The 56,009-nt window shown below is 44.4% G+C and carries 53 protein-coding genes and 2 riboswitches; of the genes, 35 read left to right on the top strand and 18 right to left on the bottom strand.

Annotated elements, in window-relative coordinates; translation table 11 throughout:
• From GVO60_RS19105 to rplI, 6 genes are all read left to right on the top strand, one after another.
• Positions 1 to 444, top strand: a 444-nt coding sequence (locus tag GVO60_RS19105; RefSeq protein ID WP_371862497.1) for an EF-Tu C-terminal domain-related protein, incomplete at its 5' end; no start/stop codon positions are given.
• Positions 445 to 770: 326 nt separating this feature from the next.
• Positions 771 to 959 carry a (2Fe-2S)-binding protein gene (locus tag GVO60_RS19100; RefSeq protein ID WP_159656933.1) on the top strand — a complete coding sequence of 63 codons (189 nt, stop codon included), beginning with the start codon at positions 771 to 773 and terminating at the stop codon, positions 957 to 959.
• A gap of 81 nt (positions 960 to 1,040) precedes the next feature.
• Entirely contained in the window at positions 1,041 to 1,520 is a 480-nt protein-coding gene (gene bfr, locus GVO60_RS19095) for a bacterioferritin (protein WP_159656931.1), read from the top strand.
• Positions 1,521 to 1,728: 208 nt separating this feature from the next.
• The gene (gene rpsF, locus GVO60_RS19090; RefSeq protein ID WP_004747103.1) at positions 1,729 to 2,109 is read left to right on the top strand and encodes a 30S ribosomal protein S6; all 381 of its coding nucleotides are present in this window, start codon (positions 1,729 to 1,731) and stop codon (positions 2,107 to 2,109) included.
• 122 nt (positions 2,110 to 2,231) lie between these two features.
• A complete protein-coding gene (gene rpsR, locus GVO60_RS19085) occupies positions 2,232 to 2,459 on the top strand; it encodes a 30S ribosomal protein S18 (protein WP_000090472.1) in 228 nt (75 codons plus the stop codon).
• 31 nt (positions 2,460 to 2,490) lie between these two features.
• On the top strand, positions 2,491 to 2,943 hold the full coding sequence (gene rplI / locus GVO60_RS19080) for a 50S ribosomal protein L9 (protein WP_159656929.1): 453 nt from the start codon (positions 2,491 to 2,493) through the stop codon (positions 2,941 to 2,943).
• Between the two features lie 65 nt (positions 2,944 to 3,008).
• Here rplI and GVO60_RS19075 read toward each other — a convergent pair whose 3' ends face one another.
• On the bottom strand, positions 3,009 to 3,773 hold the full coding sequence (locus tag GVO60_RS19075; RefSeq protein ID WP_159656927.1) for a DUF481 domain-containing protein: 765 nt from the start codon (positions 3,771 to 3,773) through the stop codon (positions 3,009 to 3,011).
• A gap of 171 nt (positions 3,774 to 3,944) precedes the next feature.
• Between GVO60_RS19075 and GVO60_RS19070 the strand changes: the two genes are divergently transcribed.
• From GVO60_RS19070 to GVO60_RS19060, 3 genes are read left to right on the top strand one after another with little or no spacing between them, the layout of a single operon-like run.
• Complete coding sequence (locus GVO60_RS19070; RefSeq protein ID WP_159656925.1) at positions 3,945 to 5,357, top strand: replicative DNA helicase; 1,413 nt, start codon at positions 3,945 to 3,947, stop codon at positions 5,355 to 5,357.
• A 13-nt stretch (positions 5,358 to 5,370) separates the two neighbouring features.
• Positions 5,371 to 6,447, top strand: coding sequence for an alanine racemase (alr, locus tag GVO60_RS19065; protein WP_159656943.1), 1,077 nt, complete (start codon positions 5,371 to 5,373; stop codon positions 6,445 to 6,447).
• A 25-nt stretch (positions 6,448 to 6,472) separates the two neighbouring features.
• Entirely contained in the window at positions 6,473 to 7,642 is a 1,170-nt protein-coding gene (locus tag GVO60_RS19060; RefSeq protein WP_225874950.1) for a BamA/TamA family outer membrane protein, read from the top strand.
• Between the two features lie 72 nt (positions 7,643 to 7,714).
• Here GVO60_RS19060 and GVO60_RS19055 read toward each other — a convergent pair whose 3' ends face one another.
• Positions 7,715 to 8,134, bottom strand: a complete 420-nt coding sequence (locus tag GVO60_RS19055) for a secondary thiamine-phosphate synthase enzyme YjbQ (RefSeq protein WP_159656921.1) — start codon at positions 8,132 to 8,134, stop codon at positions 7,715 to 7,717.
• A gap of 295 nt (positions 8,135 to 8,429) precedes the next feature.
• Between GVO60_RS19055 and pgi the strand changes: the two genes are divergently transcribed.
• On the top strand, positions 8,430 to 10,082 hold the full coding sequence (pgi, locus tag GVO60_RS19050; protein ID WP_159656919.1) for a glucose-6-phosphate isomerase: 1,653 nt from the start codon (positions 8,430 to 8,432) through the stop codon (positions 10,080 to 10,082).
• An 84-nt stretch (positions 10,083 to 10,166) separates the two neighbouring features.
• Here the strand turns inward: pgi and GVO60_RS19045 are convergent, their stop codons facing one another.
• The 7 genes from GVO60_RS19045 to GVO60_RS19015 all read right to left on the bottom strand — a co-directional run bounded on the left by GVO60_RS19045 (position 10,167) and on the right by GVO60_RS19015 (position 15,710).
• The gene (locus GVO60_RS19045) at positions 10,167 to 11,063 is read right to left on the bottom strand and encodes a TIGR03899 family protein (protein WP_159656917.1); all 897 of its coding nucleotides are present in this window, start codon (positions 11,061 to 11,063) and stop codon (positions 10,167 to 10,169) included.
• Positions 11,064 to 11,358: 295 nt separating this feature from the next.
• On the bottom strand, positions 11,359 to 11,853 hold the full coding sequence (locus GVO60_RS19040) for a DUF3299 domain-containing protein (RefSeq protein WP_159656915.1): 495 nt from the start codon (positions 11,851 to 11,853) through the stop codon (positions 11,359 to 11,361).
• A gap of 3 nt (positions 11,854 to 11,856) precedes the next feature.
• Positions 11,857 to 13,116 (bottom strand): ABC transporter permease, encoded by a 1,260-nt coding sequence (locus tag GVO60_RS19035; protein ID WP_159656913.1) that lies wholly within the window; start codon positions 13,114 to 13,116, stop codon positions 11,857 to 11,859.
• Positions 13,113 to 13,820, bottom strand: coding sequence for an ABC transporter ATP-binding protein (locus GVO60_RS19030; RefSeq protein WP_159656911.1), 708 nt, complete (start codon positions 13,818 to 13,820; stop codon positions 13,113 to 13,115). The genes GVO60_RS19035 and GVO60_RS19030 overlap by 4 nt, the downstream gene beginning before the upstream one ends.
• Before the next feature lie 55 nt (positions 13,821 to 13,875).
• Positions 13,876 to 14,688, bottom strand: a complete 813-nt coding sequence (gene zrgA, locus GVO60_RS19025; RefSeq protein ID WP_159656909.1) for a zinc uptake protein ZrgA — start codon at positions 14,686 to 14,688, stop codon at positions 13,876 to 13,878.
• Between the two features lie 99 nt (positions 14,689 to 14,787).
• Positions 14,788 to 15,087 carry a DUF2607 family protein gene (locus tag GVO60_RS19020; RefSeq protein WP_225874949.1) on the bottom strand — a complete coding sequence of 100 codons (300 nt, stop codon included), beginning with the start codon at positions 15,085 to 15,087 and terminating at the stop codon, positions 14,788 to 14,790.
• A gap of 71 nt (positions 15,088 to 15,158) precedes the next feature.
• Positions 15,159 to 15,710, bottom strand: a complete 552-nt coding sequence (locus GVO60_RS19015; RefSeq protein ID WP_159656907.1) for a YtfJ family protein — start codon at positions 15,708 to 15,710, stop codon at positions 15,159 to 15,161.
• Positions 15,711 to 15,914: 204 nt separating this feature from the next.
• On the opposite strand from GVO60_RS19015, the gene GVO60_RS19010 reads away from it, so the two are divergent.
• Positions 15,915 to 16,115, top strand: coding sequence for a DUF1107 domain-containing protein (locus tag GVO60_RS19010; RefSeq protein ID WP_159656905.1), 201 nt, complete (start codon positions 15,915 to 15,917; stop codon positions 16,113 to 16,115).
• 63 nt (positions 16,116 to 16,178) lie between these two features.
• Here the strand turns inward: GVO60_RS19010 and msrA are convergent, their stop codons facing one another.
• A complete protein-coding gene (msrA, locus tag GVO60_RS19005) occupies positions 16,179 to 16,808 on the bottom strand; it encodes a peptide-methionine (S)-S-oxide reductase MsrA (RefSeq protein ID WP_159656903.1) in 630 nt (209 codons plus the stop codon).
• A gap of 118 nt (positions 16,809 to 16,926) precedes the next feature.
• Here msrA and tamA point away from each other — a divergent pair, with 118 nt between their 5' ends.
• From tamA to GVO60_RS18985, 4 genes are read left to right on the top strand one after another with little or no spacing between them, the layout of a single operon-like run.
• A complete protein-coding gene (gene tamA / locus GVO60_RS19000; RefSeq protein ID WP_159656901.1) occupies positions 16,927 to 18,642 on the top strand; it encodes an autotransporter assembly complex protein TamA in 1,716 nt (571 codons plus the stop codon).
• Entirely contained in the window at positions 18,639 to 22,385 is a 3,747-nt protein-coding gene (gene tamB / locus GVO60_RS18995; RefSeq protein ID WP_159656899.1) for an autotransporter assembly complex protein TamB, read from the top strand. Before tamA ends, tamB begins: the two co-directional genes overlap by 4 nt.
• Before the next feature lie 23 nt (positions 22,386 to 22,408).
• Positions 22,409 to 22,756, top strand: coding sequence for a gamma-glutamylcyclotransferase family protein (locus GVO60_RS18990; protein WP_159656897.1), 348 nt, complete (start codon positions 22,409 to 22,411; stop codon positions 22,754 to 22,756).
• A 16-nt stretch (positions 22,757 to 22,772) separates the two neighbouring features.
• A complete protein-coding gene (locus tag GVO60_RS18985) occupies positions 22,773 to 23,138 on the top strand; it encodes a DUF2799 domain-containing protein (protein ID WP_159656895.1) in 366 nt (121 codons plus the stop codon).
• Positions 23,139 to 23,194: 56 nt separating this feature from the next.
• On the opposite strand, the gene ppa is transcribed toward GVO60_RS18985, so the two are convergent.
• Together ppa and fbp are read right to left on the bottom strand one after the other, a co-directional pair.
• On the bottom strand, positions 23,195 to 23,719 hold the full coding sequence (ppa, locus tag GVO60_RS18980) for an inorganic diphosphatase (protein WP_159656893.1): 525 nt from the start codon (positions 23,717 to 23,719) through the stop codon (positions 23,195 to 23,197).
• Between the two features lie 185 nt (positions 23,720 to 23,904).
• On the bottom strand, positions 23,905 to 24,921 hold the full coding sequence (gene fbp, locus GVO60_RS18975) for a class 1 fructose-bisphosphatase (protein WP_159656891.1): 1,017 nt from the start codon (positions 24,919 to 24,921) through the stop codon (positions 23,905 to 23,907).
• A gap of 310 nt (positions 24,922 to 25,231) precedes the next feature.
• Between fbp and mpl the strand changes: the two genes are divergently transcribed.
• From mpl to thiQ, 5 genes are all read left to right on the top strand, one after another.
• Positions 25,232 to 26,593: a UDP-N-acetylmuramate:L-alanyl-gamma-D-glutamyl-meso-diaminopimelate ligase gene (mpl, locus tag GVO60_RS18970; RefSeq protein ID WP_159656889.1), complete on the top strand. Its 1,362-nt coding sequence runs from the start codon at positions 25,232 to 25,234 to the stop codon at positions 26,591 to 26,593.
• Between the two features lie 15 nt (positions 26,594 to 26,608).
• Positions 26,609 to 27,232 (top strand): flavin prenyltransferase UbiX, encoded by a 624-nt coding sequence (locus GVO60_RS18965; protein ID WP_159656887.1) that lies wholly within the window; start codon positions 26,609 to 26,611, stop codon positions 27,230 to 27,232.
• A 52-nt stretch (positions 27,233 to 27,284) separates the two neighbouring features.
• Positions 27,285 to 27,405, top strand: a riboswitch (TPP riboswitch).
• A gap of 63 nt (positions 27,406 to 27,468) precedes the next feature.
• Positions 27,469 to 28,476 (top strand): thiamine ABC transporter substrate binding subunit, encoded by a 1,008-nt coding sequence (thiB, locus tag GVO60_RS18960; RefSeq protein ID WP_159656885.1) that lies wholly within the window; start codon positions 27,469 to 27,471, stop codon positions 28,474 to 28,476.
• 10 nt (positions 28,477 to 28,486) lie between these two features.
• Positions 28,487 to 30,091, top strand: coding sequence for a thiamine/thiamine pyrophosphate ABC transporter permease ThiP (thiP, locus tag GVO60_RS18955; protein ID WP_159656883.1), 1,605 nt, complete (start codon positions 28,487 to 28,489; stop codon positions 30,089 to 30,091).
• Positions 30,075 to 30,779 (top strand): thiamine ABC transporter ATP-binding protein, encoded by a 705-nt coding sequence (gene thiQ, locus GVO60_RS18950; protein ID WP_159656881.1) that lies wholly within the window; start codon positions 30,075 to 30,077, stop codon positions 30,777 to 30,779. The genes thiP and thiQ overlap by 17 nt, the downstream gene beginning before the upstream one ends.
• Before the next feature lie 62 nt (positions 30,780 to 30,841).
• Here the strand turns inward: thiQ and yjgA are convergent, their stop codons facing one another.
• Positions 30,842 to 31,375, bottom strand: coding sequence for a ribosome biogenesis factor YjgA (gene yjgA / locus GVO60_RS18945; RefSeq protein ID WP_159656879.1), 534 nt, complete (start codon positions 31,373 to 31,375; stop codon positions 30,842 to 30,844).
• A 108-nt stretch (positions 31,376 to 31,483) separates the two neighbouring features.
• On the opposite strand from yjgA, the gene pmbA reads away from it, so the two are divergent.
• A complete protein-coding gene (pmbA, locus tag GVO60_RS18940; protein WP_159656877.1) occupies positions 31,484 to 32,827 on the top strand; it encodes a metalloprotease PmbA in 1,344 nt (447 codons plus the stop codon).
• Between the two features lie 84 nt (positions 32,828 to 32,911).
• Here pmbA and lysC read toward each other — a convergent pair whose 3' ends face one another.
• Positions 32,912 to 34,264: a lysine-sensitive aspartokinase 3 gene (gene lysC / locus GVO60_RS18935; RefSeq protein ID WP_159656875.1), complete on the bottom strand. Its 1,353-nt coding sequence runs from the start codon at positions 34,262 to 34,264 to the stop codon at positions 32,912 to 32,914.
• A gap of 107 nt (positions 34,265 to 34,371) precedes the next feature.
• Positions 34,372 to 34,548, bottom strand: a riboswitch (Lysine riboswitch).
• Between the two features lie 241 nt (positions 34,549 to 34,789).
• Between lysC and GVO60_RS18930 the strand changes: the two genes are divergently transcribed.
• Positions 34,790 to 35,911 (top strand): pyridoxal-phosphate-dependent aminotransferase family protein, encoded by a 1,122-nt coding sequence (locus tag GVO60_RS18930; RefSeq protein ID WP_159656873.1) that lies wholly within the window; start codon positions 34,790 to 34,792, stop codon positions 35,909 to 35,911.
• A 54-nt stretch (positions 35,912 to 35,965) separates the two neighbouring features.
• Here GVO60_RS18930 and GVO60_RS18925 read toward each other — a convergent pair whose 3' ends face one another.
• From GVO60_RS18925 to GVO60_RS18910, 4 genes are all read right to left on the bottom strand, one after another.
• Positions 35,966 to 37,741 (bottom strand): PglL family O-oligosaccharyltransferase, encoded by a 1,776-nt coding sequence (locus GVO60_RS18925; protein ID WP_159656871.1) that lies wholly within the window; start codon positions 37,739 to 37,741, stop codon positions 35,966 to 35,968.
• Between the two features lie 69 nt (positions 37,742 to 37,810).
• Positions 37,811 to 40,633 (bottom strand): excinuclease ABC subunit UvrA, encoded by a 2,823-nt coding sequence (gene uvrA, locus GVO60_RS18920; RefSeq protein WP_159656869.1) that lies wholly within the window; start codon positions 40,631 to 40,633, stop codon positions 37,811 to 37,813.
• 132 nt (positions 40,634 to 40,765) lie between these two features.
• Entirely contained in the window at positions 40,766 to 41,641 is an 876-nt protein-coding gene (gene galU, locus GVO60_RS18915; RefSeq protein WP_159656867.1) for a UTP--glucose-1-phosphate uridylyltransferase GalU, read from the bottom strand.
• 116 nt (positions 41,642 to 41,757) lie between these two features.
• The gene (locus GVO60_RS18910; protein ID WP_159656865.1) at positions 41,758 to 42,405 is read right to left on the bottom strand and encodes a LuxR C-terminal-related transcriptional regulator; all 648 of its coding nucleotides are present in this window, start codon (positions 42,403 to 42,405) and stop codon (positions 41,758 to 41,760) included.
• A gap of 276 nt (positions 42,406 to 42,681) precedes the next feature.
• Here GVO60_RS18910 and GVO60_RS18905 point away from each other — a divergent pair, with 276 nt between their 5' ends.
• The 13 genes from GVO60_RS18905 to GVO60_RS18845 all read left to right on the top strand — a co-directional run bounded on the left by GVO60_RS18905 (position 42,682) and on the right by GVO60_RS18845 (position 55,937).
• Positions 42,682 to 43,224 carry a single-stranded DNA-binding protein gene (locus tag GVO60_RS18905; protein ID WP_159656863.1) on the top strand — a complete coding sequence of 181 codons (543 nt, stop codon included), beginning with the start codon at positions 42,682 to 42,684 and terminating at the stop codon, positions 43,222 to 43,224.
• Positions 43,225 to 43,396: 172 nt separating this feature from the next.
• A complete protein-coding gene (csrD, locus tag GVO60_RS18900; RefSeq protein ID WP_159656861.1) occupies positions 43,397 to 45,394 on the top strand; it encodes an RNase E specificity factor CsrD in 1,998 nt (665 codons plus the stop codon).
• 13 nt (positions 45,395 to 45,407) lie between these two features.
• A complete protein-coding gene (locus GVO60_RS18895; RefSeq protein ID WP_159656859.1) occupies positions 45,408 to 46,847 on the top strand; it encodes an MSHA biogenesis protein MshI in 1,440 nt (479 codons plus the stop codon).
• Entirely contained in the window at positions 46,844 to 47,494 is a 651-nt protein-coding gene (locus GVO60_RS18890) for a type II secretion system protein GspM (protein ID WP_159656857.1), read from the top strand. Before GVO60_RS18895 ends, GVO60_RS18890 begins: the two co-directional genes overlap by 4 nt.
• Positions 47,484 to 47,813 carry an MSHA biogenesis protein MshK gene (locus GVO60_RS18885; protein WP_371862496.1) on the top strand — a complete coding sequence of 110 codons (330 nt, stop codon included), beginning with the start codon at positions 47,484 to 47,486 and terminating at the stop codon, positions 47,811 to 47,813. The genes GVO60_RS18890 and GVO60_RS18885 overlap by 11 nt, the downstream gene beginning before the upstream one ends.
• A gap of 15 nt (positions 47,814 to 47,828) precedes the next feature.
• Positions 47,829 to 49,466 (top strand): pilus (MSHA type) biogenesis protein MshL, encoded by a 1,638-nt coding sequence (mshL, locus tag GVO60_RS18880; protein ID WP_159656853.1) that lies wholly within the window; start codon positions 47,829 to 47,831, stop codon positions 49,464 to 49,466.
• A 4-nt stretch (positions 49,467 to 49,470) separates the two neighbouring features.
• Entirely contained in the window at positions 49,471 to 50,316 is an 846-nt protein-coding gene (locus GVO60_RS18875; protein ID WP_159656851.1) for an ExeA family protein, read from the top strand.
• Entirely contained in the window at positions 50,313 to 51,371 is a 1,059-nt protein-coding gene (locus tag GVO60_RS18870; RefSeq protein ID WP_159656849.1) for a tetratricopeptide repeat protein, read from the top strand. The genes GVO60_RS18875 and GVO60_RS18870 overlap by 4 nt, the downstream gene beginning before the upstream one ends.
• On the top strand, positions 51,361 to 53,085 hold the full coding sequence (mshE, locus tag GVO60_RS18865) for an MSHA fimbrial ATPase MshE (RefSeq protein WP_159656847.1): 1,725 nt from the start codon (positions 51,361 to 51,363) through the stop codon (positions 53,083 to 53,085). Before GVO60_RS18870 ends, mshE begins: the two co-directional genes overlap by 11 nt.
• Before the next feature lie 8 nt (positions 53,086 to 53,093).
• Positions 53,094 to 54,314, top strand: a complete 1,221-nt coding sequence (locus tag GVO60_RS18860; RefSeq protein ID WP_159656845.1) for a type II secretion system F family protein — start codon at positions 53,094 to 53,096, stop codon at positions 54,312 to 54,314.
• Positions 54,315 to 54,357: 43 nt separating this feature from the next.
• Positions 54,358 to 54,777, top strand: a complete 420-nt coding sequence (locus GVO60_RS18855) for an MSHA biogenesis protein MshF (protein WP_225874948.1) — start codon at positions 54,358 to 54,360, stop codon at positions 54,775 to 54,777.
• A gap of 78 nt (positions 54,778 to 54,855) precedes the next feature.
• Positions 54,856 to 55,431, top strand: coding sequence for a prepilin-type N-terminal cleavage/methylation domain-containing protein (locus GVO60_RS18850; RefSeq protein ID WP_159656841.1), 576 nt, complete (start codon positions 54,856 to 54,858; stop codon positions 55,429 to 55,431).
• A gap of 32 nt (positions 55,432 to 55,463) precedes the next feature.
• A complete protein-coding gene (locus tag GVO60_RS18845; RefSeq protein WP_159656839.1) occupies positions 55,464 to 55,937 on the top strand; it encodes a type II secretion system protein in 474 nt (157 codons plus the stop codon).
• Positions 55,938 to 56,009: the final 72 nt, after the last annotated feature.

The following is a 56,009-nucleotide window of genomic DNA, read 5'->3' as shown; positions in this document are numbered from 1 at the left end:
ATCAAAGAAACAACAGTAACTACATGTACTGGTGTTGAAATGTTCCGTAAGCTTCTAGACGAAGGTCGTGCTGGTGAGAACGTTGGTGCACTTCTACGTGGTACTAAGCGTGATGACGTAGAACGTGGTCAAGTACTAGCAGCGAAAGCTTCTATCAACCCACACACTAAGTTTGAGTCTGAAGTATACGTACTGTCTAAAGATGAAGGCGGCCGTCACACTCCATTCTTCAAAGGTTACCGTCCACAGTTCTACTTCCGTACAACTGACGTAACTGGTGATATCTCTCTACCAGAAGGCGTAGAAATGGTAATGCCAGGTGACAACATCAAGATGACTGTTGAGCTAATCGCACCAATCGCGATGGACGAAGGTCTACGTTTCGCAATCCGCGAAGGTGGCCGTACAGTTGGTGCTGGTGTTGTTGCTAAGATCTTCGCTTAATTCTTACGAATTAACTGAAATCTTGCACACTTCTTCTTTTTGAAGAATGAGCATCAGAAAAAGGGGAGCTTAGGCTTCCCTTTTTCATTTTGGTTATAAGGAAAATCGATGCTCTTATCGAGATCCTTGAATCCAATGTCTCCTTGATACAAACAGTTAGGTTCTATACCTACTACTTCGCTTCGCTCCTTGCCGTTTTTGGTTTCGTTCCTCACTTTTTTCTTGTTCTCTCTATAACCAATAGTTCTAAAATGAAGGTAAATTTAACTGGTAATAAGAATGATTCCTTTTTATATTTAACTCAGTTAAGAGGTTTGGGTTTCAGTATGTTTGTGTGTGTATGTCACGGTGTGTCGGATAAAAAAATCCGCAAACTCGTTGTGGAAGAGGGCGTGACGGATATTAAGGGAATTAAAAAGTGTACCGCTTTAGGCAGTCAATGTGGTAAGTGTGTACGAATGGCAAAAGAGATCATTAACGAATCAGCCGTTGTGCTGTATAAGCAGGCGAGTTAACCTGCTCAAAATATAAGCTAATTTTTTGACAGCTTCTCATTTGGAACTAGAGTTAAAAGAGCCAAAGAGGAGGGCTTTGTCATGAAAGGCGATCCAATCATTATTCAACATCTCAATAAAGTGCTCGGTAATGAGCTCATCGCGATCAATCAATATTTCCTACACGCTCGTATGTATAAAGACTGGGGTTTGAAGCACCTCGCTGATAAGGAATACCACGAATCTATCGATGAAATGAAGCATGCTGATCATTTGATCGAACGGATTTTATTTCTTGAAGGACTGCCGAATTTACAGGATCTGGGCAAGCTCATGGTGGGAGAAGACACTAAAGAGATGCTTGAGTGTGATTTGAAATTAGAAATGGCCGCAATTCCAGACCTAAAAAATGCCATCGCTTATGCGGAAGATGTTCACGACTACGTTTCTCGAGATCTGTTCCAAGATATTTTAGAAGATGAAGAAGAACACGTAGATTGGCTCGAAACTCAACTTGGCCTGATTGATATGTCAGGTATTCAAAATTATCTACAAGCTCAGTATGTTGATGAAGATGATTAGATTGTAATCCACCGTATAAGACAGCGAAATTTCTCTCTTCATAACAGGTGAAAAATCGCTGTCGATCCCTATCACATTTCTCTTGCCTAAACTGCTTTCTTTCTGTACTATTCGTGCTCCTTAAACTCGGTCAATTATCTTTAGTTCCTTGCTTCCTCTGGACGACCGGGCCATTTGTGGAAGCTGAATAATCCGTAAGGAGCAACCCATGCGTCATTACGAAATCGTATTCATGGTGCACCCAGATCAAAGCGAGCAAGTTGCTGGCATGATCGAGCGTTACACTGGTTCAATCACTGAAGCTGGCGGTACTATCCACCGTCTAGAAGACTGGGGCCGCCGTCAACTGGCTTACCCAATCAACAAGCTTCACAAAGCTCACTACGTTCTTATGAACGTTGAAGCTGACCAAGCTGTTATTGATGAGCTAGAAACTGCTTTCCGTTTCAACGATGCAGTTCTACGTAACATGATCATGCGTACTAAAGCGGCTATCACTGAGCAATCTATCATGCTTAAGCAGAAAGAAGAGCGTGCTCCTCGTCGCGAAGAGCGTGCTGAAGCTAAGCCAGAAGCAGCTGCTGAGTAATTAATACTCAGAATTAGTACTAAGTCTGAATGTCTTGGTCTCGAAGTTCTCTTTTAGACCAACTCTTTATGAAAGGCAGACAGGCTGACAACTTACTCATATTTAAGATCAGGAGATAGCCCATGGCTCGTTTCTTCCGTCGTCGTAAATTCTGCCGTTTCACTGCAGAAGGCGTACAAGAGATTGATTACAAAGACGTAGCAACTCTTAAAAACTACATCACTGAAGCTGGTAAAATCGTACCTAGCCGTATCACTGGCACAAGTGCTAAATACCAACGTCAGCTAGCTCGCGCTATCAAGCGTTCACGCTACCTAGCACTACTACCGTACACTGACAAGCATCAGTAATCGGTTCGTTTTTAAAAAGAGGAATTAAACAATGCAAGTTATTCTACTTGATAAAATCGGTAACCTAGGTGGTCTTGGTGACACTGTAAACGTTAAATCTGGCTACGCTCGTAACTTCCTTATCCCTCAAGGTAAAGCAGTTATGGCTACTAAGTCTAACGTTGAAATGTTTGAAACTCGCCGTGCTGAACTAGAAGCTAAAGTTGCTGAGCAACTAACAGCTGCACAAGCTCGCGCTGAGAAAGTTGAAGCACTAGAAGCAGTTGTTCTTGCTTCTAAAGCTGGTGACGAAGGTAAACTATTCGGTTCTATCGGTACTCGCGACATCGCTGATGCAATCACTGCAGCTGGCGTTGAAGTAGTTAAAAGCGAAGTACGTCTTCCAGAAGGCGCACTACGTAACACTGGTGAATACGAAATCAGCGTTCAACTTCACTCTGAAGTTTTCGCTACAGTTAACCTACAAGTTGTTGCTGCTGACTAATATCAGTATCAAGACGTATTTAAAAGCACCTTTCGAGGTGCTTTTTTTATATCTGTAATTCAGAGTTAGAATGCGAAGAGCAAGTTGATGGAAAAAATGCTATCGGCTTGTTCAAGTCCGTCTGGCACTTTATCGTGATACTGGCGAGAGTGGGTCAGTTTAAGTGCAATGTCTTCAGTGATATCGTTGGTCACACTGATATCGCTGTCGGTTCGAGTGTTACTTTTACCCGAAACTAAGGTTAACGAGGCATCAATCGCTAAATTATCGAGTGCTTGCCAACTGGTGGTCAAGTTACCTCGGAAAATAGCTTCTTCGACGATATCTGGGAAAATAATATCGTCGTCATCAATTTCATCTAAATTGGGTTCTTGATAGCGAAAGCCAGGGCCAAGTTCGAGCTCAAAGACCCAGGTTTCGGTATTCGAAAACTGATAACCTAAACCGCCTGATAAGGTGTAATCTTTGAAGTATGCGCTATAGAGTGAGTCGACACCTTTAAAGCTGCCATAAAGGTAGGTTTTCGCTCCCAACTTATAGTCACTTTGCATGGTATAGGTGGATTGCCGTTTATCTTCCTCGCCATCTTTATACAGCAAGTAGTACTTCCACTCTCCATTACTACGGTGACGCCCTGCGGTGTAGTCTGCAGCGAGTCGCGCATTCATTGAACGCGAGTCAGAATTTCCCGTATGTGCCTGATAACCAAATTCAACTTCGGTATTCCATGGCGAAGGTACATCAATATCTGTGCTTCCCTGATCCTCTTCTGCGGCATAGCCGTACATCGAGCTAAGTAAGCTCGCAGTAAGTAACCAATGCTTAGACACTAATGACCTCTAAATGGATGGAATGAATGGGAATAGTAAGGGTTATCTTAAACTAATCCGTCAATGCAAGGTTAATTATCGATTAGAACAGCACAAACTCTTTCAAGGCTACAGACAATGCTATCATTCTCGCTATAATGAGCGATCTAGAGCAAGTTGTAGAGCAAGAGCATGGCTGACACGAGAACAGATAATCGAAACAATAAATTCGCCGATATGCAGGTAGACGCGATCAAAGTCCCTCCACACTCCTTAGAAGCAGAACAATCCGTTATCGGTGGCTTGTTACTGGATAATGAGCGCTGGGATACGGTTTCTGAACGTGTTATTGCCAAAGATTTTTACAGCCGTCCGCACCGCTTAATCTTTGAAGCGGTGAAAGTGATCTTAGAAGAGAGTCAGCCACTCGATTTGATCACGCTGTCAGAATTTCTAGAACTGCGCGAACAGCTTGATGATGTTGGTGGTTTTGCCTATCTAGCGGATCTGGTCAAAAACACGCCTAGTGCAGCCAACATTAACGCCTATGCAGATATTGTCGCTGAACGTGCGCTTGTTCGTGATCTTATTGGTGTGGCGAATGACATTGCCGATGCCGGTTATGACCCACAAGGTCGCTCTTCTGAAGATCTGCTCGATCTGGCTGAGAGTAAAGTGTTTGCTATCGCGGAGTCTCGTACTAGTGACAACGAAGGTCCTCAGAACGTAGATAACATTTTAGAGAAGACACTAGAGCGTATTGAGATCCTCTATAAGTCTCCTCAAGATGGTGTCACTGGGGTGGATACTGGCTTTACTGATCTGAATAAGAAAACTGCGGGTCTACAAGGTTCAGATTTGGTGATTGTCGCGGCTCGTCCCTCTATGGGTAAAACCACATTTGCGATGAACTTATGTGAGAATGCAGCGATGTCTCAAGACAAACCTGTGCTTATCTTCTCGCTTGAGATGCCATCAGAACAGTTGATGATGCGTATGCTAGCTTCTCTTTCTCGTGTTGACCAAACTAAGATTCGTACGGGTCAACTTGATGACGAGGATTGGGCAAGAATTTCTTCTACCATGGGTACACTAATGGAGAAGAAGAATATGTACATCGATGATAGCTCTGGCTTAACACCGACTGAAGTCCGTTCTCGCGCTCGTCGTATTGCCCGTGAGCATGATGGCTTGTCACTAATCATGATCGACTACCTGCAATTAATGCGTGTTCCTTCATTGTCGGAAAACCGTACTTTAGAAATCGCCGAGATCTCTCGTTCGTTAAAAGCCTTAGCGAAAGAATTAAACGTGCCAGTCGTGGCGCTGTCTCAGCTTAACCGTTCCCTAGAGCAACGCGCAGATAAGCGCCCAGTAAACTCGGATCTTCGTGAATCAGGCTCTATCGAGCAGGATGCCGACTTGATCATGTTTATTTATCGAGATGAGGTGTACAACCCAGACAGCTCGATGAAAGGAACGGCAGAAATTATTCTCGGTAAACAGCGTAACGGCCCTATCGGTTCAGTTCGTCTTACCTTCCAAGGCCAGTGGTCTCGCTTTGATAACTACGCAGGCCCTGCGTTTGATATGGATGACGAATAACAGCATGAGCTACATGAAAGCGGCAACCGCGTATATTGATTTAGATGCGCTGAAACATAATTTAAGCCAGATAAAACAACAAGCTCCAAACAGTAAAGTGATGGCAGTGGTGAAAGCCAATAGCTATGGTCATGGCTTACGTCATATCGCTAAAAATGCCCAAGGTGCAGACGCTTTTGGTGTTGCTCGAATTGAAGAAGCGCTTCAGTTGCGTGCGTGCGGCGTGGTAAAGCCCATTTTATTGCTAGAAGGTTTTTACTCTTCAGGTGATCTTCCGGTTTTGGTGACTAACAATATTCAAACTGTAGTCCATTGCGAAGAGCAGCTTGAGGCGTTAGAGCAAGCTGAACTAGAAAGCCAAGTCGTCGTTTGGCTAAAAATCGATAGTGGAATGCACCGTTTGGGTGTGCGCCCTGAGTTGTATGCTGAGTTTGTAACTCGCTTAAAAGAGTGTCAAAACGTGGCGAAACCACTACGTTATATGAGTCACTTTGGCTGTGCTGACGAATTGGATAAAAATACAACCAACCAGCAAACCGAGCTCTTTCTTTCTTTAACCGAAGGATGTGAAGGGGAGCGATCTCTGGCGGCATCTGCGGGCCTACTAGAGTGGCCTGATAGCCATTTAGATTGGGTTCGTCCTGGTATCATTATGTATGGCGTCTCGCCTTTTGCTGATAAAAATGCCTCGCAACTTGGCTATCAGCCTGTAATGACGCTGAAATCCCACTTGATTGCAGTTCGTGATGTTAAAGCTGGCGAAAGCGTTGGTTATGGCGGTATGTGGACGAGTGAGCGTGATACTAAGGTTGGAGTAATTGCGATTGGTTACGGTGATGGTTATCCACGTACCGCGCCAAATGGTACGCCCGTTTTGGTCAATGGCCGTAAAGTGCCGATTGCTGGGCGTGTTTCTATGGATATGCTGACGGTTGATTTAGGACCGGATGCACAAGACCTTGTCGGTGATGAAGCGATTCTTTGGGGGCGAGATCTGCCTTCTGAAGAGGTGGCTTTGCACATTGGCACCATTGCATACGAGTTGGTGACTAAACTGACCTCTCGCGTTGATATGGAATATTCGAAGTAACCATATGTACTCCAAACCTATTTTAATGCTGGCGATGTTTGCCAGCATTTTTGTCTCTGTTCCAACGTTTTCTAAAGAGAAAGATTCAGCTTTTTTGCCGTTCTACTTTAGCACTGAAACCCTTGGTAATACTTTTGGTATTGCGGGAGTGGCGAAAGGTGTAGGGCAACCACAAGCTGCGTTGTTTGGCATGGCCATGTATTCTGATAAGCAGAGCTATATCGGCTTTCTTTCGGCGTTTAACTATGCCTTATCTGAGTCGGTGTTGTTCAGTACTCAGATGTATCAAGCGCAATTTAATGAAAACCCGTACTACCTTGGTGCGCAAGGCAAAAACAATTCAGCCGGTGAAAAAACGGTTACGGATGGCTTTGAACAAAACTATCAGTTTGAGTTCAAATATCTGCTCCCTTGGGGCAACGTGAAAAAACACGGAATGCTTGGCGCATTTCAGCCTCAACGCGAGGTTCAATTTGCTTCTCCATTGGAATCTGGAGTGAGCTCTATCGTATTGACTCCTTTCTATTCGTCGAGAGAACTGAATGTCGATCAAGTGACTGAAAAAGCGACTGGGTTTGAGTTGAGTTTTGACTGGGATAACCGCGACAGTGTACGAAATCCAACTCAAGGTTCGCACACTTCATTTGATGTCACTATCGGGGCGGACAGCTGGCAAAGTGATGAGTTGTGGAGTAAGTGGGCGTTTCAAAATAGCCAATACTATGCGCTTGGGCCTTTAGGTGAGCTGTTTGACCAGCAAGTCATCGCTTTTGATTTTTATACAGCGGATACACCAAGTTGGAATCAATGCAGCGGCTCCGATTGCGCTCGCCCACCAGAACAAGAGCAAGTCAGGTTAGGCGGCTTGTATCGCTTGCGTGGTTACACAGGTGGGCGTTTTCATGGCCGTAGCGCGGTTCACTATTCAGCTGAATATCGTGTCTTACCGGACTGGCAACCATTGGATGATATCCCATTGATCAATTACTACGATCTTCCCTGGTGGCAATGGGTGCTCTTTGCAGAAGCAGGGCGTGTTGCCGATGAGTATGACTTGAGAGCGCTACACAGTGATATGAAGTGGAGTTTAGGTGGCGCGGTACGCTTTCAAGTTGAAGGTATCGTTGTTCGCGCTGAGCTGGCTCAAGGTGGCGATGAAGGCACTTTCCGAATTATGATCAACCAACCTTTCTAAATAACACACGCTGAGGCATTGTCTCAGCGTGATGCTTTCTCTTGCTAATTGATTTATCTAGTGAGAGAACAACTATTCTCCTTGCAGCGTCGCAATGACAGTCCGACTGCCACCATAATCACGATGCTCCCCTAGGTAGATCCCTTGCCATGTACCCAATGCTAGACGCCCATTGCTAATGGGAATCATGACACTACAACCTAGTGTCGATGCTTTGATGTGTGCTGGCATATCGTCGTCACCTTCATAGGTGTGCTGGTAATAAGGAGCTCGTTCCGGTACGAAATGGTTAAAGTGCTTTTCCATATCGTGTCTTACGGTTGGGTCAGCGTTTTCATTGATAGTAAGACTGGCTGAGGTATGTTGGATAAATAGTTGTAATAATCCGACAGAATAACCAGGCAGTTGTGGTAATTGTTGTTCAATTTCATCGGTAATAAGGTGGAAACCACGTTTTCGAGCGGTGAGGTGAAGGGTTGTTTGCTGCCACATAGTGATGCCTCTGGTCGAGATTTTTGTTGCTAACCGTTATGCTGAGATTAGCTTGATGGTAGTATCTTAAAGCGGATAGGGCGATTTGTTTAAAATTGAATCAGGGAACGTGACCTAACTCAATGTGAGTGAGAGTGCCCTAAGTCATAATGCCCGTCTGAAAAAAAATTACAAAGTCTTGTTTTGTGGCATTTTGCCCTAACATATCTAATATTATTATTTTGCTTAATCGGGGATTCCACAGTTTTCGCTAGACTGTCAGGAATAAAACCTACTGAACATCGGGATAGTAACCATGTTGAAAAATATCAATCCAACGCAAACACAAGCTTGGAAAGCGCTAACCGCGCACTTCGAATCTGCACAAGATATGGATCTTAAAGCACTATTTGCACAAGACCCTGCTCGTTTTGACAACTTCTCTGCACGTTTTGGTGCTGACATTCTGGTTGATTACTCAAAGAACTTAATCAACCAAGAAACATTAAAGCACCTATTTGCTCTCGCAAGTGAAACTGAGCTAAAAGCAGCTATTGAAGCGATGTTCAGTGGTGAAGCGATCAACAAAACAGAAGATCGCGCAGTGCTACATACTGCACTTCGTAACCGTAGCAACAAGCCAGTTATGGTTGATGGCGAAGACGTAATGCCAGCGGTTAACGCGGTACTAGAAAAAATTAAATCATTCACTGAGCGCGTTATCGGCGGTGAATGGAAAGGTTACACAGGCAAAGCAATCACTGACATCGTAAATATTGGTATCGGTGGTTCAGACCTTGGCCCTTACATGGTGACGGAAGCTCTTGCTCCATACAAAAATCACCTAAACCTACACTTTGTTTCTAACGTTGATGGTACTCACATCGTTGAAACATTGAAGAACGTAAATCCAGAAACAACATTATTCCTGGTCGCTTCTAAGACGTTTACAACGCAAGAAACCATGACAAACGCGCACTCTGCTCGTGATTGGTTCCTAGCATCTGCTGGTGATGAAGCGCACGTAGCGAAACACTTTGCGGCACTTTCAACCAATGCAACAGCGGTTTCAGAGTTTGGTATTGATACAGACAACATGTTCGAGTTTTGGGACTGGGTTGGCGGTCGTTACTCTCTATGGTCTGCAATCGGTATGTCAATTGCCTTATCGGTAGGTTACGAGAACTTTATTGAGCTTCTAGATGGTGCTCATGAGATGGACAACCATTTCGCAACGACTGAACTAGAAAACAATATTCCGGTTATCCTTGCTCTGATTGGCCTTTGGTACAACAACTTCCACGGCGCAGAATCTGAGGCAATCCTGCCTTATGATCAGTACATGCACCGTTTTGCTGCGTACTTCCAGCAAGGTAACATGGAGTCAAACGGTAAGTATGTTGACCGTGACGGCAACGCAGTAACTTACCAAACAGGCCCTATCATCTGGGGTGAACCAGGTACTAACGGCCAGCACGCGTTTTACCAGCTAATCCACCAAGGTACTAAGCTGATCCCTTGTGACTTCATTGCACCAGCAGTAAGCCACAACCCAGCAGGCGACCACCATCAGAAACTTATGTCGAACTTCTTTGCTCAAACTGAAGCTTTGGCATTTGGTAAAGATGAAGCCACAGTGAAAGCTGAGTTTGCTAAAGCAGGTAAGAGTGAAGAAGAAGCGGCGACATTAGCGCCATTCAAAGTATTTGAAGGTAACCGCCCAACTAACTCTATCCTAGTGAAGCAAATTACGCCGCGTACACTAGGTAACCTGATCGCAATGTACGAACACAAAATCTTTGTCCAAGGTGTTATCTGGAATATCTTTAGCTTTGACCAGTGGGGTGTGGAGCTAGGTAAACAGCTAGCAAATCAAATCCTACCTGAACTAGCAGATGCTTCTGAGATCAGCTCGCACGATAGCTCAACCAATGGTTTGATTAACGCATTTAAAGCGTTTAAAGCATAATTGTAAAAGACGCTATTGATAAAAAACGCCAACCTTTCGGTTGGCGTTTTTATTTAATTTCTGCCGTTGAGATTATTGCTTCAACTAAACCTTAGTATCGATAGTTGATGTCGCTTCGGTACTTGCAGTGAACTTCTGACCAAGTAGCGCCACCATTTGATCGTAATACTGCATATTTGGCTTGTTCCCTAGCAGTTTACATAACTCATTCCCCGTCGGGCTAAAGCGGTAATAGAGCAGCCTTACTCCTTTACTATGCGCTTGAAGAGAGAGCTGTTTACCTTGATAAATCAAGGGTAATGGTGAATCGAGTTCGATCTCTCCTGACTCCAACTCAGTGCCATGCATCAAACCGAGTTCAAACAACACCAACAAACTGGAGTAGGGTAACTGATAGTTGCCGACATTAATGTTACTGGTGGTATTGCGTTTACCAAAGCTGAAAATACCCCCCTGTGAACGATAACCAACCAATAACTTACGGCTGTTGTCGCCACCAAAACTGCACGCGAGGGAAGCGGCTCTTTGTAGGATCTGTGCTTCTTTTGGTGTCATATCTTGCAGCACTTTTAGTGCCTTCATCGACGTTGAGCCAGGGTTAGTCACTTCTCGCTTGAGGACTTGTGCCCATAAGCGCTGCATGGCGCTGTTATGAACTTCTTGTGCCATATCGAAAAATCGATAGAGCCAGTCTTGATCAGGATCGCCCGCTGTTTCATCTTTACATGACACATGAGCGAGTTTGAGGATCTGTTCAAGATTTTTTTGTCTTAATTCTTTGCGTTTACGCTCGCGGATCAGAGCACGTTCAAGTGTCGGTTTTTCTGGGGCTTCATTTTGGAGAAGGGCGTCAAGACCGTAGGATTGGGCGATGTTAAGAACACGACTCGCACTGTCTTTGATGTAGTTGGACTTTTTCTCGTGGTGTTTTTTTGCAGTCGGTTCGTGGTCAATGACGACGGGCTTGTTGCTCTCAGACATGGGTTTTCCTTAGCCATCATGAAGTTATCTATAAATGTACCTCGGAAAGGGCAAAGCTGCCACAGAAAGTGTGTGAGGCTGCTTTCAAAAATAGTGCTATCACAAATGATAACAAGTTGTTAAAATTGTAATGGTATTAATTGAGAGGGCTTATGAAGTATTTCAATGAGAATAAACTGAAAAAGCACCTGTCAATCGCCTTACTATTATTGGTTTACGTTGGAATACTAGGATATCTATCTAGCTATATTGCGTAATGTAGGCGATTAACAGGTTGTTAAGATGTTAATTTCGGTTAGTAGTCGTCATATTCGGCGATGGCTGTGCCTTCTATTACGTAACCTGTTTCTGCCAATTCATGGCTAATCGTTTCTGTTTTCAGTGTTCCTATCACATAGATCACATCCCACAACTGCTGCACTGGCGCTCCCTTTGGAAACTTAACATAGATAATCTGGTTTGGCGGTGGTGGTGGAACGTGAATACACGCGCCAAAGTATGGTACGAGCAAAAACTCTGTGACCATGTTCTCATCGCCTTCAAGCGGGATCACAAAGCCAGGGATCTTGACTGTGCTGCCGTTTAACTCTTGTCTTACCGTGCCTACTTTAGACTGTTTCATCACATCACCAGAGTGATCAGTCGCGGGCATTCCGTAGCTATCAAACTGATTTCTTTCATCTTGAGGGATGAGGTCGATCCAATCTAGTGTCAATTGATCTTCTTGAGCCGCATAAGTGGGTAAGCTAAAGCTTAGTAATGCGATTGTGAGGAGTAATAACTTCTTCATTTTCTATACTCGTATTGTCATGCCATCGCTTAGAGATTGTTTATAAGCTCGTAGCGCAGGAATAAAGCCGATCACTGTACCAGCACCTTGAACCATTGCGAGCAGTGATAGTTCATAGTGAGACAGAGTCATCATGGTTAAATTAATACCGTAGTTTTGTTGGATGATCGGTGCGGCGATTGCAAGTAAGGTGTAAAGGCCCAATACACCAACAATAAGCCCGATAAACGTCAGTGCACTCGCTTCTAAAATGAGCAGTGAGAAGACGTGCCTTGGTCTTGCTCCCATTGCACGGAGAATCGCCATTTCACGACGTCGCTCTTGTAAACTGGTGAGTAGGCTTGAAAGCATACCCAATAAACCAGCGATAACGACAAAGACTGACACGGCCATTAGCGCTTGTTCGGCTACAGACATCATGCCCCAAAGTTCATGCAAAGCAACACCTGGTAAAATCGCACTGAGTGGCTCTTTGTTGTACGTGTTGATTTGACGCTGCAGCGCAAAGGTTTGAATCTTTGATTTCAATCCAACGAGCATTGCTGTGATTTGCTTTGGTTGGAAGTTGAGTTCGGCTAATTGCTCTGCTGTTGGGTTATTGCCAAGGTTTGCTCCCGACTCCCAACCGACATGAATGGCCTCGATCGCCTCAAGAGAAACATGAACGGTTTTGTCGACCGGAGTCCCTGTTGGAGCGAGAATTCCGACCACTTTAAACGGTAAATTATCATGGCGGCTGAAACCGACATCACTAATACCGTGAGCGATGATGATCTCTGTACCTATTTTGTAGCCTAGTTTCTTAGCGACATCCGCACCAATAACCGCTTCAAATAGACTATTGAATTCTTGTCCGTCGGTGAAAGCGAGGTTTTGTTTCTTTCCGTAACGGTAGTACTCGAAATAGCTGTGGTTGGTTCCCATCACACGGAAGCCTTTATGGGAATCACCGAGTGAAATTGGGATAGCCCAATCGACAGAACGATGTTGACTGAACTCTTGGTAGCTTCTCCAGTCGATGTTGTTGGTTGCGTTACCAATTCGAAAAACCGAATAAAGCAATAAGTTTACTTGGCCAGATCGTCCACCTACGATCAGATCCGTACCAGAAATTGTGTTGGCGAAGCTGCTTTTTGCTTCAGTACGGATGCGTTCTACACCCAATAGTAATATCACGGAAATAGCGACGGTAAGTATGGTCAAAATCGCGGTTACTTTGCGGTTTCGGGCGCTTTTCCAAGCTAGGGATAGGGTCGGGCTCATGCTTTCTCTCCTATCTGGTTGAGCTCTCTGAGATTGATACTGCGATCAAATAGGGGCTCTAAAGTGGGATCGTGGCTGACAAACAGTAGGGTTGAATTGGCTTGGTTGACTTGCTCAAGCAGTAATTCAATAAAAGCGCTACGGTTGTCGTAATCTAGGGATGACGTTGGTTCGTCGGCAATAATCAATGCAGGATTGCCGATCAGTGCTCGTGCTGCGGCGACGCGTTGTTGCTGGCCAATACTCAATTCAACGACAGGCTTATCGCGCAAAGTTTTGTCAAGGTGAAGCTTATCGAGTAAGTGGGCCGCATTAGCATGAAGGTCGCCTGTTACTTGTGCTTTACGTTGATGTGAGAACTGACAAGGTAAAACAACGTTTTCAATCACGCTTAAGTAAGGCAGTAAATTAAACTGCTGAAAAATATAGCCAATGTTGTCTGCACGAAATTTATCTCGGCGACTGCCTGAAATTTGACTAAGGTCTTCGCCTAGTACTTCAACCTGACCTTCTGTGGCTGTGTTGATACCAGTGAGAAGACTAAGTAGTGTGGATTTACCGCAGCCACTAGGCCCTTTAATGAAAAGGTGCTCTCCAGGCTTAATGGTTAAATGTGGAATATTGAGTGTTGGGACATCGTTCCCAGGCCACGTATATTTCACTTGCTCCAGCTTGATAATGGCTGGATTTCTTGTTTTATCCATCTTGTTTTCCATCGCAATGATGGTGGCTTAGTGATATGCCAAGCCACCCCATTTTTTACAGTGAGATTACAGTTTGTTTTGGCTGAAGGCGCAGAGCTTCTTGCTTTTCATCAGTCAGCAAGTTTACTTTTAGCGCTTCTGTTGCAGGGAAGAGCTTGAACCAAGAAGTCTCGATAGCATTTAGCTTGGTAATGTCACCACATTGATAGTGGTATTCAACCGTGAATTCACCATGTCCTGAATGACCTTCGTGATCGTGATGCTCGTCGTGGTCATGGTCATCATGCCCTTTATGGTCGTGATGCTCATCGTGGTCATGGTCATCATGTCCTTTATGATCGTGATGCTCGTCGTGGTCATGGTCATCATGTCCTTTATGGTCGTGATGCTCATCGTGGTCATGGTCATCATGCCCTTTGTGGTCGTGATGCTCATCGTGGTCATGGTCATCATGCCCTTTGTGGTCGTGATGCTCATCGTGATCATGGTCATCATGTCCTTTGTGGTCGTGATGCTCATCATGATCATGCTCACCATGCTTGTCTTCTAATGTATGTGAGACCGAGTAATGAGATAGCTGACAGTCTGCCGCTTGAGTTAAAGAGAAGACAAGATTGGCGCTGTTTAGCGTCTTGACTGCTTGAGCGAGCGTTTGTTTTTGTTGATCGTTTTCTGGAGCATGCTCAAAACCCACAACATCTGCGCCAGGTGCAGTGATCTCAATCAGTAATTCTTGACCATCTTGGGCGATATTGAGTTCTACTTCACCATGCACGTGTGCATCATGCTGGCGAAACCCTTCTTCTGCTACAACAGAGTGGCTAATTGTAAGAGCGACCAATGCCGCAAGTGGTGAAAGTTTGTACATCTTAAATCCTACGTAAAATTGTTCTATTTCATCAATGAGTTAAGCAGATGAATAGTAGAGGTGTGTAAAAATACTCTCATATAAGAGAGGGGTTACAAGTTAAACGTTAGGAAATGATGGGGGTGATCGCGCTCGATAGGCAAAGAGCGAAGGCGCTTGGTATTGGTAGGTAACTAATCGTTCAAATCGATCTGGTAGTGAAAGATCGATAATGGATATCGGGGCGCTAGCAACGGCATGGTGAGCAGCAGCAAAGAGCTGGCAATGATGTTCTTGATGATGAGATGGTGCTAAATCGTATTGGTGTTGAATAAATGCCAAGTTCATCCATAGCACCAACATCACACTAAAAAGTGCGATTGGTGCGAGTCGGAATGAATAGAGGCGAGTTTTAGACACGATCGAAAACCAAAGAAAAAGGAACTGTTATGTTATAACAATTCCCTTATAAACGCGAAATGCAATTGTGATTAGATGTTATCTTTGATCAAACCAAGGACAGCTTGAACATCACTTTCACTCAAAGCACCTTCTTTTACAAACAAGATTTTACCTTGCTTATCTTGAACGATGATAGCGGATGACTCTTCTTCGAGTTGCCACGCTTTTGCTACTTCGCCTTCTTTATCCAATACCATCGATGACCAAGGAAACTCTTTTTTGCTGTCTTCGGCTGAGGATTTTACAAATGACCCCGTTCCCCAAATCGCGTCATCCTGATTGATGATGGTGGTCGTTTGGTACTGTTCTGTTGGGAACTTTGCAGCAGTAATTGCCGCCATTAAAGGTGCGTTCATCTCTTTGGAGCTGCTGCGCCCGGCAATAGCCTGAATGACGCGAACCTTACCCAGAAGATTTTGGGTTGCCCAGTTTTGATAAGCCGTATCTTGGCTTTTAATCACGATTTCACCATGGCTTTGTACCTTTACAGCGGGAACGGTTTGACCGACTGTAAGGTTGTGTGCCATTGCGAACATTGGAGAGCATGCGATAGCAAGAGTGAGTAGAGTTTTGTTTTTCATTGTTATCTTCCTTTTTAAGTGCGCAAAAAGTATATACCTAAATCGGCAAATTTGGAGTGACGATGGATGAGGGAGTGAAATAGGACAAATTTTTTAACAAAATGATATACATTAAAATGCATTTGAGTATAATGCCGCTCGGTTCTAAGGGATAGAACTCTGCTTGTATAGCAAGCAGTTTCACAAAAGGATATTGGAGTTGTTATGCTGCGTGAATTTACCCGCTATCGCCCGCATCAAGTGGCGCGCTTTGTTAAGACCTTGTTTAAAGGGCAATTTGTTATCGCAGGTATTGGTGAGTTTTCGTTTGATAATGGAAAGGTTTTGTTGCCAGAACTGTCAGATAGACAAAAGTTAAGTACCTTCAAAGAGATAAACCAAGCCATTTCAGCGTTACCTGTTTAAGAAAAGCCGCCTAGTTAGGCGGCTTTTTGTATTTATGGGTTCGGGAAATGAGCTGAGTATGGGTTAGCTTTCTGGAGGGAAACAAACACCTGTTCCCCCTAAGCCGCAATAACCTGCAGGATTTTTAGCAAGATATTGTTGATGGTAATTCTCTGCATAGTAGTAAATACCTGCAGGTAAGATCTCAGTAGTGATACTGGCATGATTTTCACCCAGTAACGCTTGGTATTCCTGTTGCGATTGTATCGCTGCTTGATACTGTTCATCATTATAGACATAAATCGCTGAACGATATTGCGTCCCCAAATCATTGCCTTGTCGCATGCCTTGAGTCGGGTCATGACGTTCCCAGAATTTGGCCAAGAGTGCTGGTAAACTAATGATCTTCGGATCAAATACAACTCGAACAACTTCAGTATGACCAGTCTGTCCACTGCATACTTCATCGTAAGTCGGGTTTTTAGTAAAGCCACCAGAGTAGCCTACAGATGTACTGATAACGCCATCGAGTTGCCAAAAAAGGCGCTCAGCCCCCCAAAAACACCCCATGCCAAAGACAATTTTTTCGCAACCTTGGGCTGGCTCTGCGGTCAAACTGGATTGATTAACAAAATGTGTATCTTCAATGGCTAGCGGAGTATCGCGGCCCGGTAAGGCATCTTGTGCCGCTATCATGTTTTGTTTGTTGAGCATCATTATTTCCTTACTGATGAAATTTGATATATAGACCGCCCAATTGACTGTTTTCGTACAGACTTATTAATGCGCAGGCGTTATTATTCCGTTACCTAATTTTGAAAGATAATTAAGCATGTTACGCAAACCTTTACCAGTTCTGATTGCACTTCTTCTCTCTCCTAGCTTAGCCTTTGGCCAAGAAGTTGACTTGACCGTTGAAGGGCTAAAAGGGGCTGTAAAGGATAATGTTGATGCCTATTTATCGTCCATCCCAGAAAAAGACTACTCTACTAATTTACGTTTTCAAGCGCGTGTACAGCGCAATATTACCGAGGCCTTGAGTGCATTAGGTTACTACCATCCAACGTTTAAGTTTGAAACAAGCGAAAGTGGCGACGAGCTCATCGTAACGGTAGACCGGGGTCATTCAATTCGTTTTACCGAAATAGATATCCAAATTACAGGTGAGGCGAGAGATGACCCAGACTTTAAAGCGGCAATTGAAAACAGTGGCTTAAAAGTAGGCGCAAGGGTTAATCATAGTCTTTACGATGGTCTCAAGTCTAAAATCCGAAATCTTGCCCTCCAAAAAGGCTATTTTGAAGGTGACTATTCATTGAGCCGGCTTGAAGTTTCTCCTAGCGCTAACAAGGCGTTTGTTCGTCTTCATTTCGATAGTGGAATCCGCTACCACTTTGGCAGCAACGGCGTAACAGGCAGTCAGATAGAAGAAGAGCGAGTGCTTTCTCTAGCGCCGTATGAAAAGAATGAACCCTACCTCGTGTCTAAAGTAGGTGAGTACAACCAAAACTTATCCAATACCGATTGGTTCTCTTCCGTGTTTGTCGAGCCTGACTTAACCAAGCTTGGTGAAGGGCGTGAACTGCCAATGAAGGTGTCATTAGCACCCCAGGCGCGCAATAAACTTGAGACAGGTATAGGTTTCTCAACAGATGTCGGTATCCGTGGGTCGCTCAAATGGAAAAAACCTTGGGTAAATGATCGAGGCCATAGTTTTGATAGCAGCCTCTCTCTGTCTAAACCTGAACAGACAATTACGGCCGGCTACCGAATCCCACTTGATGATGTGCTGAAAGATTACTATCGAATCCAATACGGGATGAAAAATCTCGATAGTGGTGACACCAAAAGTTTGGAGTCAAATCTTGCGGTTGAAAGGCATTGGATCTTAGACAATGGCTGGCATCGAACTGTATTTGTTCGTTACTTGCTTGAGAATTATGAACAAGGTTTGCAGGATGATAACGCCCAGTTTGTCTTGCCGGGTATCTCCTTCTCACGTAGTCGAGTGCGTGGTGGCTCGATGCCGATGTGGGGAGACAGACAGAGCTTTACTTTGGAGTATGGTGACCCGAGTATGCTTTCTGAAACCCGAGTCGCTCGTTTTCAAGGGGGGATGACTTGGATTCGCAGTGCTGGTGAAAATCATCGAGGCTTGTTTCGAGTCGATGGTGGTGCCAACGTGGCGGAAGAGTTTGAGAAACTTTCCCCATCGTTACGTTTCTTTGCTGGTGGTGATAACAACCTACGTGGTTATGGCTTTGAGTCGATTTCTCCAAAGGACGAGAGTGGCGCGTTGACCGGTGCGAAATATATGGTCACGACTTCCCTTGAGTATCAATACCGTGTTTATGGTGACTGGTGGGGCGCAGTGTTTTACGACTACGGTGATGCCTTTAATGAGTCTCCTGAGTTTAAACGCGGTACAGGTGTGGGCATTCGTTGGGCATCGCCTGTTGGTCCGATTCGCTTAGATTTTGCCTGGGGACTGGATGAGAAACCAGGTGATGAGTTTAAAGTACACTTTACGTTGGGGCCTGAACTATGACCAAGTTAGTACTTAAATGGTCAAAATGGCTATCGCTTTCTTTTATCGGCCTATTATTGACCTTGATTGTTGGTGTGAGCTTTTTATTGTTCACTCATCCTGGTCTTGGCGTGATCTTGTGGGGGGCTGAAAAGTTTGTCCCTCAATTAAAGGTCGATTCTTATCAAGGTTCATTGCTTCCGAGATTTACACTGAATGAGCTGCAATTTAATGATACTGATTTAGGTATCGAAACCCATGCTCGTTCGGTGACACTTGCCGTTAATCCTGCCTGTTTTACAGAACCTGGTATCTGTGTCGATGATGTTGCCATTGATGGTCTTCGTTTTGCTATGCCTGAAGCGCCGGCATCAAGTGAACCTTCAGAAGAAGAAACCAGCACTGGCAAGATCACAACGCCAGTACCAATTAAAGTCCATCGCGTCGCGTTGACCGATATTGATTTAGATATTTTGGGCAATCGTATTGATTGGCAAACTTTTACGACAGGATTTTTCTTCCAAGGTAACAACTTAAGGCTCAGTAAAACGGCTTTGCAGCAAATCAATGTTGAACTGGCAGAAAGTGAAGAAGCGGCCCCTGAGCCTGTATCGAGCGCCGCACCCACCACCATTGAGTTACCGGACATTGAGCTACCACTGCAAGTTGAAGTGGTTCGTCTTGACGTGAATGAGTTTAGATTAAAGCAAGCGACGCCAGTCATTGTTAATCATCTGGGTTTACAAGCCAAAGCGGCGGGCTCAGAGGTTACTATCTCTACTTTAGAATTAGAGATGCCAGAGGTTGAAGCACAACTTGAAAGTCAAGTTACCCTTAACCAGGGATATCCACTCGACCTTAAGTTGCAAGCGACGGTGAAAGAGGAGACCGCAAATGGTCAGACTCTACAATTAACCGCCAGTGGCAGTGTCGCTGACTTGAACCTTAATGCTGAGTTGGGTGGATTAGCCGAAGCGACACTTCAAGCTCAACTTCAGCCATTAGAACCTGAACTGCCCTTTGATATCAAATTGCAAAAAGGCGATGTCCAATGGCCACTACACGGCAAAGGAGACTACTTTGTCACGATTGACCATCTCGAATCGAAAGGATCTCTAGATGGTTATAGTGTGGATCTCACCACCAAGATAAAAGGCAAAGACCTACCTGATTTAGATCTAAGGGTTGATGGTAAAGGTACACTTGAGCAGATCGATTTATCGTCTATCCAATTGAATACCTTAGGTGGTTCTGTATCGGGTGATGTGATGGCTAACTGGAAAGAGCCAATCAATTGGGCAGCAAATCTATCCTTAACCCATATCCAACCGGGATTACAGTGGCCAGACGCTGAAGGTGATATCAGTGGCGTTGTATCGACGACAGGCTCATTGACTGAAGCTGGCGGTTGGAAAGTCGCGGTGAGTAAGCTAGATATTGACGGTATCTTACGGGAGTACCCATTAAATATTGAAGGTCAGCTCAACGCTTCTGATGTTAGAGGGAATGGTAATTTAAGGTTTGATACTGATGGCCTAGTCTTGTCCCATGGACCAAATAATATTCATGCAAAAGGCAAACTCACCGACGAGTGGCGGATGCATTTGTCACTTGATTTGCCACAGTTAGCGAAATCCGTACCTGACTTAAATGGTAAGGCGATTGGTGATGTGGTGCTGCGTGGTCCGTTGAAAGAGCCTCGAGTGAAGCTTGCATTGGATGTTGATTCACTCGACTGGAAACAGCAAGCAACGGTCAAACACGTAACGTTAAAAGGCAACGTGACACCTTTACCTGCGCCAAGCGGTGATTTAGAGCTGAAAATTAGCGATGCGACCTATCAAGATCATGTAATCGATGACGTATCTCTGGTCTTTAATGGCACTCAAAAAGCACATCAACTGACACTGGATGTGGTCTCCAATATTGCTTCGACCAGCTTAGCACTCGCGGGTTCTTTAGTTGATAAACCTGATATCAGTTGGAATGGCGCATTAGAACGAATGAGCATCTCTTCTGAACAAGGTGAGTGGACGCTCGATCATTCAACGCCAATTGGCTTTGAAATGGCCACTCAACAGGTATCAGTGGCTGCGCATTGTTGGCTGCAAGCAGACTCTTCACTCTGTTTAAATGAAAACATCAAAGTAGGTGAGAGTGGTGAAGCCAGCTTAAGCGTGAAGCAATTTAACTTCGATCAAATCAAAGCATTTGTTCCTGAGGCGACAGAGCTGAAAGGTGAAGCGAATGCGGATGTATGGGCAAAGTGGGATGGTGCAAACTCTCCTGAGGTTAAGGTTTCTGTGGAGTTGCCTAGCGGTCAAGTGACACAAAAACTTGATCAGCCACTACAAGTGGGTTGGGAATCCATCAAACTTAATGCCGTGTTGAAGCAAGACCGATTAGATGCCGATTGGTTAATCGATGTTCGTGACAATGGTGATATCTCGGGTAAGGCAACGATTCCGAATGTGTTGGTCGAAGATAAGCAAATTGATGGCAAACTGCAGCTTTCTACCTTTACCTTAGATTTCTTGTCACCTCTACTTGGGGAGTATAACGAGCTTAAGTCGAGTATTACCACAGATTTAGCCTTCTCTGGCCCGGTTATGCAGCCTAAGGTGGATGGCCAGTTTGTCATTGATGACATGCGTTTGCAGGGGCAAATCTCTCCAGTGCAAGTCGATTCTGGACGCTTAACTATCGACTTTTCGGGCTATCAAGCTCAGTTAAAGGCGGGCCTCAATACGCCTGATGGGACTTTGAAGCTAACAGGTGATGCAGATTGGCACAATCTTGAGGAGTGGAGTACCAAACTAAGAGTATTTGCTTCTGAATTGAAAGTGGAAGTGCCGCCCATGGTCGACATTAAAGTAGTTCCTGATATGACTATTTCAGCGACACCAAAATTCGCCAAAATTGAGGGTGATATTGGTTTACCATGGGGGCGTATTGTCGTTGAGGAGTTGCCACCGAGTGCGATTGGCATATCGAAAGATCAGGTGATACTCAATGAACAACTTCAACCTGAAGAGAGCATGTCGTCCATACCGTTTGCTGTCGAAACGAATATTAATATCTCGATTGGGGATGACTTTAAACTGTCCGCATTTGGCCTTGAAGGTGGACTAAAAGGTAACTTGAATGTTGCCCAGCGCGATAAAGGGCCATTTATAACTGGTGAAATCAACATTATTGACGGTTCATATCAATCCTTTGGTCAAGATTTGGTAATTGAACAAGGCAAGATTTTGATGAATGGTCCAGTGGATCAGCCATACGTTCAGATTACGGCTATCCGTAACCCGGACAACACTCAAGATGATGTCACAGCGGGTGTGAAAGTAACTGGCCCAGCGACAGAGCCAATAGTCACTATTTTCTCAGATCCAGCGATGCCACAAGCAAACGCGCTCTCTTACTTACTACGCGGGCAAGATATTGATGGGGAATCTGGTGGTAACGCCATGACAACAACTTTGATTGGTTTGAGTTTAGCCCAGAGCGGTCGCGTGGTAGGTGAAATTGGCGAGGCTTTCGGTGTGCAAGATTTGCAACTTGATACCGCTGGATCAGGGGAAGACTCTCAAGTTACCGTGAGTGGCTATGTTTTACCGGGTTTACAGGTTAAATATGGCGTGGGTATTTTTGATTCTGTTGGTGAGTTTACAGTACGTTATAGATTGATGACGGATCTTTACGTTGAGACAGTAACGGGTGTCAGCAGTGCAGTAGACTTACTCTATCAGTTTGAATTCAACTAAATAGCAAGAGGGCAGGGAAAGCAATGCAACACTTACTTTTTGTTTATGGCACCTTGCGTCAAGGAGGCAGCAATCAAGCCTTCTTGGAAAAGAGCGAGTTTCTTGGTCAGCATGAGACATTGCCTGAATATGCGCTCTATGATTTAGGGGCGTATCCTGCTGTGATTGCTGGACATCACCGAATTGTCGGTGAAGTTTACTTGATTGATGATGTAACATTAGCGCGAATTGATAAGCTTGAAGACGTGCCTATTGAGTATCGCCGAGAGCAAATTGAGACGCCATTTGGTCTAGCATGGATTTACCTTTACCAAGATACAAGCCAATTGGATGTTCTATTATCGTCAGGTGATTGGTGTCAGCGTGTCTAATCGCAAGGAGAGAACGATGAGATTGAAAAGAGTCATCTCAATTGGGCTGACACTGTTTGTCGCGGGTTGTGCTGCAGTCCCTACTCCGCAGTCAGATTCTGCTGCCGCTTGGAGCCAATATGGTGAAACGCGAGGTGAGCAAGGGTATTTGAAGCAGTCAGAATCTCGTTTAGCCAAGCTCGATGATTTGGGGATCCTCACGCCTGAACTCTATGCGGCTTATCTCGATGGATATCAGGCAGGGCGTGGGGTTTATTGCGAACAGGATGCTTATATTCTAGGAGTAAAAGGCATGCCTTATTATGGTGTCTGTGATGACCTTAACCCATTCTTTAACCAAGATTATATCTCTGGGCGAAATTCAACCGCAGGACGATTGTGATTAATTGAAAGAGCCAGCAGTGATGCTGGCTCTTTGCTATTGGAAACTAGAAGTCATTAATTGGCACGCTCAAAGGATTCCATGATCTCTTTGCGAGCAGCGGCGGCATCTTCCCAACCCTCTACTTTCACCCATTTACCCGATTCCAACTCTTTGTATCGCTCAAAAAAATGAGTAATTTGCGCTTTCAGTAACTCAGGAATATCGCCCACATCTTGAATATGTTCGTACTCTTTAGACAGTTTAGAGTGTGGTACTGCAAACACTTTGGCATCTTCGCCTGACTCATCGGTCATCTTCAACACACCCACAGGGCGACAGCGTATCACTGAACCGGGCATCAATGGATGAGGAGTGGGAACAAGGACATCAACGGGATCGCCATCGAGTGACAAAGTGTGGTTTACATAGCCATAGTTGCAAGGGTAGAACATTGGTGCTGACATAAAGCGATCAACAAACACAGCGCCTGAATCTTTATCGACTTCGTATTTGATTGGGTCAGCATTGGCTGGAATTTCAATAACGACATAGATGTCATCTGGAAGAGACTTGCCTGCCGGTACGTCATTTAAGCTCATAGTTAAAGTTCCTTTTTTGATTTCCTCTGTGAGGAGTATGGGCTGAAATTTAACCTAAATACCTTACTGCTAAACTCGGTTTTCTGTAAATACAGCGAGCGAGACTTGGCTCAGGAAATGACATTATTATAGTTGAACTGAGCTAATCATAAGAAAGGCGCTCAATGAGCGCCTTTTATACTGGGTTATTCTTCGTCTCGATTGAGCTCTAAGAACTCTTCGACTTTGTTGACCATGTTTTTAGAGCCTACAAAGAATGGCACGCGTTGGTGCAGTTCGGTTGGCTTGATGTCCATGATACGAGTGACACCATCAGAGGCCACACCGCCAGCTTGCTCAATGATGTAAGCCATTGGGTTGCACTCATACAAAAGACGCAGTTTACCGTTCGGGTGACTTTGCGTGCTTGGGTACAAGTAGATACCGCCTTTAAGTAGGTTACGATGGAAGTCGGCTACGAGTGAACCAATGTAGCGAGATGTGTATGGGCGATTCTCACTTGGTGCATTTTCTTGGCAGTACTTGATGTACTTTTTCACGCCCATAGGGAAGCGAATGTAGTTACCTTCGTTGATCGAGTAGATGGTGCCATCTTGAGGAATCATCATATTCTCGTGAGAAAGGCAGAAAGTACCGAGCGATGGATCATAAGTAAAACCGTTGACGCCGTTACCTGTGGTGTACACCAACATGGTTGAAGAACCATAAATGACGTAACCCGCCGCCACTTGTTTATGACCTGGCTGAAGGAAATCTTCTTCTGTTGGTGGGGTGCCAATTGGAGACACGCGACGGTAGATTGAGAAGATAGTACCAACAGAAACATTCACGTCGATGTTTGAAGAACCATCTAATGGGTCCATCAATACAACGTATTTTGCGTTTTTGTTGAGTTCTTTGTTGAAGGCTACCGCTTCGTCTTCTTCTTCACTTGCTACACCACACACTTGGTCGCGTGCTTCAAGCGCGGCTTTAAACTTCTCGTTGGCGTAAAGATCCAGTTTTTGTTGATCTTCGCCTTGAACGTTTTCAGTGCCTACTGCGCCTGTGATATCACCAAGACCAGCGGCGTTGATTTCGCGGTTTACGATTTTAGCTGCAAGGCGAATGGAAGAAAGCAGGGATGATAGATCACCGCTAGCGTGGGGGAAGTCCGCTTGTTTCTCAACAATGAACTCGCCAAGGGTGCGCATTCCAGACATGATTTTTCCTTAAAAGTCGCTTCAAATTATAGGGGGATGTGGCATTGATAATCTCTATACGGATCGTTTCTAAATGCTCGCTCTAAGTGTAAAAGCAGGATCTTTTTATTGGTAATGAACTAACTGCTTGAGATCTCAATTTATTTGTCGACTTGAGAATAGTTTTCATAACAAAACGGTGAGCAATTGGTTTGGTTGAGATTTGTTCAAATAAGTAAGGCTTGCGTCATACAGTGATCAAAGTAGTTCGCTTTTCAGTGCTTTATCGCCATAATGACTTCACTATTTTTGCCTGATATAGGGTCAGTCTATGCATATTCATATCTTGGGGATTTGTGGCACTTTTATGGGTGGCGCAGCGGTGTTAGCTCGTCAACTCGGACATAAAGTGACGGGGAGTGACGAGAATGTTTATCCTCCAATGAGTACGCTTCTTGAGTCTCAAGGTATTGATATTATAGAGGGCTTTGACCCGTCTCAGCTGGATCCGGCTCCGGATTTGGTCGTGATAGGCAATGCGATGAGCCGTGGTAATCCATGTGTTGAGCACGTGCTGAATACCAACATGCGTTACACCTCTGGTCCACAGTGGCTGCAAGAGTTTTTGCTCCATGATCGCTGGGTATTAGCGGTTTCCGGGACTCATGGTAAAACGACCACTTCAAGTATGCTGGCATGGATACTCGAAGATTGCGGTTATCAGCCAGGGTTCTTGGTTGGTGGTGTTCTGGGTAATTTTGGAGTTTCTGCTCGATTGGGCGAAAGCATGTTTTTTGTCGTGGAAGCGGACGAATATGACAGCGCTTTTTTTGACAAGCGTTCTAAGTTTGTTCATTACCACCCAAGAACGTTAGTGATGAACAATTTGGAGTTTGATCACGCAGACATCTTTGATGATCTTGAAGCAATCAAACGTCAGTTTCACCATTTAGTGCGTACTGTTCCAGGAAACGGGCGCATTTTGGCACCGAAGCAAGATAGCGCGTTAGACGATGTTTTAGCGCGCGGTTGCTGGAGCGAGCAAGAGTTCAGCGGCGAACAAGGAGACTGGCAAGCAGAGAAAGTAACCCGTGATGGTTCGCATTTTAAAGTTCACTTCCAAGCTCAAGAAGTGGGGAAAGTGAAATGGGATCTCGTTGGTGATCACAACGTTGATAACGCGCTGATGGCAATTGCTGCCGCGCGTCATGTAGGTGTAACGGCGGATCTTGCTTGTGAATCGTTAGCTAAATTTATCAATACCAAGCGCCGTCTTGAGCTAAAAGGCGAAGTCGCTGGGGTAACGGTTTACGATGATTTTGCCCATCACCCAACTGCAATTGAACTAACCTTAGGTGGATTACGTAACAAGGTCGGTGAAAAGCGCATTCTCGCAGTATTAGAGCCTCGCAGCGCGACCATGAAACGCGGTGTTCATAAAGATACGTTGGCGGCATCTTTAGCGGCGGCGGACGAAGTCTTCTTGTATCAACCTGACAGTATTGATTGGTCTGTTGAAGAGGTTGCTCAGCAATGTCGCCAGAATGCAACGGTGTCAGACAATGTCGACCTATTGGTTGAGAGTATTGTTCTGCAAGCCAAAGCTGGTGATCAGATATTGGTAATGAGTAATGGCGGCTTTGAAGGTATCCACAATAAGTTGTTAGAACAATTAGCAGCGAAAAAGAGTTAATTGAGAAGCGCGAACATGAGTAGTAAACAGAAAGCGATCACCCTTGCATTCACTGGAGCTTCAGGCGCCCCTTACGGATTACGTTTGTTGGAGTGTCTTTTAGCCGCTGACTATCGGGTCTATTTATTGATCTCATCAGCAGCTCGTGTGGTGTTGGCAACAGAACATGGTCTTAAACTTCCTGGAAATCCGGAAGCTGCGCAGCAGACATTGGTAGAACATTTAAACTGTAACCCTGAAAAGCTCACCGTATGTGGTAAAGATGATTGGTTCTCGCCGGTCGCTTCAGGTTCTGCTGCACCAAAACAGATGGTGGTATGCCCATGTTCAGCTGGCAGTGTCGCCGCAATTGCTCACGGCATGTCTGATAATTTGATCGAGCGCGCTGCTGACGTGGTGATGAAAGAGCGAGGTCAATTGCTGCTGGTGGTTCGTGAAACGCCATTTTCGACACTCCACCTTGAGAACATGCATAAGCTGTCGCAAATGGGCGTCACAATTATGCCAGCTGCACCGGGTTTTTATCACCAGCCTAAGTCGATTGAGGACTTGGTCGACTTCATGGTGGCACGCATTTTGGACCATCTTGGCGTTGAGCAAGGCTTAGTTCCTCGCTGGGGATATGACCAACGTGGTTAACCCTTAGACAACATAATCTAGCTATTGAGTCTCATAACTATTACAATCTAGCCGACACTCATCGGGGAGCAATTCATTCTGTGAATGATGCTGAGATCGAGACTTTACTCAAGTCCGGGACCCGTAGACCTGAACCAGATAATGCTGGCGTAGGAATTGAGTACGGACATAGCACCTATAAATTACCTCGCTTTTGTCCCTCAAGCCTGTGCCGCTCAACAAGGAGAGAGCGAGCAGTGAAAACCACTCTAAGCACCATTTCTTTAAGCGCAGTTGCGGTTGCAACTCTATCTTCATTTTCAGCCGTGGCTGCTGATAAGTCTCTGACAGTTTACACCTATGATTCGTTTGCAGCAGATTGGGGCCCAGGTCCAAAAGTCGAGCAAGCATTCGAGCAGAAGTGTGGTTGTGATGTGAATTTTGTCGCGCTGGATGATGGCGTTTCGATTCTTAACCGTCTGCGCTTAGAAGGGAACAATAGCAAGGCGGATATCGTACTTGGACTCGACAACAATCTGATGGCTGAGGCGAAAAAGACAGGCCTTCTTGCTGAGCACAGTGTCGATACTGATTCGGTGACACTACCTAACGGTTGGAGTGACAGTACGTTTGTTCCTTATGACTTTGGTTATTTCGCTTTTGTTTACAACAAAGAGAAATTGGCTAACCCACCGAAAAGCTTAAAAGAGCTGGTTGAGTCACGCGACGACCTTAAAGTGATTTATCAAGATCCTCGTACATCAACACCTGGTCAAGGCTTGATGCTATGGATGAAGTCAGTATATGGCGATGACGTTGCCAATGCGTGGCAAAACTTAGCTAAGAAGACGGTAACGGTCACTAAGGGTTGGTCTGAAGCTTACTCTATGTTCCTAGAAGGTGAGTCGGATCTGGTTCTTTCTTACACCACTTCTCCTGCGTATCACCTGATTGCTGAGAACGACGCAAAGTTTGCAGCTGCCGACTTCGCGGAAGGCCACTACACACAAGTGGAAGTTGCCGCTAAGGTAAAAGGTTCTAAAAACCAAGCGCTCGCGGATGAATTCATGGCCTTTATCTTAAGTGATGAGTTCCAATCTGTGATGCCAACGGGCAACTGGATGTATCCAGTGACCAATGTTGAGTTACCGCAAGGTTTCGAAACATTAACAGTGCCAAACAAAGCATTGAGCTTCAGCGCAGATAAAGTGGCAGAGAACCGCAAATCTTGGATTCGCGAGTGGCAAAGTGCGCTAACATTCTAAGGTTAATTGTTTGTATAACGTTCCTAAAATAGGCTTATGGGTCGCGATGTTTATCGCGGCCTTTGTTGTTTCAGCCTTAGGTGCTTTGCTTATCGAAGCCCCCTCTCTAAATGTGATGCAAGTATGGCAAGATCCTTACTATCGTCATGTGACCCAATTCAGCTTCTACCAATCTTTTTTATCAACAGTATTGAGCGTAGGTTTGGCGATTCCGGTTGCACATGCTTTATCTCGACGCGAATTTCCAGGCAAGAGGCTGTTATTGAAGTTGTTTGCGACCACCCTAGTGTTGCCGGTATTGGTGGGGGTTTTTGGTCTGTTAGCGATTTACGGCAACAGTGGCTTATTGGCCGATGGCTTTAAAGCTTTAGATTCAAAATTGCCATTTTCTATTTATGGCCTTAACGGCATCTTATTAGCGCATCTGTTTTTTAATCTTCCCTACGCGACTCGTTTGTTGCTCCAATCACTTGAATCAATACCAGCGGAGCAACATAAGCTCTGTGCGCATCTTGGTATGAGCCACTGGCAAAAGTTTGTTTGGGTGGAATGGCCACGCTTAAAGCAGCAGCTCGCCCATGTATGTGGTTTGGTCTTTATGCTCTGTTTTACTAGCTTCGCTACGGTGATGGCGCTTGGTGGCGGTCCTAAGTCGACCACCATAGAGTTGGCGATCTATCAAGCCATTAAGTTTGACTTTGACTTGCAAGCGGGTGCTCTACTGGCGATCTGGCAGATGTTATTGTGCGGCGTGATGGCCTTGGCGATTCAGCGTTTAGCGAAACCAATTGCTACCTCATCAGGTAGCCAAGATCAAAAGAGATACCTTACGCGAGATACACAACTCTCTAAATGTTGGGACTGGATCTGGATAGGCTTTTCCGTCTTGCTCGTGCTGCCGCCGTTACTGATGGTCATTGTCAGCGGAGTGAACAGTCAGGCAGTATCGGTATTCAGTGATAGCCGTTTTTGGTTGGCGCTCTGGTCATCATTAAAGGTGGCTACTTTTGCCAGCTTGATCGCTTTAGTTGCAGGGATAGCGATTCTGGTGACAAGTCGTCGTTTAAGGCTTAATTACCAGAATAAACGAGCAGACAATATTGAACTGATTGGCACCATCATTTTGGTTACGCCTGGCTTGGTTGTATCGACCGGATTGTTTTTACTTCTACGCAGTTTTACTGATGTCTTTAGCTTGGCCTTTTTTGTTGTGGTTGCGGTTAATGCTCTGATGGGGCTACCTTACGTGATTAAGACGCTTGCTCAGCCGATGCTTCAAGTTGAACAACAATACCAGTACCTTTGTGCCAGTTTGGGCATTAAAGGATGGCAACGTTTGCAGGTTGTGGAGTGGCGAGCTTTGAAGAAACCGATGGCACATGCTTTTGCGATTAGTTTTATGTTTGCGATTGGGGATCTGAGTGCTATCGCGCTATTTGGCAGTCAAGAGTTTCGCACTCTACCTCTGTATTTATTTCAATTGCTAGGTAGCTACCAAATGGAAGCAGCAGCAGTGGTTTCGGTGACGTTGTTGCTACTCAGTGTTGGTTGTTTTACGTTGATTGAAACCTTATTCAAAGCCAATTCAAAGGTGACTTATGTTGACGCTAAGTGATGTTCATTACTATTACCACCGAGATTTATTTCATTTTGACGCGCATATAAATACCGGTGAAATTCTTGCTCTGATGGGGCCGAGTGGGGCGGGTAAATCAACCTTGTTGGCTTTGGTCGCTGGGTTTATTGAACCAGAGCGCGGAGACATTAAGGTTGAAGGTCAATCCATATTGGGTAAAGAGCCACACCAACGACCTTTTGCTATGTTGTTCCAAGAGCACAACCTTTTTGCCCACCTAACGGTAAGAGAGAACATTGGTTTAGGTCTTGAGCCTGGCTTGAAGTTAAGCCAAGAACAAAAAGGTCAAGTTGAGCTGGCGGCTCAGCAAGTTGGGGTTGCAGAATACCTTGACCGTATACCAGAGCAGTTATCTGGAGGACAGCGACAACGTGTGGCATTAGCACGCTGTTTTGTTCAACCAGCACCAATTTGGTTATTGGATGAGCCTTTTTCTGCTCTTGATCCTGTGTTGCGTGAAGAGATGCTCTGTTTGGTTCAGAAGTTGGCGAGCGAAAGACAAGCTACGGTTTTAATGGTGACTCACCATATTAGTGATGCCAAAGCGATAGCAACTCAGTTTTTGTTTGTAGCGAACAACCAAGTTGAGGTTGTAGGGGATATTGGGGAATTATCTTCTCAACATGAGAACAAACAGCTGAGCGAATTTGTCCGAGCTGGTGAGTAATTGCGTTTGATATAAAAAGAGCCGATGTTTGACCATCAGCTCTTATTTACTAGATCAATACGTTAGGACGCTTCTTCTTCGTCACTTAGTGCTTTTAACACTTGGAAGATTTCACGGAATGCTTTTGCTGGTTTTCCTGAGCTCTTCTCTTTTGCCGCTTGACGCGCAAGTTGACGAAGACGCTGACGATCGGCCGCTGGATATAGGTCCATGACTTCTGCGATAGCCGCATCCCCTTCTTCTACTACGCGATCACGCAGTTGCTCAAGTTTATGCAGGTGTGCTGTTGCTTGAGAGTGCTTGTTGCGTACTTTATCCAGTGCTGCTTGTAGTGGTTCAGGATCTTCAAAACGCATCAGTTTGCCGATGTATTGCAGCTGGCGACGGCGAGCTTCGTTTTTGAAGCGCTGAGCGTCTTTGATCGCTTCAGCTAAATCTTCACTTAGAGGAAACTTCTCCAGTACTGATGGCTTTAAGCTTACTAGCTCTTCACCCAGTTTCTGTAGCTCTTCCATGTCGCGTTTCAACTCGGTCTTACTTACCCAGATAATTTCTTCTTCTGGTTCCCATGGCGCTTTTTGGTTTTTACGTGCCATCTTTCTGCCTTAATTTGAACATCTATTTCTCTATTTTAACAAGAATCGTGGGGAGAAAGCGAAATTCTTGTTATCCTAAAGGCAACAAACCTTTAGAACTAAGTAGATATGGACGTAAAAGAGCAAGTTGCTCAACAACGTGTTGAGCTAGAAGCCGCCGTAGCCAAAGCGCTCGAGATGGCAGCAGAGAAATCTGATGGTGCAGAAGTTGCGATCACGAAAACGACGGGATTGAGTGTTTCTACTCGTATGTGTGAAGTAGAAAACGTTGAATTCAATAGCGATGGTGCACTGGGTATCACGGTTTATCGTGGTCAGCGCAAAGGTAGCGCGTCTACATCTGACTTAAGTGAGAAGGCTATCCAGCAAACGGTATTGGCTGCGCTGGATATTGCTCGTTATACCTCTGAAGACCCATACGCAGGCCCAGCGCCGAAAGAGCTCATGGTCAAAGAGATTCCTGATCTAGATCTGTTCCATCCAGATACGCCCGATCCAGATTACGCCGCTCAGGTAGCTATTGCTGCTGAACAAAAAGCCTTGTCTTTCAGCGATAAGATTAAACAGAGTGACGGCGCGAGCTACGACAGCCATTACGGTGTGAAAGTGTATGGTAACAGTCACGGATTGTTAGCCAGTTACGCTTCAAGCCGACACAGCACCAGTTGTTGTGTGATTGGCCAAGGAGCTAATGGTGAAATGGAGCGCGATTATGACTATACCGTTGCGCGTCATAAAGATGATCTTTGGTCACCGGAAACTGTTGGCTTAAAAGCGGCCGAAAAAACAGTGAGCCGCTTAGATGCGCAGAAACTCAAAACGGGTCAATACCCTGTGATGTTTGCTTCTGATGTCGCAACGGGTTTAATTGGTCACCTTGTTATGGCGATCAGTGGCGGTAACCTTTACCGTAAATCGTCATTCTTATTGGACCAACTGGGTCAACAGGTGTTGCCAGAGTGGTTCAACATTTCTGAGAAGCCGCACTTACTGCGTGGTTTAGCATCGAGCCCATTTGATAGCGAAGGTGTGTTCACTCAAGACAGAGACATCATCACCGATGGTAAATTGGCGACTTATCTGTTGACCAGCTACGCTGCTCGTAAAATGGATATGACTCCGACTGGTCATGCTGGTGGTATTCACAATTGGTTTGTTCAAACGACAGGTCAAAGTTTTGCTCAAATGCTCAAAGAGTTGGGTACGGGTCTACTTGTGACAGAAACGATGGGCCAAGGTGTGAATATCGTTACGGGTGACTACTCTCGCGGTGCGGCAGGTTTTTGGGTTGAGAATGGTGAGATCCAATACCCGGTTTCTGAGATCACGATTGCAGGCAACCTTAAAGATATGTTCCAAAATATTGTTGCTGTTGGCAGCGATGTGGAAACTCGATCGCAAATTCAGACCGGTTCAATTCTACTTGAGTCAATGAAAGTGGCAGGCGAATAGAAGCAAACATATTACTGTAATTAATGCGTGTTATTACATAATAGTTAAAGAAAAGGTTGGCAATATGCCAACCTTTTCTGTTATTTAGCCTTCAAACAATTCGGTATGCAGCTTCTGAATTGCTTGTTTTGATACTGATTCATGCAGCAAGAAGCAGAGGTTGTGTGGGCTTGCGCCGTAACAGATCATACGTAAGTTGAAATCTTCCAAAGTGCCAAAGACTTGCTTAGCGTAGCCTTTGCTCTCGCTCATGTTGTTGCCAATCAGTGCCACTAAGCAAAGGTTATGTTCAACCTCGACATGACATAGCTCTTCGAGTTCAATTCTTGCTTGCTCTGGTAGTTGTGGTGCGCCACCTGCTGTGTCAGTTTGATCCAGAGTCAACGAGACACTGATTTCAGAAGTCGTGATCAAATCCACGGATACTTTGTGTTTTGCCAAAATCTCAAACACTTTGGCCAGAAAACCATATGCGTGGAACATATTAGCGCTGCGTAGGGTTACCATGGTTTGGTTACAGCGAAGTGCTAGAGCTCTGAATAGTGGCGAGCTTTCAACTTGATGGCGAATCCAAGTACCGCCTTTCTCTGGTTGTTTTGATGATCCAACAAAGACCGGAATATCGTGACGAAGTGCAGGAACCAAGGTTGAAGGGTGAAGGATCTTGGCGCCGAAGTTCGCCATTTCAGAGGCTTCACTAAAGCTGATTTCCGGGATTGGTGAAGCTTTTGGTGCGATGCGTGGGTCTGTGGTGTAGATACCTGGTACGTCAGTCCAGATCTCTAAACCTGATGCTTCAACCGCTTCAGCGATTAATGCTGCGCTGTAATCACTGCCACCACGGCCCAATGTTGTGGTATTTCCTTCACTATCTGAGCCGATAAAACCTTGGGTCACTACTACATAATCTTGGCAAAGAGGCACAAGAGAGCGGTCAGCCAGTTGCTTGATGGTTTCTAGTTGAGGTTCAGCTTTGCCGAAGTTGGCGTCAGTGCGCAGTACATCGCGGATATCAAAGCGAGTGGCGTTTAAGCCGCGTTCTTTGAGTAATTGAGCGAGAATGTGTGTCGACATTAACTCTCCACAAGCGACCAAGTGGTCAGTAAGCTTGTGGCTAGATTGAATCGAGGCTGCTTCTGCTAAGCTAGTGACGGTATCTAAGATCGCATAGACATCGCTAGCGACTTGATCTGAGTTTTCTAGTTGACCCAAAATCGCATTATGGATTTCGGCAAGCTTGGTTAAGATTTCACTGCGACGCTGCGTATCTTGTACACCATTAGCTAATTCGACTAATAAGTTAGTCACCCCTGAACATGCACTGCTAACGACGAGTTTGGTGTTTGGGTTGGCTTCGATGACAGCCGCACAACGGCTCATTGCTTCAAAGTTAGCGACACTTGTTCCACCAAACTTAGCAACATTAAAATTGCTCACGGTATTTCTCCCACGACTTCCTGAAAATTTAACTGAGCTTATATGCTCAACATCCGATGTTTGCTTGAAGAGAGAATGAGCGAAAGAGAGGTTTGATCTTGTAGTTTTACCTCAGAAGCTCATCATCAGGCTGCGCTGATGACAGTCGTTGGGATTCAACCCAGACAACCGACAGATCAAAACCACACTTTTGATCTACCTCGGCACTACTCCCCCTCAGTGCATTGTGTTGGAATTGTGGTTCCACAACACACCTACCTGGGCAGTGCTCCTCTTCTGCAACAATATAGTTTCTTTAATAACACTGTTGCGTGGCATAAATATTCGCCACCTATCCAGCATTGAACGTTTTTATGTGACCAATGTCAACGGTATTTTGTAACTTTATGCTCTTTATAAATTAACAAACTTGTGACACTGGTTTGACCTCAAGACTTTGGGCTAATTGCTGCGTATGCTTATTTGGATTAAGGTGGTTACAGAACAATAGTTAGAAAGATAAAAATGTTGCAAAAGGAGCTGCCAATGACGATTCAAAGTTTTATCCCACCTCACCGTATATTAATGGGCCCAGGTCCATCAGATATTTCTCCACAAGTACTGCAAGCCTTGAGTCGACCAACGGTTGGTCACTTAGATCCGCTGTTTATCGGCATGATGGATGAGTTGAAGCAGCTCCTAAAATACGCTTTTCAGACTGACAATGAGTTCACGATTGCAGTATCAGCGCCAGGAAGTGCAGGGATGGAGACCTGTTTCGTCAACCTTATTGAGCCAGGCGAAAAAGTGATTGTGTGCCGTAACGGTGTTTTTGGTGAGCGTATGCGTGAAAATGTTGTTCGCGCTGGTGGGGTGGTTGAAGTAGTAGATGATGAATGGGGCGCTCCTGTCTCTGTTGATAAAGTGGAACAAGCACTAAAGGCAAATCCTGATGCTAAAATTTTGGCATTCGTACATGCTGAAACGTCCACGGGAGCATGTAGTGATGCAGAAGCATTGGGTAAGTTAGCTAAGCAATATGGCTTACTGACGATTGTTGATGCGGTGACGTCATTGGGTGGTGTTCCGCTCAAGGTTGATGAATGGAAGTTAGATGCGGTCTATTCTGGCAGTCAGAAGTGTTTATCTTGTGTCCCTGGATTGTCGCCAGTGACTTTTTCTTCATCAGCGATTGAGAAAATTCAGTCTCGAACGACTCCCGTTCAAAGTTGGTTCTTGGACCAAAGTTTGGTGCTCGGTTATTGGAGTGGGGAAGGTAAGCGAAGCTATCATCACACTGCTCCAGTGAATAGTTTATACGCACTGCATGAGTCACTACTGCTACTCAAAAATGAAGGTCTAGAGAATGCATGGCAGCGTCATCGCGATATGCATAACAAACTTAAATCGGGTCTTGAAAAGCTTGGTTTTGAATTTGTGGTCGAAGAAGCTTCTCGCTTACCACAATTGAATGCGATTTATATCCCTGAAGGAATTGATGAGGCAAAAATCCGCAGTCATTTATTGGAAACATACAACCTAGAGATTGGCGCTGGTCTCGGGGCTTTAGCTGGGAAAGCATGGCGTATTGGCTTAATGGGTTATGGTGCTCGACCAGAAAATGTCGCGCTCTGCTTAAGGGCACTTGAAGAATCCCTTACCCAATAAGAGTTCAAATAGAAAGGCGACATCATGTCGCCTTTTTTGATCTTACGCTCTGTGCTACTCCGCTGGTTTAGCGGTTAGCGCATCGATATTCGGTGGAATGTATCTCACCTCAGAGAAATCTTTATTCGGGAAGAGGAACTGTGCTTCACTGCGAATCTGCTCTGCTTTCTCATCTTGCTCCAGTCCTTGATAGGCCAAAATCAAGTTGTTATAGAAAGCCGGTCTTGGCTTATCTTTGATGATCTTTAGTGACCAGTCGATATAAGGTTGAATGAACTCAGGATCGTGCTTGTACAAACCGATATTGAGGTAGGTACTGTAGATGTCCCAATCATAGCGGTCTTGCCAAACGATCGGGTTAGTAACCTGATTAAGGATATCCGGATCTTTTGGGTTGGATTTTTCAAACTGTGTTAGCACGTAATTGGTTTGCAAGGTACTCAACATGTAAAAACTAGTGAGAATCGGAACGACTAAGCTCATCACCCGCAAAGCTGTATTAGACACAAGGCTTAAGGATAGATTTTTATATGTATTAGCTCGCTGATCCACCCAATAAAGCAAGACGATAAACGTAATCCAATGAATTGCAGAGTGATAAAAAGGGTACTCAAGTTGCGAGTGAAGTACGATGGGAATAAATAAGGCAAACAGCGCCAACCTTGACCCTTTCTTACCATGATAGATTCGCACTAAGACTAGAATGGCAGCTAAAAAGATGGCCAGAACAGGGACTAACCCGCCTTCAACCCCCCAATAGAGTAGTTCATTGTGTGGGTGATCAAGAGTCGGTAATCCTGCAGGGTAGTTTACGTTTAACTGGTGTTGCCTTGCTGTATAGACGATGTATTCAGGCTCAAAGCGGCCATAGCCATAACCCGTAAAAGGTTTCTCGATCAGCATATCTAGTGCTTGCGGGAAAAAGTCACCACGTACGTCTTGTAATTGAAATTTATGTTCTATGGTACTCGTAGAGCTTGTTTCTTGTGCCGTTATGAGTGATGGGAGCACTGCTAAGAAAAGACCAAGTAGAGTCGAAAGTAACCAACCGATAAAGCGCTTTTTCGTCGCAAAACGGTATAAATAGGGAAGTATCAGAAGAATTACCAGTGTAGTACTAATCCAACCGGTTCGCGAGGCTAGCAGTACTAAAAGTGGCATTGTAAGTGCGGGCATAATATACAGCAGGGCTACATCACTGATCTTAGATTGATATTTGATTGGCTGGCGAGTCAATAAATAACCGGATACAGCTAAGCCAGTAGCAAGAAAACTTGCCATTACATTGGGCTGTTGAAATATCCCATAAGGCCTGTTGCTCACGGTGTTATAACCAAATGGATTGCCCGGCTCTAACCATAAATATTGGATCCAACCAAATAGGGCTTCGACTGCGACGCCAATGACGATGAACCATAACAGGCGCTGTTTTTGTTTATTGCTAAAACGAAACTGCTGCAATACGGTAAACAGAGTAAAACCTGCCCATAGCCCGGTGAGTTTACCGATTGATAATGCAAGGCTAGCGTTTGGGTACAAGACAGGTAGCGTGATCAGAATACAGCAAATAAAAAAGCCGATAGTTAGCTTGTTGTACCTAAGCCGGCCTTCTGTACCGATTTGATAGAAACCAATAGCCAGTGAAAATGCGACAGCTAGCCAGGTTGTGGGGTTAAATGAAAGAGCCAGGCCTGAACCGCCAGGATTTGGCATAAAGAAGTGCATAGCCACAATGAAAACAAAACCGAAAGAGACAAGGAACGGTTTGATCAGCGGTAATCTAGGTTGTTGCCTTGCGAGTTTTGTTCCTGATACGTGTATGGTAGCCATGATTGAATAACCCTAATAAAAACAGACCAGTGAGAAATCGCACTGGCCTGCTTACTTTACTATTATTTGTTATTTTAACATAGGCTTAAGGAAACGTGCGGTATGCGATCCTTCGACTTGGGCCACATCCTCTGGTGTACCTTGTGCGACGATTTCACCTCCACCTTGTCCCCCTTCAGGTCCAAGATCAACAATCCAGTCGGCGGTTTTGACTACATCGAGATTATGCTCAATGACAACAACCGTATTGCCGTGATCGCGCAGGCGATGCAAGACAGTTAGCAGTTGTTGGATGTCATGGAAATGCAGGCCTGTCGTCGGTTCATCTAAGATATACAGCGTTTTACCTGTATCGCGTTTTGATAGTTCTCGTGCTAGTTTGACACGTTGAGCTTCACCACCCGATAGAGTTGTCGCCGCTTGGCCTAAACGAATATAGGATAGCCCTACATCCATCAAAGTTTGCAGTTTGCGCGCAATGACAGGTACGGGTTCAAAGAACGCACGTGCATCTTCTACCGTCATCTCTAGCACTTCATCGATGGTTTTGCCTTTGTAGCGAACTTCCAGTGTTTCGCGGTTATAACGTTTACCTTTACAAGAATCACATGGCACATAGACATCAGGTAAGAAGTGCATTTCAACTTTAATTACCCCATCACCCTGACATGCTTCACAGCGTCCACCACGGACATTGAAACTAAATCGACCTGGTTTATAACCGCGTGAACGAGACTCTTGAGTGCCAGCAAACAGTTCACGAATTGGAGTGAAAATTCCGGTATAAGTAGCAGGGTTGGAGCGTGGCGTTCGGCCTATTGGGCTTTGATCGATATCGATCACCTTATCAAAGTGCTCTAAGCCTTTAATTTTATTGTATGGTGCCGGTACGGCGGTGGTTGCGCCATTAAGTTCTGTGTGAGCTATCTTAAAGAAAGTATCATTGATCAAGGTGGACTTACCGGAACCGGATACCCCGGTAATACAGCTAAATAGACCAACAGGTAGCTCTAGCGTGACTTCTTTAAGGTTGTTTCCTGTCGCGCCAATAAGTTCGACGATTTTCTTTGGATCTTTAGCCGTACGTTCTGTCGGAACGGCAATCTCTTTTGCTCCGCTGAGATACTGGCCAGTCAAAGAGTCTGGGCTATTTAGGATATCTTCCATCGTGCCTTCCGCGACCACGGAGCCACCATGTACACCTGCTCCAGGGCCTATATCTATGACATGATCGGCCATGCGAATCGCATCTTCATCATGCTCAACGACGAGTACAGTATTACCTAAATCACGTAAATGGGTCAGAGTCTTTAATAGGCGTTCGTTATCACGTTGGTGAAGGCCAATCGATGGCTCATCAAGTACATACATGACACCAACCAGTCCCGCGCCAATTTGACTCGCTAGGCGAATACGTTGAGCTTCACCACCAGATAAGGTTTCAGCACTGCGAGATAAGTTTAGGTAGTTTAGGCCTACGTTGACGAGGAACTGCAGTCGATCATTGATCTCTTTCATCACTTTTTCAGCGATTTGACCTCGTTGGCCATCAAGCTTCAGTGAAGCAAAAAAGGCCAAAGCATCTGCAATGCTCAACTCAACGATTTCAGGCAATGTTGTATCGCCAATGAAGACATTTCGGGCTTCTAGGCGTAAACGGCTTCCATCACAACTTGAACATGTTTTAGTGGAAATATATTTGGCAAGATCTTCACGAACGGCGTTGGATTCGGTATCACGGTAACGACGTTCTAATGTATTAAGAATGCCTTCAAATGGGTGACGTTTAACTCGAATGTCACCGCGATCATTGATGTATTTAAACTCAACTTCTGTTCTGCCAGAGCCGCTTAAAATAATGTCGCGGGTCTTTTTCGGCAAAGACTTAAACGGTGCGTGTAAATCGAAACCATAGTGCTCAGCCAGTGATGAAAGCATTTGGAAATAGTAGTAGTTTTTCTGATCCCAGCCGCGGATAGCTCCCGCAGCCAAGCTTAAATAATCATCTAAAATGACTCTGGCTGGGTCAAAATATTGCTGAACACCTAAGCCGTCACAAGTGTGGCAAGCACCAGCAGGGTTATTGAATGAGAAGAGGCGCGGCTCTAACTCTTGCATACTGTAACCACAAATTGGGCAGGCGAAGTTAGCGGAGAAAATTATCTCTTCGCCATCGCCATCCATCGGCGCGACAACTGCAATACCACCAGAAAGCTCTAGTGTTGTTTCGAACGATTCTGCAAGACGCTGCTGTAGGTCTTTTCGCACCTTAAAACGATCGACAACCACTTCAATGGTGTGCTTTTTATGCAGTTCTAGAGTCGGTGGATCGGAAAGATCACATGTTTCTCCATCAATACGAGCACGAATAAAACCTTGTGCGGCGAGATTTTCTAATGTTTTAACATGCTCACCTTTACGCTCCTTGACGATAGGGGCTAGCAGCATCATTTTTTCACCTTCTGGCAGCTCTAGCACTTTGTCTACCATTTGCGAGATGGTTTGCGCGGCTAGCGGAGTATGGTGTTCAGGGCAGCGAGGCTCACCAACTCGTGCGTACAAAAGACGTAGGTAATCATACACTTCAGTAATGGTACCGACTGTTGAGCGAGGGTTGTGCGATGTAGATTTTTGCTCAATCGAGATAGCAGGTGACAGACCTTCAATGTGGTCTACATCTGGCTTTTCCATTAAAGACAAGAATTGGCGTGCGTAGGCAGATAGCGACTCTACATAACGACGTTGTCCCTCTGCATAGAGGGTATCAAAGGCAAGAGAGGATTTTCCTGAACCAGATAAACCGGTAATCACAATCAACTTATCGCGAGGAATTGTTAGATTGATGTCTTTCAAGTTGTGGGTGCGGGCACCACGAATTTCTATCTGATCCATTCTCATCACTCAATGTAAAATTTTAGTCGACTAAGTATTACATAGTGTGAGAAATGTTCAAAGAAAATACTGGATAAAAAAACAGTAAAAAGGCAGCTTAGTTAAGCTGCCTTTTGAAGTTGAGAGAAGTGATTAGGCTTCTTCTTTAGTCGTTTTTTGCTTACCAAGCTCAGATTTTTTCGAGTCTTTTAAGTAAAGGTTCTCGAAACAGTAGTTAGTCGCTTCGATGTAGCCTTCGACGCTACCACAATCAAAGCGTTGGCCTTTAAATTTATACGCTAATACGCAGCCTGCTTTTGCTTGTTTTAAAAGTGCATCAGTAATCTGGATTTCACCACCTTTGCCTGGCTCAGTATTTTCGATCAATTCAAAAATATCTGGGGTTAAGATGTAGCGACCAATAATGGCAAGATTACTAGGCGCAGTGCCTGGTTCTGGCTTCTCAACCATATCGTCGACACGGAAAATGTCATCTTTGATCATTTCACCAGAAATCACGCCATATTTATGGGTCTCATCTTCTGGTACTTCTTGCACTGCGACAATTGAACAGCGGAACTGTTTAAATAGAGCAACCATCTGCGCAAGTACGCCTTCTTGCTCGTTTACACAAAGGTCATCAGCAAGTACGACCGCAAAAGGTTCATCACCGATCAGTTCGCGCCCTGTGAGGATTGCATGGCCTAAACCTTTCATTTCACGCTGACGAATGTAAGTAAAGTTAGCACTCTCAATGATGTCACGGATATCCACCAACAGTTCTTCTTTATTGGTACCGCTGATTTGGTGCTCAAGTTCGTAGTTCTTATCGAAATGGTCCATGATGGAGTGCTTACCGCGACCTGTTACGATACACATTCCATCCATACCAGCTTGGATAGCTTCTTCTACGCCATATTCTATCAGTGGTTTATTGACCACTGGCATCATCTCTTTAGGCATAGACTTTGTTGCTGGTAAAAAACGTGTACCGTAGCCTGCTGCCGGGAAAAGACACTTTTTAATCATGTTGAACCCTATAATTTCTGTTATTGATTTTGACTGACGCGACAATACCATGCTTTAGGTGAATAGGTAATGAACCTATCCACCAAAAGTTCAGAATTTGTACTGACGTACAATAATTAAGACAATAGGTGTTGCTTAGCCCAAGCGGTTGCCTGGACTCGATTTTTCACACACAGTTTTTTGAAAATCTGATAAAGGTGGGACTTCACAGTAAACTCACTAATGAATTGGTCTTCAGCGATTTGACTGTTGGATGCTCCGGTCATCAGGCTACGTAAAATATGGATTTCACGGGTTGTAAGATCGACGGTAGCTGGTGTCGACTGAGCTTCAACAATATTGCGATAATGATAAAGAAGTTGGGCGGAAACTTTACGTGGAAGCCAATTTTCTCCGTTGATAATTTCACAGCAACCTTTGGCAATCTCTTCAATGTTGTCTTTTTTATAAAATAGTCCTTTCAAGTGACCAAAGGTAAGTATCTCATCAGTGGTGAGACGACACTCCACATTTATAATGATGGTTTCGAAGACTTTATTAGCGAGAGGAAGGTCGCGAATCTTGCTGTTTAGGCGGCAATAGTCGCTGTGATCTACCATTAATATTCGGTGTTTATTGCGCTGTAAAGCTAGCATTAAATCGTCAGGTTCGATGTAGGGAATTTGTATATCTAACGTCTTTTCAATTGCTTTGACCAGCGGGTGAGCTTTTGCTTTGTTGTCAGATAGAAAGTGAATGGTTCGTGTATAACTATTTTTCATCATGTATATCCCTACATTTGTTACTAAAAATGCTAGAGTGAAGAAAAATTTTTGTTAGTGCTAACCTAGGTGTAATGATTGCGTTTAGTTTCATACTGGTTGGTAATTTACTAATCTCTCACCCCGAGTAATATTTGATTTTTCTCGTAAAAATTATTGTGTTCGATATGAGGAAGAAGCAAGAGAATACATTGTTGATAGAGAAATTTGTCACGCAAGCAAAGCATGCTATGCTATTGCGCTATTTCATTAATTCACAAATTTTAGACGGAGCGAAACATGGCTAGCCGTGGAGTAAACAAAGTTATTTTAGTCGGTAATCTGGGGTCAGATCCGGAAGTACGTTATATGCCGAATGGTGGTGCGGTTGCCAATATTACCATCGCAACGTCTGAATCATGGCGTGACAAAGCAACTGGCGAGCAGCGTGAAAAAACAGAATGGCACCGTGTTGCTCTGTTTGGCAAGCTTGCGGAAGTAGCGGGTGAGTACCTACGTAAAGGTTCTCAAGTTTACGTTGAAGGTCAACTCCAGACTCGTAAATGGCAAGATCAAAGCGGTCAAGACCGTTACACAACGGAAGTTGTGGTACAAGGTTTTAATGGCGTAATGCAAATGCTAGGCGGCCGTGCTCAAGGTGGCGCTCCTGGTCAAGGTATGGGCCAACCTCAGCAACAGCAGCAAGGTTGGGGGCAGCCACAACAGCCAGCGCAGCAGAATCAACAACCTGCACAACAGCAGTATTCTCAGCCTCAACAGCAGCAAGCACAGCCTCAGTATAATGAGCCGCCAATGGATTTTGATGACGACATCCCATTCTAAGCTGATATTACTGAAAAAAAGCCGCGATTTTCGCGGCTTTTTTATATAGTTAGAGTAATTGATTAACCCATTAGTATTAAATAGAACGTTTAAAAGCGTAACTTAGCATTTTGTTTATATGGGTTGTAGTGTTGTATAGTTCTGCTTGAATCAGAAAAGGAATTCTCTAGCTATGAGGTATACCCCTACCTTAAAATTAAGCACCAGACTCATCGCTTTTGTCACTATGATTGTGATCATTGCAATGTTTATCCTCTTTCTTGGTGGAACCCTCTCTTTTAAACGTTTAGGGCAAGAGTACCTTGATCATTCTCTACAAGGTATTGTCAATGTCGTTGATAAGGAAATGGAAGATCCTGATGCCGCTTACTCTTTGCAGCGCTGGATGCCTAAAATGCTGCAAGCATCGAATATCGTTGAAATGGAGTTGGCTTCGTCTTACGGCACTATTTATCGCTTTAAGGATACCTCCTCCAAAGTGGATCCTGAGCTCCTTTACCATGTCGCATATACACTCGAACGAAATGATGGTTACGAAATTCGTTTTAAAGCCGTTCCTCCCTATATTGGTTATGGCTATTCAATGCAGGCGTTATGGTCAATAACTTTAGCCGTTGTGCTGATTATTTTCTGTTTGATGCGTGGTGTGAAATGGTTGAAAGAACAGCTAAGTGGCTCAGAGTTGCTAGAAGAGCGTGGCCGCATGATTTTGGCCGGACGCGTTGAAGAATATGCCAAAGGCGATGAAAAAGAGTGGCCTTTTACGGCGAGTGAGGCGCTAGATCGTCTTATTGAAGAGCTTCAGGATGCACGTCAAGAGCGAAGTCGTTTTGATACATTTATCCGAACTCAAACTTTCCTTGATCAATTAACGGGCACCGCGAACCGTGTTTTATTTGACAGTAAATTAGAGGCAGCACTTTCAGAAAGTGGCTCCCATGGTGGCGTGTTATTGATTCGAATTGATGATTGGCAGCAGCTAAAAGAAGAGTTTGGTAAAAAAGCGGCCAATGACTTTTTGGTTGAAGTCGGAGATGGGCTCACAAATGTGATTCAACGCTATCCAGACGTGATTTTGTCTCGATATTACGATTCTGACTTTGCCATTTTTGCTCCGAGTCTATCGAGTAAAGAAGTATCGGTTATCGCGGCAAACTGCATTAAACAACTCGCTCGTCTTACGCCACCACAAGTCTTAGATCAAGAAAGCTGGGTGCATATTGGGGTCAGTATGTATCGAGAGGGCGAAAGCCAAGGCCGTATTATTGATGAGTCAGAAACCGCATTAAAGAGTGCTCAATTACAAGGCATTAATACGTGGAGCCGTTTCCAGAAACATATAGGTCAGGATGATGAACGGGGAAGTGTTCGTTGGCGAACCCTATTTGACCAAGTTGTTACTCCGGACAAATTACACATTTTTTCACAGCCTTGTTATTTGCTTGATCAACAGCAAGAAGGATTTAAAGATCACTGCGAACTTTTTGCGAGAATTAACGACCCAGAAAAGGGAGTGATAAAAGCCTCTCGATTTAATTCAGCCATTGAATCAGTTGGTTACGAAATGATACTTGATAAAGCAGTATTGCGAACAATCCTGCGTTATTTGAAAGTCTCTGAAGATTCAATGTGTTATTCTATTAATCTGCACGTCGTTCCCTTTGCTGATCGGGCGTACTTCAAATGGTTCCGAGATGAGTTATTGCAGTTATCAGCAGAACAACGTAAACAACTCATTTTTGAGTTCGCAGAAGCTCGTTTAGTCAAACACTTAGATTACATGCGGCCTGTCACAAAGGTCATTTCTGGTCTAGGTTGTAAAGTAGCGGTGGGACAAGCTGGGCGATCTATTGTTAGCACTCACTATCTTAAAGAATTACCGATCCATTACTTAAAATTGCATCGTAGCTTAGTGAAACAGATTGATCAGCGACACGAGAATCAGCTATTTGTACGCAGTTTACTTGGAGCATGTGCAGGACTCAAAACACAAGTGATTGCAGTTGGCGTTGATAGCAAACAAGAGCATAAAACGATTTTGCAATTAGGTGTACAGGGCATACAAGGCCGTTTCTTAGAAGCGGAACGACCGATCATTCCTCAACAGGTATCACACCATCGGGTCGCAGCAGTTAAGAAAGTTCAGATAGGTCGAAGAAAGCGTTGGTAAAGAAAACACATAAATGAAAATACAATCATTAATCGGTAAGTTTAAACGCAGCAATACGCGAAAATCACAATTGACCATTGTGGTTCAGCCAAGTGCACTGTTTTTTTCCTCTATACCAGGTCTTTCTTTACCACAGCAAATAGCCTATGAAGGGGCCTCTTGGCAGGATGCGCTGTATAAAGTACTTAAAGGTGCTGGCGCCTCAGATTTATCTGTTGATGTTGTCTTACATTCCAATCTCTATCAAAGCTATCAAATTGAGAAACCTTCGATTCCCGATGAAGAGCTAACCAGTGCGTTACCGTTTTTACTAAAAGATCTGATTACTGAGAAAGTCACGGATATTGTGGCGGACTACAGATCTTTGCCTATGGGGAACAAGCTTCAAGTCTACGTAATACCTCGCTCTTTAGTGGTTTCATTATCTGGGCAATTAAGTCAGTTGAATATCGCACTTGAGCGAGTATTGATCGAGGATGATGTTTGGGCGTATTCGGCGGGAGAGTTATCGCAGTTTTTACTCTTGCAGCGAAGCAAAAAAGGTCAGTTTAGAGTCAGTGCCTTTAGTGAAGGTCAGTGCGCCTTCCAAAGAACAATTCGTGGTGTCGCTTCTCCTCTAACTGGGGTTGCAAGTAGTGCATTGCAGTTAGATGGCTTAGCGCTTGAACTACAACGGTCGATTGATTATTTGTCATCGCAGCTTCGCGGAACACCATTACACCAGATGAAAGTCTGTTGTGATGAAGAGGAGCAGCAAGAGGTGGCACAAGCTCTATCTGAGCGTCTTAGTGTTGGTGTAACCATATTATCTGAGCGTGGAGATGAATCAGGTGTATTACTGGTTGAGAGTGCTGAGCTGTTGTCTGAAGGTGCAATTAACCTATTTCCATCCTTACTAAAACCGAAGAAAGATTATTTTACCCTGACCAATATTGCGATTGGCTGGGGCGTAACGGCGATAGCTCTACTTGTATTCTATGCGCTGTTTAGTTACCAACAGCTTGCTTTGCAGGAAAACCTTCGTTTAGCTCGTTCACAAGAAGCTGAGTTTCGTCAACAAGTTGATACTTTGAGCCAACGTTTAGCGAAGCATAAGCCAAGCCCCGCTAAAGTTGCAGCTGTGAGTCGCCTTGAAGTGGAAATTGAGTCGAAACGTCAATCTCTTGATGCAGTCAGTGAATACGATACTGCTCAACAAGTTGGATACTCAGGTGTGATGCGTTCATTAGCGAAGTTGGGGCGCGATGATATCTCTTTGAGTTCAATTACAATTGATACGCATACCCTAGATCTCAAGGGCCTTGCTCGAGAACCACAAGTGATTCCAAACTGGATTAGCCAATTTAAATCAGAACTTGATTTGGTGGGGCGTACGTTCGACAAATTAAAAATAGGCCGCAATGACCAAGACATCATTACTTTTGAGTTAAAAACAAAAGAGGGCACTAAATGATGCAGCAGTGGCAAGTTTGGAATGAGAAATTTGGGTCAATGTCGAGCCGTGAAAAATGGCTGATCACCTTATGTGGATTCGTCTCGATTATTTTAGGCTTATTCACTCTTTTAGTTGAGCCTGCTTACATAGAAAAGCAGCAGGCGGAGACGCAAATCTCATCGATGAAGTTGAGCAATCAGCGTTTAGAGGCGGATCTTCTCCTCATGACAGCTAAACTGAGTAAAGACCCCGATCAAGAGATTAACTTGCAATACAAAAGGTTAATTGCAGAAAGTCAGGAACTGTCGGAGCAATTATCTAAGATTATTGAAAATCTGATATCACCTAGTGAGATGGCGACTTTGTTGGAAGGCGTTCTTGCAGATTCGAGAGAGTTAAAACTCGTATCTTTAGAGTCGAAAACGGCAGAGCCAATTGTAAAAGGAAAAAGTGATTCCGAGTATGGTGGATATTATATTCACCCTGTTCGTATAGAGCTTACTGGAAGCTATTTTGCCATTGTTAACTATTTAGAATCGTTGGAATCTATGCCGGTTAAGTACTATTGGCGAAGCTTTTCTTACAAAGTCGAAGCATATCCAAATGCTCGTTTAGTGCTGGAAGTGTATACATTGGGTACCAGAGAGGAGTTTATTGGTGGTTAAGTTGCTTGGGGTGCTGTTTGTTATCGTATTTTCAGCAAGCTGTTGGGCAGCACAGGATCCGACTGCACCACTTGGGTGGGAAAAGCCTAAACAGACGCAATCGAAGAAAAAAGCGGTTGTTTATCGAGTACCTACGCTACAAAGTATTGTTTGTAGCGATAATTCGACTTGTAAGGCGATATTGAACGGTAAAGTAGTCGCGGCTGGAGAGACAGTGAATGGCTACAAAGTGACAAAAATTGAATCGGAAAGAGTGACTGTGTCTCGTGGAGGCAAGCAATGGAATCTGGAACTCTTTTCTTTAGATATTAAACAGTAAGGTTTTAGGAATAGTATGCGCAAACTCGCTGTAGCTGTCATGATAGCTTCTTTGATGGGATGCTCAATGGGACATCGTGATCCTGTTGAGGCAAAAAGTACGCTTAATGAAGCGATCAATGAAGCGAATAGTCGTAGCTTAGAACAGCTACCGCCTTCTGTTGAAGCGGATTTGATGCCAGAGCTATTGGGAGATGATCTCAGTAGCGTAGAAACTGTAAAACGTTTTCGAATTAAGGCGAATGGCGTCGCAGCTAAAGCTTTTTTTGCTAGCTTAGTTAAAGGTACTGAATATAGCGCGGCCATTCACCCTGATGTCAGCGGCGCTATTACGGTCAACCTTACCGATGTGTCGCTTGATGAAGTTCTCTCTGTCGTACGTGATATCTACGGTTACGACATCATTAAAACTGGGAATGTCATTCAGGTTTATCCTGCAGGTCTACGTACGGTGACGATTCCAGTTGATTACCTTCAGTTTAAACGTGCAGGCCGTTCTTTAACCTCGATATCGACTGGCACTATTACCAATACGGATACTGGCTCCTCAAGCTCTGATTCCAGTTCATCGAGCTCATCAAGTTCAAGTGGCTCGGCAAAAGGTGGCACCGAAATAGAAACGATCAGTGAAAGTGACTTTTGGCCTCAATTAGAAGTCGCCGTTGCGCAGCTTATTGGTTCAGGAAAAGGTCAAAGTGTTGTCACTACGCCACAAGCGAGTGTGATTACGGTTCGCGCTTATCCAGATGAAATACGTGAAGTGAGAGAGTTCTTGGGTATTTCTCAGCAAAGAATGCAGCGTCAGGTCATTCTAGAAGCAAAAATCTTAGAAGTGACCTTAAGCGATGGCTATCAACAAGGGATCAACTGGTCGAAAGCCTTTAGCTCAAATGGAACCAACTACACGATTGGCCAAGGCTCTGTTGTTAAAGATGCGAACGGCTCTATTATTCCGGATATCTTACCCGGCCTTGATACCATAGGTAGCTTATTGGGTGGACAGTCAAACTTAGTGATATCCAGTGGTAGCTTTGAAGCTGTTTTGAGTTTTATGGCGACTCAAGGCGATTTAAACGTTCTATCTAGTCCTAGAGTGACTGCCTCCAATAACCAGAAAGCTGTGATCAAAGTCGGTACGGATGAATATTACGTAACAGATCTTTCTAGTGTTGTGGGCAGTGGTGATAACTCAGAGCCATCTCCAGAGGTTGAGTTGACGCCATTTTTCTCAGGTATTTCATTGGATGTGACACCACAAATTGACGACCAAGGTAATGTATTGCTGCACGTTCACCCAGCTGTGATTGATGTTGATGAGCAAGTCAAAGAGATCGGCTACGGAAATACGCGTATAACTTTACCGTTGGCTCGCAGTTCGATTCGAGAATCTGATTCTGTTATACGAGCGCAAGATGGTGACGTGGTAGTGATCGGTGGCTTGATGAAATCAAATACGATAGACCAAGTATCTAAAGTGCCATTCTTAGGAGATATTCCTGCGTTGGGTCACTTATTCCGTAACACTTCTAAACTGACTCAAAAAACGGAACTGGTGATCTTACTGAAGCCAACCGTGGTCGGTGTGAATACTTGGCAAAAAGAGCTAGAGCGTTCACGTGATTTATTGCAAGAGTGGTTTCCTGACGAGCAATAAATAGATGTATTTGGAACATTTTGGCTTTGAACAACCGCCATTTGGACTGACGCCCTCAACAGAGTTATTTCTCGGTTTAGGTCCTCATTATGAGGCGATCAGTACCGTTCACTCTGCCCTTGAATTCGGCGAAGGCCTAGTCAAGGTGATAGGTGAAGTGGGAACGGGTAAAACCATGGTCTGCCGCATGATGGTGAAATACTTTCCAGAGCATGTACAGCTGGTTTACTTACCTAACCCAGCAATGAATGGTGATGAATTAAGAGTTGCAGTTGCCGCAGAGTTAGGTATTGAAGAGCATCCTGCAAACACTTTGGTTGAGTTGATACAGAAGCGGTTAATTGAGTTAGCGAGAGAAGGGAAACAGGTCGTTGTATTTGTTGACGAAGCGCAAGCGTTACCTGATGACGCTCTCGAGGTCTTAAGATTGTTTGGTAATTTGGAAACAGAAGATCGAAAGCTACTGCATATTGTATTAATTGGGCAACCTGAGTTGGAACAGCGCTTACAGCAGCACCATTTACGTCAGCTTCGCCAGCGAATTACTTTTAGCGCTTATTTGCGGCCGCTAAAACTGGAAGAGGTGGTGGCTTATATTGATAATCGGCTGGAAAAATCGGGTAGCAATGAAGCCTTATTTTCATTCACTCAGAAAAAAGCGATTTGGCATGCAAGTCAAGGCATCCCTCGTTTGATTAACCAGATTGGTCACAAAGCGTTAGTGTCTGCGTGCAGTTACGATGAAGTGAAGGTAAGAAATTCACACCTATATGACGCCATTCATGATACTTATGATAGTTGTAAGCCTAGGTTTAAACGCCCAACATTTTGGGGATGGAGTAAGAAATGAGTGCAATTAACCAAGCCTTATCCGAATTAGCACGGAAGAAAGGGGGCAAGATTGCGGCGATTGAGCCCGTTAAGGTTAAGCCTGTAAAACAAAAACTAATCCTTCCTTGGGTCGTGGGTAGTTTTGGCTTAAGTTTGGCCGTTGGTGGCTGGGCTATTTCTTACCAATCTCCAACGTCTGAAGTAGCACCTGAAGCCATCATCCCAGTAGCAAATGACAGAGTGACCAGTGCAATATTAATTGCATCTCCCACGGCTAAAATGTCGAGTCAAAGCGGTGCAATATATCGCTCAGAACAAAATGCACCTGCAATTCAAGAAGCAATACATGATGAGAAAGTAATACAGGTTTCTTCTTCCGTTGTCGCAGAGCCTATTACTCAACCTGTTCAACTCATCGCAAAAGTAGCGACTAAAGAGAGTGCGAACCAAGCAGATATGGTGGTTGAGCAAGTAGAATTAACGGCAGGGCAGTTGTCAGATAAAGCGCAACAACAAGCGAAAAAAGCACTGGATAATAATAACCTCAAAGAAGCGCTGGACTACTATCATGAAGCGCTTAAGTACACGCCACAGAATGAAAAAGTACGTCAAACACTCGCAGCACTTTACTATGGTAAAGATGAAGTGCGCCGAGCTGTGGACCTATTGCAAAAAGGGATCAGCTTAGATAAAGAGAGTGTCGTATTACGTTTATCTCTTGCTAAATTATTAATGAAACAGAAGCAGGACGCGGCGGCGTTGAGTGCGCTTGCTGCAATACCTGAAAACGCAACGATAGAGTATTTATCCTTGCGAGGGGTATTAGCTCAAAAGGCAAATCAAGAAGCGATGGCTTTGAGCAGCTATCAACAGTTAGTGCAATTAGATCCTGATAGTGGTCGCTGGTGGCTGGGGCTTGCGATTCAACAAGAACGCGCTCTTGATTTTGACCAAGCGAAGAATTCTTACGAAAGTGCACTGAGAGGCTTTGGGTTATCAGGTCAGTCACAGCAGTTTATTCGTGATCGCTTGGCATTGATTGATCAGCTAGGGGAGCAAAACGGTGCAAATTAAGCTAAGGAAGCGTCTTGGTGACCTACTAGTTGAAGAAGGTATTGTCACTGATCTACAAGTAGAACAAGCACTCGCGGCGCAAAAAACAACGGGTCGAAAGCTCGGAGCCGCATTAATAGAATTGGGCTTCTTAACTGAGCACCAAATGCTGAGTTTTTTATCTCAGCAATTAGACATTCCTTTGATCGATTTAAGCCGAGCTAATGTTGACGTAGATGCAGTCCAGCTATTACCTGAAGTACATGCGCGACGCTTGAGAGCTTTGGTAATAGGGTGTCAGCAAGATACGCTGCGAATTGCGATGAGCGATCCTGCTGACCTATTTGCTCAAGAAGCTTTACTTGGACAATTGCCACAGTATGGCATTGAGTTTGTGATTGCTCCTGAGAAGCAACTCGTTGATGGGTTTGATCGATACTATCGTCGGACGAAAGAAATTGCTTCGTTTGCTGAGCAGCTTCAAGCAGAGCACCAAGTCACTGAAGCATTTGACTTTAGTATCGAAGGTGAAGATAGCGATGAAGTAACGGTTGTAAAACTGATTAACTCATTATTTGAAGATGCGATTCAAGTGGGGGCTTCTGATATTCATATCGAGCCCGATGCGAATGTATTGCGTTTAAGGCAGCGTATTGATGGGGTTTTACATGAAACTTTGCTCAATGAAGTGAACATTGCCCCTGCTTTAGTATTACGCCTTAAGTTAATGGCCAACCTAGATATCTCTGAAAAACGTTTGCCACAAGATGGACGTTTTAATATCAAGACGAAAGGTCAGTCGGTTGATATTCGTATGTCAACTATGCCGGTTCAGTATGGCGAATCTGTAGTGATGCGTCTTCTTAATCAATCATCAGGGGTACGTAAGCTTGATGAGTCAGGAATTCCTGCTCACCTGCTAGAGCGTCTTCGTCGTCAGCTCAAGAGACCTCATGGCATGATTTTGGTCACAGGTCCGACTGGTTCAGGTAAAACAACGACCTTGTATGGTGCACTGAGTGAGCTCAACGTACCGGGTAAAAAAATTATTACCGCAGAGGATCCTGTTGAATATCGCTTGCCTCGAGTCAATCAGGTTCAAGTTAACCCTAAGATCAACCTCGATTTCTCGACTGTGCTACGTACTTTTTTACGCCAAGATCCAGATATTATTTTGATTGGTGAGATGCGTGATCAAGAAACGGTAGAGATTGGTTTGCGTGCCGCGCTTACTGGTCACTTAGTGTTGAGTACACTCCATACTAATGATGCGGTTGACAGTGCCTTGCGGATGATGGATATGGGAGCGCCTGGTTATTTAGTGGCAAGTGCGGTTCGAGCTGTGATTGCCCAGCGGTTAGTTCGCAAAGTTTGCCCGGATTGCAAAACAGAAGACACAATCGAACAGGATCGTCATCAATGGCTAGCGCAGCGCTTCCCTAACCAAGTTGAGACAAAATTTGTCCGAGGAAGAGGTTGCCAGAACTGTAACTTAACAGGTTATCGTGGTCGTATCGGTGTGTTTGAAATGCTCGAGTTAGAAAACGACATGATGGATATGTTGAGAGCGAATGATGCTGTCGGCTTTTCTCGTGTTGCTCGTGAGTCTGAGATGTATAAACCGCTACTTGCTTCGGCAATGGAGCTTGCGATAGATGGGATTGTCAGCCTAGATGAAGTAATGGGATTAGGTGAAGGGGGCTCTTCTGGTGATGAAAGAGCTATCTATATTTAGGTCTTAAAATGACTATTTTTCATTATCAAGGTCGCAATTTAGATGGGAGTGCTGTTTCTGGTGAAATAGAGGCTGCAAACCAAGATGCGGCTGCTGAACAGCTAATGAGCAAAGGTGTTATTCCAGTTCAACTAAAGCAAGGCAAAGCTAAAGTGGGTTTAGACTTCGACCTGAAGCTTCTGTTTATACCTAATGTACCGTTAGAGATTTTGGTGATGTTTTGTCGCCAGTTGTTCAGTTTGACTAAAGCCGGTGTCCCGTTGCTGCGAGCAATGAAAGGCTTGACGTCAAACTGTACCAATAAACAGTTACAAACCGCTCTTGAAGAAGTTACCCAGGAGTTGACCAATGGTCGTAGTTTAGCGGGTGCAATGCAGATGCATCCGAATGTTTTTAGCTCACTGTTTGTTTCAATGATCAATGTTGGTGAGAACACCGGTCGTTTGGATCAAACTTTAATGCAATTAGCTAATTACTACGAGCAAGAGGTCGAAACTCGAAAGCGAATCAAAACCGCAATGCGTTACCCAACATTTGTGATTAGCTTTATTGTTGTGGCGCTGTTTATTCTCAATGTGAAGGTAATTCCTCAATTCTCGAGTATGTTTAGTCGCTTTGGTGTCGATCTGCCATTGCCAACTCGAATTCTGATTACCATGTCGGAGTTCTTTGTTAATTATTGGCTTGGAATGGTTGCAGCGATTGTTGGTGCTTTATTTGCTTTTAAAGCTTGGGTTAAAACGGCACCGGGGCGAGAAAAGTGGGACCGATTTAGACTTAAAATGCCCATTGTTGGTCCTCTTGTTAATCGAGCGCAATTGTCACGTTTTTCGCGGACTTTCGCACTTATGCTCAAAGCTGGTGTACCTCTTAACCAGTCACTCGCGTTGGCTGCAGAGTCATTGGGGAATCAGTTTTTAGAGAATCGTCTCATTGAAATGAAATCTTCGATTGAAGCCGGTGGAACGGTTTCCTCCGCAGCGATTAACAGTGGCATTTTTACTCCCTTAGTGATTCAAATGATTTCGGTTGGTGAGGAAACGGGCCGAATTGATGATCTATTGTTAGAAGTCGCAGACTTTTATGATCGAGAAGTAGACTATGATCTAAAAACACTGACCGCCAGAATTGAACCGATACTTTTGGTTGTTGTTGCCGGAATGGTGTTGATATTAGCTCTTGGTATCTTCCTGCCTATGTGGGGAATGTTGGATGCGATCAAAGGCTAATATAGCGACACAAATTCGAATTTCTCGCTTTACAGTTTGGTTGGTGGTTATTGTCATTCTCATTTTTAGTTTTGGTAGTGCTTGGCAAAATGTAGAGAGTGAAGCGGACGACAGCGCTTTTTTAGTCGCGAGTAAACGGATTATTGAACGCGCAAGTTTTTATAAGCAACAATGGTTATTGGACAAGCAGCCTTCAACACTCAATATAGATGCTCGTTTATTAAGATTATCTGAAAATGGCTGGCTGCTTCCTTTGGATCAAGACAATAAAGTGAATTGTCAGTTTTGGTTATCGGTGCTTTACCCTGAATATCGAATTTTAGACCGAAAACCAATAAAAAATACTAATCTCTCAGAGGGGTATTATTACCACTGTGATTATAATTATGGAGATAGCCGTCATCTAGTTATCGAACTGAACAATAAGCAGTTTTCTGCTAAAGTTGTTTTTGTGGCGGAGTAGTTTTTTTGACATTTTAATAATAGCTATATTGTTGAATGGTCGTATAATACGCTGTACTAATAAGTGGGTTAATTGTATATGGTAAGTAAACAGTCAGGCTTTTCGTTAGTCGAATTAGTGGTCGTTATTGTCGTTGTTGGCCTATTGGCGGTTGCAGCGTTACCACGATTTTTAGACGTGACTGATGAAGCAAAAAAAGCCAGTATTGAAGGTGTCGCAGGTGGTTATGCAACCGGTGTTTTGTCGGCTCGAGCACAGTGGGAAGCTGAAGCGCGTCCTTCAACAACCATTAATACCGAAAAGTACAACACAGTTGATTATGACGGTGTGGATTTCTGGTTAACTCGCTCAAAAGACAGCAATGATAGTGATACCGGGTTCAGAGATGGTTACCCTTACGCACTTAATGAAGATAACAGTAGTTATCCAACTAGCCTGACTGATCAGGCGTGTATTGATTTAATGAATAATTTGCTTCAAAACCCACCGAATGTAGACACAGTGGCGAATGCAGCAACTAATTCAAATATAAAATATTCAGCGCAAGCGGATAACGCAGCCTCAACTTGTACTTACATCCAGCAAGAAGGTGGTAGCGAACATCAGTTTGTGTATGAAATTGAAACTGGTCGTGTGACCGTAACGCTGCAGTAATCCTGCGACAACAACATAGAGAGATAAAAGCTATGAAAAGACAAGGCGGTTTCACCCTAATTGAACTAGTGGTGGTAATTGTTATTCTGGGTATTCTTGCCGTGACTGCTGCGCCAAGATTCTTAAATCTTCAATCAGATGCGCGCGCTTCTTCTCTGCAGGGCTTGAAAGGTGCGATGCAGGGAGCTGCAGGTATTGTCTATGGTAGTGCTGCCATTAATGGTCAAGAAGCGACAGAAACTGTAACAGCGGCATCAAGCGCTAGTAATGTTGCTCTTGTTTGGGGCTATCCTGCAGCTAGCGCTGATGGGATTGGTGGTGCGGTTGTCGGTTTGGCTGATAATGCTGAATGGCAAGTATCTGGAGGAGCAACTACGGCAGGTGCTTCGGTTCAATATACATTCTCTGGTGATACTCCTGACTGGGGTTGTGCGGTGACTTATACGGCACCAAGTGCTGAAGGTGACGCACCAACAGTTACAGCCCCTGATGCAGATGATTGTTAATTTTTAGAGGCCAGCCTCGCTGGCCTTTTATTTTCGTTATTTCGCTTTCCTTATAAATCCTTCTCAAAAATG

This window comes from Vibrio atypicus (genome assembly GCF_009811315.1).
Lineage (GTDB): Bacteria > Pseudomonadota > Gammaproteobacteria > Enterobacterales > Vibrionaceae > Vibrio > Vibrio atypicus.
This window is presented reverse-complemented; position numbering and strand designations above follow the sequence as displayed.

Excerpts from the sequence above, each read along its gene's own strand:
- GVO60_RS19060 (WP_225874950.1), top strand. The coding sequence starts at position 6,473 with ATGCTGGCGATGTTTGCCAGCATTTTTGTCTCTGTTCCAACGTTTTCT.
- GVO60_RS18985 (WP_159656895.1), top strand. The coding sequence starts at position 22,773 with ATGAGATTGAAAAGAGTCATCTCAATTGGGCTGACACTGTTTGTCGCG.
- GVO60_RS18870 (WP_159656849.1), top strand. The coding sequence starts at position 50,313 with ATGAGTGCAATTAACCAAGCCTTATCCGAATTAGCACGGAAGAAAGGG.
- mpl (WP_159656889.1), top strand. The coding sequence starts at position 25,232 with ATGCATATTCATATCTTGGGGATTTGTGGCACTTTTATGGGTGGCGCA.
- bfr (WP_159656931.1), top strand. The coding sequence starts at position 1,041 with ATGAAAGGCGATCCAATCATTATTCAACATCTCAATAAAGTGCTCGGT.
- GVO60_RS18850 (WP_159656841.1), top strand. The coding sequence starts at position 54,856 with ATGGTAAGTAAACAGTCAGGCTTTTCGTTAGTCGAATTAGTGGTCGTT.
- GVO60_RS18845 (WP_159656839.1), top strand. The coding sequence starts at position 55,464 with ATGAAAAGACAAGGCGGTTTCACCCTAATTGAACTAGTGGTGGTAATT.
- GVO60_RS18925 (WP_159656871.1), bottom strand. The coding sequence starts at position 37,741 with ATGGCTACCATACACGTATCAGGAACAAAACTCGCAAGGCAACAACCT.
- rplI (WP_159656929.1), top strand. The coding sequence starts at position 2,491 with ATGCAAGTTATTCTACTTGATAAAATCGGTAACCTAGGTGGTCTTGGT.
- GVO60_RS19030 (WP_159656911.1), bottom strand. The coding sequence starts at position 13,820 with ATGGATAAAACAAGAAATCCAGCCATTATCAAGCTGGAGCAAGTGAAA.
- GVO60_RS19010 (WP_159656905.1), top strand. The coding sequence starts at position 15,915 with ATGCTGCGTGAATTTACCCGCTATCGCCCGCATCAAGTGGCGCGCTTT.
- GVO60_RS18930 (WP_159656873.1), top strand. The coding sequence starts at position 34,790 with ATGACGATTCAAAGTTTTATCCCACCTCACCGTATATTAATGGGCCCA.
- msrA (WP_159656903.1), bottom strand. The coding sequence starts at position 16,808 with ATGCTCAACAAACAAAACATGATAGCGGCACAAGATGCCTTACCGGGC.
- GVO60_RS18895 (WP_159656859.1), top strand. The coding sequence starts at position 45,408 with ATGAAAATACAATCATTAATCGGTAAGTTTAAACGCAGCAATACGCGA.
- GVO60_RS18910 (WP_159656865.1), bottom strand. The coding sequence starts at position 42,405 with ATGATGAAAAATAGTTATACACGAACCATTCACTTTCTATCTGACAAC.
- ppa (WP_159656893.1), bottom strand. The coding sequence starts at position 23,719 with ATGAGCTTAAATGACGTACCGGCAGGCAAGTCTCTTCCAGATGACATC.
- csrD (WP_159656861.1), top strand. The coding sequence starts at position 43,397 with ATGAGGTATACCCCTACCTTAAAATTAAGCACCAGACTCATCGCTTTT.
- mshL (WP_159656853.1), top strand. The coding sequence starts at position 47,829 with ATGCGCAAACTCGCTGTAGCTGTCATGATAGCTTCTTTGATGGGATGC.
- GVO60_RS18965 (WP_159656887.1), top strand. The coding sequence starts at position 26,609 with ATGAGTAGTAAACAGAAAGCGATCACCCTTGCATTCACTGGAGCTTCA.
- GVO60_RS18905 (WP_159656863.1), top strand. The coding sequence starts at position 42,682 with ATGGCTAGCCGTGGAGTAAACAAAGTTATTTTAGTCGGTAATCTGGGG.
- GVO60_RS19100 (WP_159656933.1), top strand. The coding sequence starts at position 771 with ATGTTTGTGTGTGTATGTCACGGTGTGTCGGATAAAAAAATCCGCAAA.
- zrgA (WP_159656909.1), bottom strand. The coding sequence starts at position 14,688 with ATGTACAAACTTTCACCACTTGCGGCATTGGTCGCTCTTACAATTAGC.
- GVO60_RS18875 (WP_159656851.1), top strand. The coding sequence starts at position 49,471 with ATGTATTTGGAACATTTTGGCTTTGAACAACCGCCATTTGGACTGACG.
- rpsF (WP_004747103.1), top strand. The coding sequence starts at position 1,729 with ATGCGTCATTACGAAATCGTATTCATGGTGCACCCAGATCAAAGCGAG.
- pmbA (WP_159656877.1), top strand. The coding sequence starts at position 31,484 with ATGGACGTAAAAGAGCAAGTTGCTCAACAACGTGTTGAGCTAGAAGCC.
- tamA (WP_159656901.1), top strand. The coding sequence starts at position 16,927 with ATGTTACGCAAACCTTTACCAGTTCTGATTGCACTTCTTCTCTCTCCT.
- GVO60_RS19040 (WP_159656915.1), bottom strand. The coding sequence starts at position 11,853 with ATGAAGAAGTTATTACTCCTCACAATCGCATTACTAAGCTTTAGCTTA.
- pgi (WP_159656919.1), top strand. The coding sequence starts at position 8,430 with ATGTTGAAAAATATCAATCCAACGCAAACACAAGCTTGGAAAGCGCTA.
- galU (WP_159656867.1), bottom strand. The coding sequence starts at position 41,641 with ATGATTAAAAAGTGTCTTTTCCCGGCAGCAGGCTACGGTACACGTTTT.
- GVO60_RS18890 (WP_159656857.1), top strand. The coding sequence starts at position 46,844 with ATGATGCAGCAGTGGCAAGTTTGGAATGAGAAATTTGGGTCAATGTCG.
- fbp (WP_159656891.1), bottom strand. The coding sequence starts at position 24,921 with ATGTCTGGAATGCGCACCCTTGGCGAGTTCATTGTTGAGAAACAAGCG.
- GVO60_RS18860 (WP_159656845.1), top strand. The coding sequence starts at position 53,094 with ATGACTATTTTTCATTATCAAGGTCGCAATTTAGATGGGAGTGCTGTT.
- uvrA (WP_159656869.1), bottom strand. The coding sequence starts at position 40,633 with ATGGATCAGATAGAAATTCGTGGTGCCCGCACCCACAACTTGAAAGAC.
- GVO60_RS19070 (WP_159656925.1), top strand. The coding sequence starts at position 3,945 with ATGGCTGACACGAGAACAGATAATCGAAACAATAAATTCGCCGATATG.
- thiQ (WP_159656881.1), top strand. The coding sequence starts at position 30,075 with ATGTTGACGCTAAGTGATGTTCATTACTATTACCACCGAGATTTATTT.
- GVO60_RS19055 (WP_159656921.1), bottom strand. The coding sequence starts at position 8,134 with ATGTGGCAGCAAACAACCCTTCACCTCACCGCTCGAAAACGTGGTTTC.
- alr (WP_159656943.1), top strand. The coding sequence starts at position 5,371 with ATGAAAGCGGCAACCGCGTATATTGATTTAGATGCGCTGAAACATAAT.
- GVO60_RS18990 (WP_159656897.1), top strand. The coding sequence starts at position 22,409 with ATGCAACACTTACTTTTTGTTTATGGCACCTTGCGTCAAGGAGGCAGC.
- yjgA (WP_159656879.1), bottom strand. The coding sequence starts at position 31,375 with ATGGCACGTAAAAACCAAAAAGCGCCATGGGAACCAGAAGAAGAAATT.
- GVO60_RS19015 (WP_159656907.1), bottom strand. The coding sequence starts at position 15,710 with ATGAAAAACAAAACTCTACTCACTCTTGCTATCGCATGCTCTCCAATG.
- tamB (WP_159656899.1), top strand. The coding sequence starts at position 18,639 with ATGACCAAGTTAGTACTTAAATGGTCAAAATGGCTATCGCTTTCTTTT.
- GVO60_RS19045 (WP_159656917.1), bottom strand. The coding sequence starts at position 11,063 with ATGTCTGAGAGCAACAAGCCCGTCGTCATTGACCACGAACCGACTGCA.
- rpsR (WP_000090472.1), top strand. The coding sequence starts at position 2,232 with ATGGCTCGTTTCTTCCGTCGTCGTAAATTCTGCCGTTTCACTGCAGAA.
- GVO60_RS19035 (WP_159656913.1), bottom strand. The coding sequence starts at position 13,116 with ATGAGCCCGACCCTATCCCTAGCTTGGAAAAGCGCCCGAAACCGCAAA.